Consider the following 57671-nt stretch of genomic DNA (forward strand, 5'->3'; position numbering starts at 1 on the left):
TAAAAATTTCATCTTTGAAGGACGTGAATGCGGCGGCCACGTAGGTCCGCTGTCAAGCACCGTTCTTTGGGAAAAACAAATTGAGCGTATCTTAAAAGAAGATCACCCTGAGACTATCAGTATATTCTTTGCAGGAGGAATCCATGATGCTTTTTCAACCGCATTTGTTTCGATCATGACTGCTCCTTTAGCTGCCAGAGGTGTGAAAATCGGAGTATTGATGGGTACAGCTTACCTTTATACTCATGAAGCTGTAGAAACCGGAGCTATCCAGCAGGAATTCCAGCTACAGGCAATGCAGGCAAAAGACACCGTATTACTGGAAACAGCACCGGGACACGAAACCCGTTGCCTGAATACAGCCTTTGCCGATCATTTTAACACAGAAAAGGCAAAATTACTGGCTGCCGGAACGGACAAGAAAGTCGTTTGGGAACAACTTGAAAAACTCAACGTAGGACGTCTTCGTATCGCAGCCAAAGGAATAGAACGCCAAGGTGATACATTGGTTAATATCCCTAAAGAAGAACAACTTGATCTGGGCATGTATATGATCGGACAGGTGGCAACCATGCATAATAAAGTTATTTCTCTTGAACAACTTCACCAGACCGTGGTTGACAATTATGAATTCGTTCAGAATGCCGCCCTTCCTGAAGAACCAACTTCCACAGAAAAACCATTGGACATCGCTATTGTTGGGATGGAATGTATTTTCCCCGGAGCCAAAAACCTTGAAGAATACTGGAGAAATATCATTTTAGGAAAAGACAGCGTGACGGAAGTTCCGGACGAAAGATGGAATAAAGACCTTTATTACCATCCGGAATCAGACGGACCGGACGTCTCGCACTCCAAATGGGGCGGATTTATTCCAAAAATCGATTTCGATCCACTGACATTCGGTATCCCACCACAATCTCTTGCCGCTATTGAGCCGACACAGTTATTAACCTTACTGGTTGCCAAAAGAGCGATGGAAGATGCCGGATACGGTGAAAAACATATTAACAGAGACAATATTTCCGTGATCATTGGAGCCGAAGGAGGTAATGACCTTGCCAACAGCTACAGCTTCAGGGGGATATTATAAGCAGGTTTTCGGAGAACTCCATCCAGAAGTACAGGAAGCTTTCCCTCATACCACCGAGGATTCTTTCCCGGGTATTTTAGCCAATGTAATCGCAGGTAGGATTACGAACCGTCTGGACCTTGGCGGACGAAACTTTACCGTAGATGCAGCCTGTGCATCATCGCTTGCAGCCATCGACCTTGCATGTCAGGAACTGGTATTAGGAAAATCCGATATGGTTCTTGCCGGAGGAGCAGACTTACACAACGGAATCAACGATTATCTGATGTTCTCCAGTACTCATGCTCTTTCCAGAAAAGGAAGATGTGCTACCTTCGACAGTGAAGCAGACGGAATTGCTCTTGGAGAAGGAATTGCTATCCTTGTATTAAAAAGATACGAAGACGCAGTACGTGACGGCGACCGTATTTACTCTGTTATCAAAGGAGTTGGCGGATCAAGTGACGGAAAAGCACTTGGATTGACTGCACCCAGAAAAATTGGCCAGGTAAGAGCTTTAGAGCGTGCTTACAGCCAGGCTGGTATCAGTCCTGCAGCAGTAGGACTGGTGGAAGCTCACGGTACAGGAACCGTAGTGGGAGACAAAACTGAATTAAGTGCATTGACGAACCTTTTCAGCCGTTCAGGAGCCCTGCCGGGACAAACCCATTTAGGTTCCGTGAAAACACAGATCGGCCATACAAAATGTGCTGCAGGACTGGCAGGATTAATCAAGGCTTCTCTTGCAGTCTATCATGGAGTAAAACCTCCTACCCTTCACCTTCAGCAGCCTAATGCTTATTATAATGCCCAGACCAGTCCATTTGCTTTCTATGCGGAAAGTGGTTTATGGACAGAAGAAAACAGATATGCCGGAATCAGTGCGTTCGGATTTGGAGGAACAAATTTCCATACCGTTATTGCGAATCATCCTAAACAGGACAATTCTATTGCTATGCAATCCTGGCCTTCAGAGCTTTTTGTATTCCGTGGAGATACTTACGAAGAAGCCAAAGGACAGTCGAGCCGGATCAAAGCCTTATTGGAAATCAATGATGGGATCGCTTTAAAAGATATCGCTTATAGCTTAAGCATCAATTCAGAAAAGCCAATTCAGTTCAGTATTGTTGCAGACACCGCTGAAGATCTGATGATGAAGCTTGAGCTGGTATTGTTAGGTATTGAAACCAAGGATACTTTCACCGTTAATAAAAAAGAAGGTAAAGTCGCTTTCTTATTCCCGGGACAAGGCAGCCAGAGGATCAATATGGCTCGTGATTTATTCGTAGTATTCCCTGCGATGCGCAGCCTTATCGATCAATATCCTGAGCTTGAAAAAGTAGTATTTCCATCCACTACATTTGATGAAGCGGCTTTAAAACAACAAAAAGAAACTATTAAAGATACGCGCTTGGCACAGCCTCTTTTAGGAATTGTTGATCTGGCATTGGCCAAATTCCTGGAATCTCTGGAGATTGTTCCGGATATGCTGGCAGGCCACAGCTATGGAGAATTACCGGCTTTATGTTTTGCAGGAGTATTTGACGAAGAAAAACTGGTGGACTTAAGTATCCAGAGAGCCCATTCTATTCTGAACTCTGTACAAGGCGGAGATCCGGGATCCATGTTAGCCGCAAGTGCAACTTACGAACGCTTACAACCTATCCTTGCAAAAGCAGAAGGATGTTATCCGGTAAACTTTAATGCTCCTACACAATGTGTGATTGCAGGAAGTACGGAGGCTATCAACAAACTCTTGGAAGTTCTTAAACAGGAAGGTATTTCAGCTAAAAAACTGGAAGTCGCCTGTGCATTCCACAGCCCGTTACTGGCAAAATCCAAAGGTTTATATGCCGACGTATTGAAAGATGTTTCTTTTGGTGAAATGCAGATTCCGGTATGGTCGAATACAACCGCAACAGTATATCCGTCTCAACCGTCTGAAATAAAAGAAAGACTGACCGATCACCTTGTACAGCCCGTAAGATACGTAGAGCAACTTCAGGCTATGTATAATGACGGAGCAAGAATATTCATCGAAGTAGGTCCTGGAAAAATCTTAACAGGGTTGACAAAATCTTGCATAGAAAAAGATCATCTGAGTCTTTATGTGGAAGATAACAGCCGTAATAAATTTACGCACCTTCTTTGCATGCTAGCCCAATATCTGGGTACAGGTCGTAATTTCAATATCAATAAACTTTTTGAGGGCCGAAATGTTCAGGTGATCGATATCGCACAGCCTGAATTGTATAAGAAAAGCCCGGCGATATGGCGCGTTAACGGACAAACTGCACATCCGACTACAGGCACACTGCCTTCCAATGGTGCATTACCTATTTTAAATCCAATCCAAATGAACAGTTTTACCAACCAACAAGCTCCGGCAGCGGAAGGCCAGTCAACGGCTGAACGTATGCTCCAGGAATATTTAAATAGTATGAAATTGATGATACAGGCGCAACGTGATGTGATGCTTTCCTTCATGGGACAGAATCCACATGTACAATCTGCTCCTGTATACACTACACCGGTAGCTGCTCCTGTACAACAGCAAATGGCAGCCATCCCGGCTCAACAACCTGCCTATCAGCAAGCTCCGTCAGCCGTAGCTCCAGTACAACAGGCTCCGGTAAGAGATATCAAATCCCTGTTACTGCAGGTAGTAAGTGATAAAACAGGATATCCTCAGGAAATGCTGGGTATGGAAATGGACCTTGAAGCCGATTTAAGTATCGACTCCATTAAAAGAGTAGAAATCATAGGAACCCTTCGCAGTGAACTGGGAACATTAGCCAACGGTAATGCCAATGAAGATACCGTAATGGAACAATTAGCAGGAATCAAAACCCTTAGCGGACTTGTTTCATGGCTTACTGAATTTACCGGAACGCCTGCTTCAGCAACCCCTGAAATAAACGGATCCATAACTGAATCTGCTATTTCAAAACCAGAGGCACAAACAGGATTCTCCCTTGAAGATCTTCAAAATGCCATCTTAAATATTGTAAGTGAGAAAACAGGATATCCTAAAGAGATGTTAGGCTTGGATCTTGATTTGGAGGCAGACTTAAGTATCGACTCGATCAAGCGTATGGAAATCATCGCTGACCTTAAAAATAAAATCGGATTCGGAGAAAACCTTGAACAGGCTGATGATATTATGGAAAAACTGGCTGCCATCAAAACCCTTCGCGGATTGGCTGGCTGGATCAGTGAGATGAATGGTGAAAACAACGAAATCACCAGTGAAGCAAAGGAAGCTAATGCTCCTGAGGGAGCAAATAACGTACTGTCAAGACTCCGTTTTGATATTACGCCTACTGATGCTTCCTTATTACAAAATACTGAAGTTCTTCAAGGAAAACGTTTTGCTATCACTCAGGATAACAGCAAACAAACCTCAGCGATCAAACGCGAACTGGAAAAACACGGGGCTATTGTGGACCTTGTAGATGCTGAAAAAGACCTTTCCGATTTTGACGGATTGATTATGCTCGATATCTTCTCCTCTTCTGATAAACCAAGCATCATTGATCATGTTGATTTGATTAAAAAGCTTGATTTTGATAGAGCAAAATGGGTTTACCTTATTTCTGATGTTCCTGCTCATCTTCAGGAGATCAATGATGCCCGCGCATTACGCCATCACCAGGGATATCCGGGACTTTTCAAAAGTCTGGCAAGAGAATTTGATCAGACGACTTGCAGACTGATCAGCCTGAGCACCCCTCAGGAAATGGATCAGATTGCTGAAATTACCTTAAAAGAAATACTCACCAATGACAAACCTGCTGAGGTTATTTATAAAAACGAAAAAAGACATAAAGTAGACATCATCCCGTCGCCATTGTCCACAAGCCTTGAAGAAGCTCACATTCAATTAGATTCTAAATCTGTTGTGCTGGTACTTGGAGGTGGACAAGGAATAACAGCGGAGCTGGTAAAACATATGTCTGAGGCATATCCTTGTACTTATATTCTGGTAGGAAGATCAGCAGACCCGAGAGAAGAAGCTGAAAACCTGAAAGAATTTGAAGGTCTGAAGTCCAAAGAGGAAATAAGGGCTTATCTTATCAGATCCGGACAATTCACTTCTCCTGCTCAGATTGAAAAAGAGACGGTAAGGGTCTTCAAAAACAACCAGATCTTACGTACCATCCGTGATATGGAAGACTTGGGAAATACCATTATTTACCAATCATTAGATCTGTGTGACGAAGAAGGATTGAGTACTTTGATCAGCAATATTTATGAAAAATACGATCGTCTTGATGGGGTAATCCACGGGGCTGGTCTTTTGGAAGATAAATTATTCAAACAAAAAACAACAAGCTCTTTCGGCCGTGTATTTGACACCAAAGTGAAACCCCTTCGTGTATTGGCTGAACAGCTTCGCTCAGACTGCCAGTTTGTTGTATTGTTCTCAAGCATTGCTTCCGTATATGGTAACAAAGGTCAGACAGATTATGCTGCGGCCAACAGTGTACTGGATGATTATGCTAATGCTTTAAACAAAAGGTTAAAAGGAAAAGTACTTTCTATTAACTGGGGCCCATGGAAAGGCGCAGGAATGGTTTCATCCACTCTTGAGACAGAATACGAACGCAGAGGAATTTCTATGATTCCATTGGATGAAGGAAAAGAAATCTTCCTCAACGAGATCAAGTACGGTACTGAAAGCCAGGTACTGATCATGTCAGGAAATAATTGGTAAACACTGCATAAACTAAGTATGAAGAAAACAGATGTTGCTGTCATTGGTCTTTCCTGTGTCTTTCCCGGCGCACAGGATGCCAACACTTTTTGGCAGAATATTGTCGATAAAGTAGATTCTACCCAAGTGGCTCCGGCCGATCGGATAGATCCGGTTCACTTCAGTGATGCTACCCATCCTGTTGACCGTTTTTACTGTCAACGGGGAGGCTTTATCCCTGACTATGAATTTGATCCCACTGCCTTTGGTATTTTACCGCTGGCTGTTGAAGGAACCGAGCCTGATCATTTACTGACCCTTGATTTGGTGCAGAAAGCACTGGAAGATGCAGGCGTTTTTCAAAAGAAAACTTCCCTTGAAAAAACAGGGATCATTATAGGTAAAGGAAACTATACCGGACCCGGAGCTACCCGCGCGATAGAAATCGTAAGAACCGGAGAACAAATTTCTTCGCTGCTGCAGGAACTTTTACCCCAGGTATCTACTGCTGACATCGAAAAAGTAAAACATGCTTTCCAGGAGCGCAAAGGACGTTTTGCAGCCGATACTGCAATGGGACTAATTCCTAATCTTGTAGCATCACTTGTTGCCAACCGTTTTGACCTTGGAGGAGCAGCTTTTACTGTAGATGCAGCCTGTGCCAGCGCCCTTATTGCTGTAGACCATGCAGTACAGGAGCTTAAGCGTGGCCGTGCAGATATCATGATCGCAGGAGGAGTTCATACAGGACAAAATGCCGCTTTCTGGAGTATTTTTGCCCAGCTGGGAGCAATGTCACGCCAGCAGCAGATCAAGCCGTTCAGTAGGGATGCTGACGGATTACTGATTGGAGAAGGTTGCGGATTCGTCGTTTTAAAACGGCTGGAAGACGCCATTCGTGATCAGGATAAAATCTATGCTGTTATCAAAGGTGTAGGTGTAAGCAGCGATGGTAACGGAACCAGTGTCATGAGCCCATCCGTAAAAGGTCAGTTGAAAGCCCTTGAACAAGCCTGGACTAATGCTGATCTTGATAAAAACAAGGTGGGTTACCTTGAAGCTCATGGTACCGGAACTCCGCTTGGAGATAAAACAGAGCTTCAGACTCTGGCACAATTCTTCGGAAAAGAAGATTCGGCTCAGACAGCCGGTATCGGATCGGTAAAGTCCAATATCGGACATGCTATGCCCGCTGCCGGAATTGCAGGATTAATCAAAACCTGTCTGGCATTACACCACGACACTTTACCACCTACCTTATATTGTGAGAATCCCATTGCAGATATGCAGAAAACCCGTTTTGCTCCCATACAGGAACCCCAAAACTGGTCAAAAACAGGACTTCCGAAAGTAGCAGCAGTGAATGCCTTCGGTTTCGGAGGAATCAATGCTCACGTAGTGCTGGAAGGTTACGATATGCCGAAAAAAGACAGCGTATTATTACTGGCAAGACCCACTCATGCAGAACTTCTTTCTGCTTTACAAAATAACGAAACAAGCGTTGGAAAAGGAGATTTCAGAGTAGCGATATTTGATCCGACACCGGCAAGAATTGAAAAAGCACTTAAAATTGTTTCCAAAAATATTACCTGGAGAAACAAACAGGATATCTGGTACACTTCTGCCCCGCTATTAAAAGACGGCGGCAAAGTAGCCTTTGTATTTCCAGGCTTAGACGGCCTTGCGAAAGGTGAGGTTGAAACCGTTAGCCGGTATTTCGGATTATCAGCACCTATCGAGACAGAAGGTGAAGGTCTTTTAACCGATGCTTTAAACATTTTCAACAACTGCAGTATCCTTGACAATTCCTTAAAAAAACTGGGAATCATTCCGGATATGAATGCAGGACACAGTTTAGGAGAATGGCTTGCGGGATATTCCTCAGAACTGGCAGAAGCCAACTCTGTAAAAGCGCTGATTGACGTTCTGCATCCTGAAACTTTTGAATTAAAAGATTCCAAATTCATTGCTATAGGAGCAGGAATTGATGTAGTACAACCTTTTATTGCAGAGATTTCAGACTTATATGTATCCAATGATAACTGCCCGAATCAGGTCATCCTTTGCGGAAGCAATGCTGCACTGGATGAATTGGTACCTTTACTAAAATCAAAACAGATTTTCCATCAGGTATTGCCGTTCCAGTCCGGATTTCATTCTCCTTTTATCGCTGATAAACTGGATGTCATCCTTGCCGGAATGGAAAAAGCGCAGTTCCAGCAAACAAAAATCCCATTATGGTCCGCGACGACCCTGGAGCCTTATCCTGCGGATCAGGCTGCCATCAGACAATTGAGTGCAGAACATCTTGTTCAGCCGGTTCGCTTCCCGTGAACTGACCGACAGATTGTATGAGGAAGGCGCAAGATGCTTTATTCAGGTCGGTACCGGAGGTTTGATCGGGTTCATTGATGATACTTTAAAAGGAAAAGCATTCAGCACGATTGCGTCCAGCGTTCCTACACGATCTGCACTGGCTCAGCTGCAGCGAGTAGTCGCTTCATTATTTGTTGAGGGCAAAGTGATAGCTCTTGACTTTTTAGATATTCAGAATCACACCAAAAAATCGTCAGGAAAAGGAATTAAACTGGAATTGGGATCCCCGATTATCCGTAATTTTAAAGAAGCCCAGGCTTTAGTTCCCGCCTTTGAAACACCAAAACAATACACCGCATCAGCCTCTATCGCTACCAAAACGGGACATCCTCTTGTGCAGGCATTCCAGGATAACGTAGCTGATATGATCCGTATGCAGGAAGAGGTTTTAACCCTTTTCCAAAACCCACCAAATATTAAAATTCAACGTCCTGCTCCTGTGCAGCCGATAGCTCCCGTAGCACCGCAAGCACCGAGAAGTACTACTTTTTCAAAAGATCTGTACGTAACGCTGGAAAGTCATCCGTACCTTATCGATCACAGTTTATTGAGACAGCCTAAAGGATGGGCTCATGTAGCCGACATGGAACCGGTAATTCCGATGACCATGATCTTTGAACAGCTGGCAGAAATTGCCGAAGCAGAAATTCCGGGAACACAGGTTCATAAAATCATGAACGTAAGTGTCTTCCAGTGGATGAACGTCGCCAAACCTTTTGAAAAAACCGTAAAAGGAGAATGGCGTTCCCAAAACCATGCGTATCTGGATATTGAAAATTTTGCCAATGCCGAAGTATTGCTGAAATCTTCTCCCGTTCCGGTTCCTGCATTCAATTTCTCTATCGGTGATCTTTTACCTATTGAGAGAACACCTGAAGAAATCTATGACATGCATATGTTCCACGGAGACCGGTATCAGGGGATCACTGAAGTTTCTGCCGTTGGTTCCAAAGGGATTATCGGAAAAATCAAAGGAAACGGCGGTAAAGGTTCTTTGCTTGACAATGCAGGACAATTATTCGGGCTCTGGTTACAGCTTACGTTGGTCAAAGACCGTATTGCATTCCCTGTAAAAATCAGAGATATAGAATTCTTTGGAGATATGCATGATCAGGAAGGTATTTTTGAATGTACCTGTATGCTGACCGATCTTAACGATGAGTTCGCCATTGCCAACATCCTTCTGACCAGAGACGGAAAGCCATGGTGTTCCATTACAGGCTGGCAAAACAGAAGATTGGAAATTGACGCTGCTTTATGGAATGTTTCCATGTCACCGTTGCACAATCGCCTTTCTGAAGAGATTGCTCCTGAAGTATTCTACTTCCATCAGGCGTATACAAGAGTGGCTTCATGGGATTTTATCCTGAAAAGGTATTTCAACCAGACGGAAAAACAGCATCACCAGCAATTATTACCGAATAAGAAGAAAAACTGGATGGTTAGCCGTGTAGCGGTAAAAGATGCTGTAAGACACCTTCTTCGTCAAGAAAAAAATCATGCCTGCTTCCCGATTACCTTTGAGATTCGCTCCGATGAAGTGGGGAAACCTCATCTCATCAGTGATTTTACGGAAAACATCCATATTTCACTGGCTCACAAAGGAAAGGATGCCGTGGGTATCGCACGGTACGGAAAACCTGTAGGAATCGACATGGAAACCATTGAAGAACGCAGCTCCGGGTTCTACAACATGGTATTTACCGATCATGAATTAACATTATTAAAAGACAGAGATCAGGCCGAGTGGACTACGCGGTTCTGGGTGGCCAAGGAAGCCTACGGAAAGTTCCTGGGAACAGGACTGAAAGGAAATCCAAAAGCCTTCGAAGTCGAGCTTATAAAAGATGATCACCTGTGGATCAACAACATTGAAATCAAAACTATTAAACATCAAAATTATATTATCGGATGGACACTGTAAACGCAACATTAAAAATGAACCACGAAGAACTTTTTACATTATTAAAAGGTTTTATTACTGAAGTGATAGGTGCTGAATTTGTAGAAGAAATGGATATTACTCCTGAAAGTTCATTCACCAAGGATCTGGAAATGGACAGTATTGAGATTGTTTCTTTCTCTGAAAAGATCAAAGCACATTTTGGAGATCAGATCGATTTTACAGGCTGGTTGTCTTCTATGGATCTTGACCAGCTGATCAATCTTGACCTTAGTATGATCATCAATTACATCTACGAATGCCAATAATCACTGTCAATAATAAACAGGTTCATATACAGGAACTCAACAAAACAGCTGAACAGACCGTGGTTTTAATCCACGGGATGTTCAGCAATCTGTCTATTTATTATTTTAATATTGCCCCAATTCTGGCGCAGCATTTCCATGTAGTCATGTACGACCTGAAAAGCCACGGAATGAGTGAGCGTTTCCTTGACGGATATGACCTTGATACCATGTCATCCGACCTGATTTGTTTAATGGATACGCTGCAACTGAAAAAGGTACATCTTGCCGGCTATAGCTTCGGTGGCCTTATCGCTTTAAAAACAGCGTTACAATACCCTGAACGGCGTCAATAAACTGGTGGTAACGGAAGCTCCAGATCCTCAGGATGAAAAGGCCCGCAATATTATTGATGAATACAGCAAAGAGTTTCTGGAGCATTATGTAGCCAATTTTACAGATACCACTAAAGTTCAGATGGGGAAAAGACAAATGGAAAAGAACCATCGTATGTATGAGTTTCTGTTTAATCAAACCAGCATTAAAGCAGATATGATCAGGGAAAAAGATTTCCTGAATGAAGCTGATTTTAACGAATTGAAAGCTTCCACCTTATTGCTTTACGGTGCAGACTCCAATTGCAGGCCTACAGGAGAATGGCTGCAGACTCAGATCGGGAATTCAGTTCTGGAACTGATCCCGGGTGATCATAACATTCCTATCCAGGAACCCCGGATGATCGCAGAGACCATCACTGATTTTTTATCTAAAATTTTAACACAAAAACATGGCTAAATTCGCATTTATAGTTCCACCCCTTACAGGACATGTCAATCCTACCTTGAGCATTGGTGCTACCCTATTGGAAAGAGGCCACGAAGTAGCGTGGATTAGCCTTGACCCTACCCTGGAAGCCAAACTTCCGGAAGGTGGAAAGCTTCTTCTTATTCAATACGATCAGACTGATGAAGAAAAGAAAGAGAGCGAACAATACCTGGATATTATATCAAAAAAAGTAGTCTACGGCATCGATAGCGTTAAATTCCTGTACGAAGAGGTATTGATCCCTCTAAACAGACATTGCTATAACGGGATCATTGCTTTGTTAAAGATTTACCAACCCGATCTGATTATCGGGGACCACCAGCTGTTTGCAGCTCCCATTGCTGCCAAAGCACTGGGAATTCCCTACGCGACTTCCGTCACCGCTCCGGCTGCCATTAAAATTATGAATGAGCTTCCGAAGGTACACGAGTGGGAGGTTAATCAGATTATCGACTTGCAGAAAGAACTTGGCTTTCATGAAGAACGTTCTTTGGCAACCTCTGACTTACTAACTCTGGTTTTAACATCCACTTATTTCTTTGGTGAAATGGATGACCTGCCTTCTCAGTATCAATTTACAGGACCTGTTCTTACGGAACGCCGTATCTCTTGTGAATTTGACTGGAACAGGCTCAACAGTGCCTCCAACAAAAAGATTCTCGTAAGCATCGGAACCACTTTCGATCACGATCATAAGAAAGCATTTTTCCAGAAAGTGATTGATGCCTTTAAAGATGAAGATTTAACGGTTGTTGTGGTTTCAGATCCACAGCTTTTTGAGCAGTGGCCGGACAACTTTATGGTGTATCAGCAGGTTCCTCAACTGGATCTGTTACCTCATCTCGACGGAGTGGTCTGCCACGGTGGCCATAACACAGTGTCAGAAACCTTATCCAACGGTATTCCATTGGTGGTGATTCCGATTGCCTATGACCAGTCGCATGTTGCAGGACGTGTCGTTCGTACCGAAGCAGGGGAACGTCTTAATTTTAATAGATTTAAAGCAAATCACCTGAGAGAGGCCGTTCAACAGATTTTACACAACCCAAATTATCGTGAAGCGGCCCGGAAAGTCGGACAATCTTTTGTTGAAGCCGGCGGTTCAGCCACTGCAGCTGATTTACTTGAACAAGCATTAACACCTACCACAGAAATGAAAAAAGCAAAATTTTTATTTGTTATCCCCCGTTTTTCGGACATATCAGCCCTACATTAAGTGTTGGGGTAAGCCTTATTGCCCGTGGCCACGAAGTAAAATGGTTCGGGATCACTCCATTATCAGACGAACACATTCCGGAAGGAGGATCTTACTATTACCCTCATGAAGATCTTATCCCCTACCAGGACGAAATACAACGCATTCTAAAAAGACAAGATGACGGACCTGCCTGTTCAGGTCCCGAAGTGATGAAACTAGCCCTTGAAGAAACTTATGTTCCCTTTGCCAAAATGATGATGCCGGGATTGAGCCGGTTAACAGAAAGCTGGAAGCCCGATGTTATCGTCAATGACTGCATCACCTTCGGGGGCGCTTTATTTGCTCATAAACACAACATCCCTTGTGTAACGACGACTCCGGTACCACCGGATGTGATGGGAGATACGGAAAAAAGTGCTCCCAAGATCTGGGAATGGCAGCAGAACCTGATCAAAAACCTGCAAAAAGAAGTAGGAATTGAGGATGACGGTATTTTCATTCATTCCCATAAGCTGAATATGGTATTTACTTCTCAGGCATTTGCCGGATTTGAGACTGTTCCTTCCCATATGAAATTTGTAGGTCCGGTAAAAGGACGTCCGAATCATGCTCCGTTTGAATGGGAGCGTTTGCACGCTGCTACCACTCCGAAGATCTTTGTATCGTTAGGAACATTACTGGTAGATATCCGAAAAGCATTCTTCGAGAAGGTAATTGCCGCTTTTGCAGACCAGCCGGTGACTGTGGTAGCTGCTACTCCACCGGATATTTTTGAGGAATGGCCGGAAAACTTTATTGTCAACAGCTTTGTTCCTCAGTCTGAATTAATGCCTCATATGGATATGGTCATCTGCCATGGCGGCTTCAATACCGTTAACGATACGTTCCGCAACGGGCTGCCGATGCTGATTACCCCTATCGCTTATGACCACTTCCATATTGCCAAATTAATTGAGCAGGCAGGTTGTGGAATCAGCATCCGTTACAAACGTCTTCGTGTAGAAGCGCTTCGTGAAACTGTTTTTGAATTATTGGAAAACCCTCAGTACAGAGCAGCTGCCAAAGAGGTTCAGAACACATTCCACACGGCGGGTGGTAATGATAAAGCGGTAGAATTATTAGAAAATTTTGTACAACAAGAATCCACATTAGTTTCGGTATAAGTTTATATATGAAAAGACGACTGTTATTTGGCGAACGCATGCTTTTGGGAGATGGCACAGAACCTTTTAATGCGGTGATCCCCTTCAGGCTGAGAGGTACCTTCAATTTGGAAGATATCAAGAGGGCTTTGGCCCGTATCCAACAGAAACACCCATGGCTCAGGGCACTTATTGCTCATGATGAAAAAAACGTTCCCTGGTTTGATGTACCCGAATCCTCCATATCCATCCCTGTAAGAATCCTTGCCCGTCAACATGAAAATCAGTGGCAGGATGAGTCAAAAAGGGAATGGTGCACTCCATTTAACTATGAAAAACTTCCTTTGATCCGTTTTGTATGGATCAAGGGGGAAGACGTTTCCGATATGCTGTTTGCGTTCCACCATTGTTTATGCGATGGTGGTTCTGCTATGGCTTTCCTGTATGAATTCCTGCAGGTATTAGACAATCCTTCTGCTGATATCGGCATTGAAAAACCTATTCTGGGTATTCAAGATGTGGTTCCGGCCAACATTCTCAACAGCAGGAGACAAAAACTGAAAGCCCGGTTTATCGGCCGCCTTGCCGCCACGGTGATCAAATACATTCCTGTGGGTAAAAAAGCCGTTGACAGGCAAAACGATTACCTGATGCACTGGAAATTCGATGAAAGGGAAAGCCAGGAAGTGATTGCTTACTGCAAATCCAATCAGATTACGGTTAATACCTTTTTATCCGTGGCGATCCTTCAGGCATTTAAAAAAGTAAAAGGTACCGCTGCTTTTAATAAAGTTTCGTGTCCTGTAGATATCCGCCGATTTGCCACCCAGATTAAGAATGATCATATTTTCGCTTTTGGGCTGATGATCGTTGTTTCTGCGAATGATAAAATCGGTTTCCTGGAAAATGTGCGTTCCATGCAGGAATCGGTAGAACGTAAAACCTCCAGACTTGATCCTTACACCACCATGATGGTGATGGAATCGGGACATGATGCACTGAACAGCTTTACGAGACTGCTAAAGAACGGAAAATCATCCAACGACTGTATGTTTTCCAATCTGGGGCGTATCCAGATACCGCATCAGTACAAAGAATTTACGGTGGATACCATCTTCAGTCCTTCTGTGATTGGTCCGCTGGGGAATACGACTACGCTTGTTGTTTCCACCTATCGTGGCGAGATGGATTTTTCCTTTGTCGGAAGTGAAGGTTACTTACCTCACGCTGAAGCATTGGCAATCCGCGATGAGATTATAAAAACGGTTCATCAGCAAATCGAAAATCTAGTGGTATCATGATGAAAAGAAGATTAATGATGGTGGAAAGAATCATGTATGTAGATTCTAAAACGCCTTTAAATGTTATATTTACAGCCCGCATTTCGGGACAGCTTCCGGAGGAAAATTTCAGGCTGGCATTAGATAAAATTCAGCAGAAACATGCCTTACTAAGGGTATCTATTGATGAGAAAACCGGGCAATATCCTTTTTTATCGAACAACAGGACATCAGTTCCATCCCGGTCCGTATCACACAACGGGAAACGGAAAGTGACTGGCTGTATGAATCGGAAACGGAATGGTTCCGTTTGTTTGATGATGATAAAAAGCCTTTGGCCCGACTGGTATGGGTTAAAGGGAAAGAAACTTCTGAAATCCTTTGGGTGATGCCGCACTGTATTTCGGACGGAACAACGGGTGTAACCCTGATGCGGGAACTTCTCCAGCTGCTGGATAATCCTGATGCTGAACTGCTTCCCTATGAACCGTTTGAATCGGCAGATGATTTTCTGCCTTCGGATTTTAATGCGCGTACCAGAAAATTCAAAGCCCGACTTTACCTGTTGTTTGCCCGTTTTTTCTTTATGCTGCAATCGAAAAGCAAAAAAAGAAACCTCGGGAAAAACTACGCCCTTCACCGCAAGCTGGATCCTCAAACTACCGCGCAGATTACCGAAAAATGTAAGGCCAACGGAATTTCCGTCCATGCCTTGCTGTGTGCTGCCTTTATGCAGGCCTTCCGTGATGTACAGGGTGAAAAAGCGAAAGGAAAAGTGATCAGCCCGGTAGATGTGCGCCACTTTATCCCTGAGATCAAGCAGGATCATTTGTTTGCGTTTGCGCCGACTGTGGAATTGTCTATTAAGAAAGGAAATCACAGTGTGATGGACAACGCCAAAGAAATTAAGAAAGATCTTTTTGAAAAGATCAATAAAATGGAAGCCCGTGAGCTTCTATGGATGGGTGAACAGATGCACCCGATCGTAGAACGCATGATTTCCCTGTTGAAATCAAGTAACGGCGGACATGATGTGACTTTATCCAATATGGGTAAAATCGATATCCGAGGCAACTATCAGCATTTTAAACTCGAGACGATTATCAGTCCCACAGTTGCATTCCCATGGCTGAACTCCAACACTCTTGTGACCAGCACTTACAACCGACAAATGGATTTCACCTTTATGTCCAATGAACACTTCCTTTCGAAAGAGGAAGCTATGAAAATAAAAGATAAAGCCCTTGAGCTCTTGACCACCTCTGTATGAAACTGAAATTTAAGCCGAAGCCGCCCAAAAAACTCAAGAAAACCACCCTCAGACGCTTTTTATTAAAGCGGATGATCTACTATGTCCTTCCGAATGTATTCTTTAACTTTATTATTGCGTATGCCAGTTTTAAAGAATTGGGCTACACCCATTTTTTCTCAGGAGAACAAAACCTGGCTCGTCTTACTTTACCGATGGCCATCTTCCTTCCCGTTGTTCTCACCATTGACATTATCAAAAGAGTCACAGACGCGGCCGGACAAGGCGCCATCGAGTTCACGGTAGATGAGCAGCTGAATATTAAAAAACTAATGACCAAGCTGAGTATTCTGCATGGTTTGATTACAGGATCTCTTGTTCTTTCTCTATTGTTTTTTGCTCAGTATAATTTCTCAAAGGAGTATAAACTGGATGCTACGGCAATGGCCGTGGTGGTCGGGATGCTGGCTGGGATTTTGTCTGTGGTGTTTGTGTATCTGCCGGTGTGGAGATTGAGGAGGTGGATGTGTAGGAGAGCAATTACAACTGTTTTAGATATTAACTAATAACAATGTTCTATTATACCATAAAACCTGAGTGTTAAGCATTCAGGTTTTTGTTTTTATAATAATATCAATTTACGGGTTTCCGTATAAATTCCTGTACCATTTTTCATTTTTTTACACTTTAAATAAATGAAAAAATATAGAAATCCTAAATAATTATGATTAATTCAATTACACTGAAAGCTATTGCTACTTATGATCCTTTAGATGGAGCTATAATTGATAATTTAAAGAGAGTAAATTTTTTATATGGAACTAATGGTTGCGGAAAAACAACCTTATCAAATTTTTTACAAGAGCCAGACAACACCAAATTTATTAATTGTAAAATTTCTTGGAGAGATAATCAAAAAATTAAAACTCTAGTATATAATAAAACTTTCCGAGAACACAATTTTGGAAAAGGTAAAATAAATGGAATATTTACTTTAGGACAGGCAACTACTGATGAAATAAAAGTAATAGAAGAAAAAACAGAACAATTAAAAAAGCTAAAAGAAGACGGTACAAAAATATATGAAACTCTAAATAGTCAAACTGGAAAAAAAATAAAAATTGAAAAAGAATTCACTGATTATTGTTGGAAAAAAATATACAAGAAGTATGAAAGAAACTTCAAAGGAGCTTTTGTTGGCTCAATGAAGTCGGGAGAATTATTTAAGGAAAGAGTATTAAAAGAGTTTTCAAATAACAAAGCCAAGTTGGAAAATATAGAATTGTTAACGGAGAAAGCAAATACCATATTTGGAGACACTCCACAAACAATCCTACCAATAAAGAATTCTAACTATACTAATATTTTATCTATAGAAAACAACTCTATATGGACTAAAATAATTGTAGGAAAAGCAAATGTTGATATTGCTGCACTAATTCAGAAGTTGAACATTAATGATTGGGTAAATGAAGGAAGAAATTATATACAAAAAGATGAACAGTGTCCTTTTTGTCAACAACCAACAATTACAGAAACGTTTAAAATTCAATTAGAAAGTTTTTTCGATGACACTTATCTAAATGATTTAAAGAAAATAAAAGAGTTGAAACAAGAATATAATATCAATAATCAAAATATTATTAATGAATTAAATACTATTGAAATAGATCATAAAAATTTAAAAACCTCAAAACTAGATATAAATAAATTTTCTGCATATCTCAAAACATTAATAAGCCAGAATACAACAAATAACGAGCTTTTAAATAATAAAATCAAAGAACCAAGTCGAAAAATAGAACTTATTTCACTAAAAGAGCAATTAGATTTAATAAAAGAATTAATTGATAATGCAAATACCGAAATCCAAAAGCATAATAAAATTGTAGAAAATTATAATTCTGAAAAAGATAATTTAATTCAAGAAATATGGAAATATTTGATTGAAGAATCTATAGATGATTTGATAAAATATAATTCAGACATTAATGGAATAGATAAAGGTATACTGGCTCTACAAACAAAACTAGATTCCAAACTAGGTGAATACAACACATTAAAAAATGAAATTATTGATCTAAGTAAAAATGTTACTAGCATTAAACCCACAGTTGATGAAATAAATAGACTTTTAAAGGCTTATGGATTTTTAAATTTTAAAATTGTACCAGCAACTGAAGATGGCTTTTATCAAATACAAAGAGAAAATGGTGAAATAGCAGAAACCACATTAAGCGAGGGTGAAATAACCTTTCTTACTTTTCTATATTACCTACAACTTGCCAAAGGTGGACATAATGAAAATACAATCAATGATGAGCGTATTTTGGTAATCGATGATCCAATATCAAGCCTAGACAGCAACATTTTATTTGTAGTTAGCAGCTTAATTAAAGAAATATTAAAAGAAGTAAGGAATGGTATTGGAAATATAAAACAAGTTATTATTTTAACACATAATATTTACTTTCATAAGGAGGCATCATTTGAAGGAATTAATAGAGGCAAAGGAGAGAAAAATCAATATTACATCTTAAGAAAAATTAATTCTATCACTAAAGTTTATTCGTACTCAGATATAAACCCAATTACTTCATCATATGAACTTTTATGGAATGAAATAAAGGATTATCAAAAAAATTCAGGTATTACCGTTCAAAATGCAATGAGAAGGGTTATAGAAAATTACTTTAGTATTTTAGGGAATAAAAGAGATGAAACTCTATTGTCAAAATTTTTTAATCCCCAAGAAAAGGAAATTTTTAGATCGTTGTTAAGTTGGATTAATGAAGGATCACATACTTTACCAGATGATTTATACGTTGAGCTACCTGATCAATCGATAGAAACATATTTGAAAGTATTTAAAGAAATATTTATTCATACACATAATATAGGGCATTATAATATGATGATGGGGGTTGAAGAGCAACAAGCAATATTGGTAGATAAGGATTAGATTAACTTATTCTAAAAGAAACTTTACAAATAAAAATTAATTAGATAATATGTAGCATAATAATTAAATGACCTCCAAAAAAATAAGAGACTAACTTTTTTAGTCTCTTTATTTTTATAATGTAATTATCCCTTCTCAATCAACCTCTCCAGCCTCACCATCATCTCATCCTTCTCCTTCAGCATCCTTTCATAAAGAGCAATTTTCTCATCATGCAACTGAACTATTTTTTCAATAGGATGAAAATTAATTGTTCCATAATTGAATGAGTTACTGAAAGCGTGTTCCCCAAAAGTATTAGAAATAATATTCACCGCCTGCTCCTCATCAAAATTCCGAAACGCTTCCACCGGAATTTTCAATACTTCAGAAATTCTTTTCAGTAAAGGGTCTTCAATAATTTCTTTCTGTTCCAGCAGAGAAACTTTCTTCTGGTTCCAGTCGTCCCCAAGGTCAAGAGCCAATGCTTCCTGCTTGATGCCCAGCATTTCCCTGAATCGTTTTACATTGCGTCCCTGATGTATTTTATGTTCCATGATAAATCAACATTTATGAGGTTTAAATATAGAAAAATATTTAGAAAAGTGATCTCTAAAAAACGGCATAATTAAGATTTATATTCCTTTTATTGCCTGCATTCACGCTATCTTCTTCATTTTCCATTTTATATAATCTTTTTTTCACTAGAAACTCAAAAAAAACAAACCTCATCACCCAATTTTCACAATCTGCTTAATGCTCCCTAAAAAAGTGATAATGTTCTCATTTTTCAAATCTAATACTCATTATATTTGGAAATATCAACCAAAAAAACACATTTTATGGCACTAGACAATTTAATCAGCCTAAGTTTTTCTAAAAGTGATTTAGAAATTATTGACAAGGCTATTCAGGACATCCAGACTGTCCTTGTAGGAAAAACCATCAACCTTACTCCAGACCAGAGACAACAGTACGGGAGAATTGCAGAGCAGAACAAGCTTTTCGTAAACAAAGCCAAAAGCTATATGGAGCAGTACGCACAGCATGTTCCGGGATTTCTGGACAAAGCAGAATTCGACAGGGATTATATCGCCAGAGAGCAGGTAGAACAACGGTTACAACTATTAGATTCCATCACAGAGCAGCTGTCTGATACCAAAGTATTATTAGATCATGACAACTACCACAATGCCATCAGTTTTTACAGAAATATCAGATTTCTTTCTGAAGAAAATGTTCCGGGAACCAATGTTGTCTATGAAGATATGAAACAGTTTTTTATAATTCCACAGCAACCTCAATCCCCTCCTCCACCAGCCTCTAATAATGATAATCCCTAAGCATAATACTGAAATAACAGTTATATTACAAAGCACGTTTTCGCGTGCTTTTTTCATGAAATTCCCCCTATAGCCCATCCATAAGTCCATCTAAGTATTTGCACAAGGGCCTACAGCCACTTAAACAACGGTCTACAGCCCTTTCACAAGTCCCAACAGCCGGTTATGCAACCCGAGATACCCCCCTTAGGTAAGGGGGTATCGCCACTTCCCCAAGGGGCTAAAGACTCTTCCAAAGTGCCTAGAGATGGGTATTGAAATACCTGGAGACCCTTTGGAAGGGGCTACGCCTCTTTTAATAGCTGTTTTTTATCAGATTTTACGCTTTCCCGTAATTATGAATTGATATTTTTTCTTATCATTGCCGTTATAACAATAACTATGGGAGCAATAAATCTTAACAGAGTCTTTTCAGAAGGCTTTTTCAGAATACCGGACTACCAGAGAGGCTACTCCTGGAATGATAAACAGTTGAGTGAATTATGGGATGATATAGACGAAATTCAGGAAGAAAGGGGCGAACTTAAAAAACATTACACAGGAACCATCTTCCTCGAAAAAACAAAAGCCAATGATGCTGAAAAATGGATCAGCGATGATATCTTCTATGTGGTGGACGGGCAACAAAGACTGACAACCTTGAGTATCCTTCTTTTTGTACTGATAGAATCTTCAGACAAAGGATATGCTGATAAAAGAAAGGAATTTTGGGTAGAACAATTTCTGTATCAGGAGAACCAGTCGGGGAATAGTAAAGTGTATAAATTTGGTTATCAGGAATCTGATAAAAACTACAAATTCTTATATCAGAATATCTTTGAGGACAAGAATGAGCTATCAGACAGTTCGGTAATTAATCTGTATGCAAAAAACCTACTGGCTGCCAAAAATTTTTCCATGATAAAATTAAGAATCTTAGCTATGAAGAAAGAGATCTTATTTTCAGAAAAGTAACAGGTTCCTTATTGTTTGATATCAGAAAAATAGAAAAGGACCTGGATGTCCAGGCTGTTTTTGAAACCATGAATAACCGTGGAAAACCGTTGACCATTTTAGAAAGGTTAAAGAACAGACTCATCTATCTTAATGAAAAATTAACTCAACCCGATGAGGATAGAAATAAATTAAGAAAGGATATCAATACTGCCTGGGGAAAAATTTACGATGCTTTAGCTCAGGATTCAGAAAATTACCTGGACGAAGATGAGTTCTTATCAGGTCATTTATCTCTTTATCGGAGACCTAAGGATTCCGTTTTTTCCGAAAAGTCAGCTGAAGAAAAAGTTTTTCAGATGTTTTGTAATAAATCTGAAAAGTATGAACTAGATGAATCTGAAACTAAGGAAACAAAGGTTTCTCATAAAAAAATAAGTGATTATATTTTTAAGTTGTCTGACCTCGCTCCCATCTGGTATGAGATTCACAACTCTAAAGATCCTGTTATTCATAAAATATTGATTCTGAACAGAAGTAAAGAAATTAAAATCCTTCTGGCCACACTTCTTTATAAAGTTAAAGATCAAGTAGAGCTTTCTGATATTTTAAGTGATCTTGAAAAGCTGTTATTTAAAAATCGTATTCCCGGAATCTGGATCATGGATGAAAGAAATACGGCAAGCTGGGCAAGAAAGTTGTACAATGAAAACATCAGTTTTAATACCGTATTATCTGAGGTTCGGGCTGAGATGCAAAACTACCTTAACAGCGAAGTTGTCAATCAGAACATCGTGAATTCATTTAAATCCTTATACACCTATGTCAAGGGAGCCAAAGGTTTTCACCGTTGGGGTTATCTGAAATATTTCCTTTTTGAATATGAACATGAATTAAAAGTGAAATTTAAAGAGTCCAATGATAAGGTATTATTGTCTGATTATCATGAAACAACGATTGAACACGTCATTCCACAACATTATTCTGATTACTGGCTGGAACCGGTTCAAGAAGTAAGTGACAGATTTGAAACCGAAGATGAAAAATATTTTGCGAAGAAAATCTTCCTTAATTCCCTTGGAAATCTTACGATTCTGAAAAACGGTAAAAACGCTTCATTGGGGAATAGTTCATGGGACATTAAAAAGAATCGATTCAGTACGGGCTCATACAATGAAATTGATATCAGTAGAAACATCAACTGGACAGAAAATGAAACCTACGCCCGTGGAATGGAATTACTCGCCTTTCTTGAGAAAAAAACTCCAGGATTGTCTTTATCAGACAGCGAAAAGCATGAAATACTGGTCTATGAAAAAAAGAGATTACTGTAATCTAAAAAAACAAAAGCATCTTTTAGGAACTTCCGAAAGGTGCTTTTTCTTTGCTTCCTATTCTTCTACAAGCCAAATAGTGAACATTATTTCTTTGAACTTTTCCTTTGAGAGGCTGATCCAATAAGTTTTCTTACGTAGTTATCCAATTCTTTTGATTCATAGAAACTTAAACAGTCGCAAAATATTATATTCTTATTACCAGATTCGAAATGTAGATTATTATCCCGAGAATAGTATTTTGATGTCTGGCTTGTAGTAAAATTATTAATTTTAGTAGTCAGTTCTTCATTTTCAAAAAAGTTACCATCTATTGCTATTTGAGTTGCAGAAGCATCTTTAAATTTATTATAAAATGCAGAATCAATAGCAGAATAATTACCTACTAAGCAGTAATTAAAGGCTAATTTTTTCAAGTTAGTAACTTTATTTTGACTAAATACTCCGATTGGAAGTATGAGTACCAATAATAGAAATTTTATTTTAATTCCCATATTCTTATTCTATTTGTTTGTATAAAATCTAGCTCACCCTTTCTGTTTATGGTTGGATAAAACATATGAAAATAATACTTTGAACTTGTAGAATCATCGTGTTCTGCACCACCAGGGTATATCAAATGTTGTTTATCCCATAACGTAAAATGACCTGAAGCATTGGTCCAGCCGGATACATCAAAAGTTATTATTCCTTTAGTATTATAAATTACAGACCACTCAGCTTGTGAAATCTTTTTTTATTATTCCACATTTGTGTCCATTCTGATTGCGTAAGATTATTTTTCTTTCTCAAATTAACTGGCATTTCAAGCCTATCCAATTTTATATCAATTTCTGGTGTTCCTAAATGTTCAGCCAAATATGGAGCTAACTCGCGTACTCTATACCAATAGTTCAATTTATCATCTCCTATATGGACTCCACCTTCCCCTCCTTTCGATCTATATTTTGAATTATTGTACGGCAACTTAAATCCACTATAATTCAACCCCTTACTCATTCTAAATGCACAAGTGTTTTCCCAGCTATTTCTTGTTTTTGGATCATTATAATAATTTATTAATTTATTACCTATGTCATTATATAATTTAACCACATTAATAGATGTATCTGGATAATTTTTAATCATATCTCTCCAGCTTGGTCTTAAAATCTGAACAGGTCTGGTCTGTTTATTTCCACTTGTAGCTATAAACCCCCTTCGTTGTTCAAGAAATATAGGCATAAAATTATTAATTCTCATACTGATGTGTTTTTTTATATTATATCACTAAAGTTAGATAAAAATAAAATATCTCCGGTGTATGCTATAAAATATTTTAAAATTAAACACCAAATAGTATAATATGGCTCAACTTAAATAAAAAAACCGGCCGCTGAGATTCCTCAGCGGCCGCTTCTTGAAAATAGATATAATGAGTGTATTAATCCCGGATGATCATTTTTTTGGAGTCTGTTTGTTTTCCGTTGACGGTCATTTTGTAGATATAGTTTCCGGAAGGAAGGTCATTTTTTGAAATACGTACCGATCCGTTTCCTTTTTCATAGAGGGAAATCGTTTTGACCAGCTGGCCAGACATGCTGTACACCTCCACAGAGGCTGCACGGGCATTTTCCGGCAGGTAATAACGGATGACCGTTTCATTTTTAGCAGGATTGGGAGTATTCTGAAACAATACCGGAATATCTGAAGTAGAGGTACTATTTCTGTTTAACAACAATTGCTTTAAGTCTTCTACAGTTTCTTCAAGGCTTTTAACACGGTCTTTCAGTTCTTCTATGGTTTCTTCACTATGAGCTGTTCTGCTTAACGGGGTACTGGAAACCATTACGTTTCCGTCATTATCTACCACCAAACCGCGTCCGCTTCCTGTGGGTAACCCCTGGTGCCTTACCGTACCTACGGTATGAAAATTCGCGGTAGGAGTTATCGTACGGATTCCTACACTCTGATCTTTGATCAGCATGGTGGACGTTGCAGACATCCCCAACATAATAGATTGCGGAATAGCATTGGTTAATTTCGCGCTGCCGGTTCCTGCTCCGATCACGAATGAACGGTTTCCTGTGGCAATCAGATCAATTCCAAAACCTCCGGAATACACATCAGCCAGGTCAATTCCTACTCCGAGCGCAAATTGATTGTGATTTCTAATGGTATTCTTCCATCCCAATGCCACAGATTTTCCTGCGCCATTTACTACCGTATTCGCCTGCCCCGCGATAATGTTGGCCCCTCCGCCATTGCTCAGATCATTTTCCCATCCGCTGACCAATGAGCTGTTGGCCTGTGCACCAAGAATATTGGATATTCCAATGACAATGCTTCCTTTTGTTTTGGCCACATTAGAATTATTGGTGGTTTCAACAATAAAGGAACCTGCTTCGTTGAGAATGGCCTGTCCCGGATTGGAGGATGCTCCGTTTACCCTTAGATAAAGGGGGCGCGGATCCACCGTTCCTACATAATTGACCGGGGCTATGCCCGAGTTTCCGTTAATATTCCATTGCTGGGCTCCCAGAGCCCCGGAAAGGGAAAGTATCACTACGATACCTGCCCTCATAAGGTAAAATTGAGTTTTCATACTATTTTGGATGTAAATTGGTTACGTTGTTTTTATTTTTCACTAATATAGGAAATAACACAACACAAAACCTATTTATATTATTGATTTTTAAATACTTTCAATGAATTAAATTAAAATTATACGCCATTCATAATACTTTAACACTTAGTATGGAGTGTCCTCAGATAAATTTTTGTTCTTTTGCAAAAGTTTTAATTTATTAAGTAAGCCATGTCGAAGTTTGATGAAATCCGGTATTTCTATGATCATGAAGTGAATGAAAAGCTGGGAAGTGTAGCCCGCGATCCCATGATGAAGGCACTGATGAATTTCACCTTTCCGGATACGGATGAACAGATCTGGCTGGAACAGTTTAAAAACATCCATTCGATCAGTGATTTCCAACATCAGGTCATTGCCCATACCGTCCGTCAGATTCTTGCTAAAAGTTCTGATGGTTTGACGACTTCCGGTTTTGAAAAATTAGATAAAAATACTCCGTACTTATTCATTTCGAATCACAGGGATATTGTTCTGGATACTTCATTGCTTAATCTGGTGTTGCTGGAAAAAGGTCTTATCATGACCGCCTCTGCCATCGGTGATAACCTGGTCCGCAAAAGCTTCCTGAATATACTGGCAAAACTGAACCGTAACTTTTTAGTACAAAGAGGCCTTCCGATCCGCGAGCAGCTTACCAGTTCGCAGACCATGTCCGAATATATCGAGCAGCAACTGCATCACGAAAAGAGTTCTGTATGGATTGCCCAGCGTGAAGGTCGTGCTAAAGACGGTAACGATTCAACGCAACAGGGTGTCTTAAAAATGCTCGCTATGGCCGCCGGAGATCAGACGATTACTGATTATTTTAAAACGTTAAGGATCGTTCCTGTTTCCATCTCTTATGAATATGACCCGACAGATTCTTTAAAAATGCCACAGCTTCTCGCTCAACACCGGGAAGAGCAATATGTAAAAGGTAAAAATGAAGATTTCACCACCATGCTGAGCGGAATTTTGGGACAAAAGAAAAGAATACACCTGCATGCCGGTCATGTTCTCGATACCGAGTTAGATGAAATTGCCGCTACAATTGATAATAAAAACAAACAGCTGCAGGCAATAGCGCAGGTGATTGACCGTTCGATCATTGAGAATTACAAACTCTGGCCTACCAAATATATTGCATACGATCTGCTTCACCATACCGATACCTACGCTTCAGAATATACAGAACAGGAAAAGCAATTGTTTATCCGAAGATTGGAAATGCGTATTGACCCTTCTGATCCTGTTTCTAAGGAATTTTTCCTGACGATGTATGCCAATCCTCTGATCAATAAAATAAAAGCTCAGAATATCTGATTTTCTGATCGAAAACTTTACAATAAAATATCCTTTAAAGCTATCAATACACGAATAAAAAATATTCGTGTATTCGTGGCAAAATAAATTCTACCTTCATAACAAGCGTAGTCTCAAGAAGGAATCTATGATTTTTAAACGTAAGTATTCAAAACTTTTGTGACTTTTTTGGGGAAAATTTTCATCCAAGATCCCACAGATTCACACAGGTTTTAATGCATGCATAAAAAAATTCGTGTATGGATGCCGAAAAATGAATCATTTCCCTTTATTACGAAAAGAGTACACCTTTTACGGGTTTCCGTAATTTTTCTCTGTCAGTTGTTTGTAGTTTCGGACATTATAAAACATAGTGTTTTGACCAACTTTCATTCTAAAAACAACTGACCTATTATGAATAAAAAAATAACCCCTGCAGATCTCTTTCTGGGAATTCTTGCATTACTTCTCATCAGCGTAAGCTTTTATCAGACATGGCTCGGGCTTCAGCAGATTTTTGGCCCTGCATCATTCGTCATTGCTTTAGTTCTTTCATTACTCCTTCTGTTTCTTTGCTGGATGCTTAGAAATGCCAAGCTGGAAGGTAGACCTACCGGAAGTCTGGTAGGAATTTATATTTTCATTGCTTCTTTTTGCTTCATTGCCAATTTTAACGCTCTGTATACAAGGTTTATGAGAACAGATATTTATACCGATGAACTCAGAGACATCAATAAAAATTTTACAACACTGGAAAATGATGTGGAATCCAAATTAAGCTATAAATACAACAAAGTAACCACCCAAAATATTGAGATTAAAAAGAAGCAGCTCATGGAACAAATCAAAGACCCAGGCAACAAAGGAATCGGAACCCGTGCTCAGTCTTTGATCAGAGACATTGAGAAAATGACCGGTCAGAAAGTGGATTTGCTGACTCCGGTAGGTAATGATTATGAAGATTTATCAGAAAGAATGGGACGCCAGATCGATAATATGATCTCTGATTTGTCTCCCGAAGAAAGAGCGTTAAAAACCGATATCAACAATGCATCTCTGAAATGGAATAAAAATATCCAGGATCTTCTTTTACTATCCAAGAAAGAAAAAGATGAAATGTCCCAGGGTCTGATTGATGAATCATTAGCAGACTATAACAAGCTGGGGAGCAGAGCACAGACCGTTTTAGGAAATGAAAAACTTCATTTTGAGCCTGTAGTATCACAGACCCAACAGGTCGGGAAAATAGGTTTTGCTTTCGAACATGCCATCAAGAACTTCGGAATGTATCAATTTGTAGTGCTTGCAGGCTGCATCTTACTCGATTTTGTGATTGTCATTATCATATTATTGGTCACCACTCCGGGAGGATACAACAGAAATAGCGGAGGCAGTGTATTCAGCAATAAAAGAAGCGGTAAAACTATAATTCCCAACAACTAAACCATGGAAACTCAAGATCATTTAAAACCTCTGTCTTTTGACACCGAAACTGAAGAAGTATTAAAACCTCTTTCATTTGAATTTAAAAAAGATACTCCTGAGGATTTTGTCCCTATCGCAAAGACCATTTCCAACGATATAAAAAACAAAGAAAGCAATTTTGTTTTCTTCTTTGGAACAGCAGAATCAGGGAAATCGGTGATTCTTTCTTCGATGCTGTATTACCTCAGATCTTATGCAGGTGTTTTAAGGCCTAAACTAGGAACCCCAAATTCAAAAGAAGCTAATGTACTCCTCTCCGATTTTTTTGAGAATATACGTCAGGGGATCCTCCCCAACAGAACAACAAGAGATCAGGTAACCCGTCTGGATCTGGTTTTTGAACCCAATAATAAGTCTAAAAAGGTGGTACCGATTGACCTGACTTTTTTGGAAACTTCCGGTGAAAATCATAATGATATCCGACGAGGAGGTAGCTATCACAGCAGTATAGAATCGTTTCTGAATGCCAATATTCCGCTTACTTTTATCATCGTTACAAGTTATGAATCTGCTTATAAAGATGATTCTCTGATTAATGAATTCCTCGATGAACTGGAAAGAAAAGGGAAAAATCTAAAATCCGTCAATGCGATACTGGTTGTTTCAAAATGGGATAAATCGGGAAGAATGGATGTGGAAAGTGCTGAAGAACTCGACAACTTTATCTCAGAGCGACTTCCCATGACCTCACAGCGGATTGATACCTACGGATTGAGCAAAACCTACTATACCATCGGAAGCCTTCAGAATGCCACCGGTCAGGAAAAAATTGACTTACTCAATCTCTCTACAGCAGAAGTCTTATCGAAATGGCTGTACAGAAGCATTATAGGATACGATCTGGACTATGAAGGAACATTTTGGGAACGTTTAAAATTTAGTTTTACAAGTTAATGAACACTACTTATTTTTTCTCTGCATTTGGCACTTTTGGAAACCCGCACGGTTTCAGACAATCCTTTTTTTGGGTGGAAATAAAGCTATTGCGACAGAGATCCGGACTTATGATTTAAAAACAGATGCTATTAAGCTCTTTCCTCAAAGCAGTATTTATTCAATACGAAAAGATATTGCCGGTGGATGTAATCTGATCTCTTATTCGGTCTACAAATTTGCAAAAGAACAGAATTCAGACAGAGGAGGAACATTTGTGGGTTCAAGTCTCCTTTTTATTGAGAAAACAGCTCCGGAAACTATTGTAATCAATACGCTGAATGATTTCCAACATCATCTTGAAAAAAACAATCTCGCAGAGGGTGTGATTACCGTCAATCATTCAGATAATTTTTTGATCAGAAAACCTAAAGATTTTGATAAAATAGGATTTCATATAAAAGAAACTGAGGACCTCAATTTCAGCCATTCAACTCAAAATTACCTGGTAGTTTATTGTGAAACAGATGCTGTAAAACTACAGCCCTTTTTTAAGAAAGCTATAGAGCTGTTGAATGTATATGATACCATCTATTTCACTCAAAGCCATGAAATAGCAGAATTTGTAAAACAAAAAGGAATTTTTAAAATTGTTGATGCATCCGGTTTTTATAAAGAAATTGAAAAGTTTCATGAAGAAAAACTTCAGGAAGTTCAAAACTCTGTTGCTGAGCTTGAAAGAGAAAAAGAGCGCTTAATCCATGAAAAAAAAGAAATTTTAACAAGTCTTACAAGACAGATTGAGCATAATGAGAGGAAACATAAGGAAAATGAGCTTAAAATAAAAGAATCCAGAAACGGACTTGAGGTCATCAGCAAAGAATACGATCAATATTCTGTACAAATTGAAGACATGATAAAAACACTTAAGATTGACGGCAAAGTAGAAGCTGCCAAAAAAAAGCATCATGAACATAAAAAAGTTTTTACCAATGGTATTAATCAATATAATAATATAGATTCTTTATATTCAGTATCTTCCTCAGATTTAAAAACTGCAACGACAGGGGAAAGCAGACCTATGGGAAGTCTTGTTGAATTTAACTCGGGACATCGCAGAAGTGAAGAGAAAGAATTCAGATTGGATGTTTTTAAGGTTGCAACACTCCTATTATCCTTGGTATTGATTGGGATTGTAATTTTCTGCTTTATATATCTGGATTTAGAAAAAAAATGGGACTTTGGTATATAAAAAGAAGCATAAGAAAGAACTATATTTAAGCATGAGATCTCTACAGTCTTATTTATATCCTTACAGGATGAAAGTAGTCCCCTGAATTATAAATCAGTCCTTTTTTTCAACATCAGGAGTTTAGATTTAATTTTTGAGGAAGGCTTTTCGATAACAAATCTGAAAAATATACCACCTGCTATACATAGCAACAGGCACAGGAGAATGCATATGTTATCCGACGTTTCCATATTGAAATACTCAAGTACAGTTTGAGTCATATGAATAATACCTTTATGCGAAAGATACATCGCATACGACAATGCAGCTAATTGTCCCGTTACATACGATTTTGACCTGGATAAAAAAGATGATTTTGAAATGGCAGCCAATACTATAATCCCATAACTTACGGCAACAGCAGTAAAACCAAATATGGATGCAGCTTCCGAAGCCTGATCATTACAAATCCAAAATGAAATCCCCAGCGACACCATCCCTATAACGAACAATAAATTGCCATAGGTATTGACCAGTTTTCTCAGTACTAATGAATATTGCATCAGATAACCGATCAAAACTCCTATTGCCAAACCATCGAGTCTCGTATGGGTAGAATAATATATTTTCATATACCACAAACGCCAGAATTCCATAGAGCCTTTTTCAAGACCGGTAATATGGGTGTTCCAAATAATAAATCTGGATATGATGGAAAAGGCAATAACTGCCATGATTAAAATTCCGGGATACTTACACCAGCGTGTGGAGAGCACAACCAAAAGCAATAAGGGCAAAAAAAGATAAAACTGCTCCTCAATGCATAGGGACCACGCATGAGAAAATGTTCCTTTGCTGATGACATCCAGACCATAATTCTGAGTAAAGGTCAGAAATTTCCATAATGGCGGCAAGGCTTCCCTTTCCCGGAAAAAGGGTGAGGAAAAGTATAACAAAAGCGTCAAAAGATAAGGAGGAACAATTCTGAAAAACCGTTTAATATAAAATGTTTTCAAACATATCGTATTTCTGTTCTCCATCTCTTTCAACAACTGGCTTGAAATCAGGAATCCGCTTAACACAAAAAAGAGGTCAACGCCCGTCCAGCCAAACTTTCCGATGCTGTCTATCCAGCCGGGATGCTTAAATGCCCGGTAATGATATAATAAAACCAATATAATGGCCATCGAACGCAGGTGGTCCAGCCCGTGAAATCTTTGAGAATATTCTGTTGTCATATTTTTTCTGCAAATCTTGTTAAATTCCCAGTGCTGTTACAACTTAGTATCCGGAAAGCAGCCGTTTGAGTGTAAACAGCTCAAGGAACTGTCTACAGGCTAATTACTGTAGTTCACCCCTATTTGGGGGGCATTTGCATTCCCTCACCCGATTATCGCTGAAGTTTTTTATATTTTTGAATATCATGAAAAGAAAAGCAGAACCTCATATCAGACAGCATATCTATTTCCAGCTATTCTTCTGGACTGCTTTATTTTTGTTTGGAACGGCAAAAACATATGGGGAATATGATGCGGGATTTTTTAAAGAATCTGTTATCTACAACTTCTGCCACTGGATTTTCCAGATTATAGGAGCCAACTTTATCTATTATGTTTTGATTCATCGTTTTTTTGACAGAAAAAAATATATTGGGTTCCTGCTGGGGCTGTTCGTCAGCATTTATAGTATTTCCGTGATCAACAGGCTTTTTATTGTATATGCAGCTGAACCGCTTTTCATCAGTGAGACTAAAGACAGTATCATCAGTATTTTTACCGATATCAGGTACCTGCTTTTTCATTATTCTTTTCCTATTGTAAGCGGATCTTTTATTTTCATTTCCATCATGTTTGTCATCAGATATAAAGAGGAAAAAGAAAATACGGCCAAGCTTCAGAAAGAAAAATCAGAGCTGGAACTGCAATCTCTTAAGTCTCAGCTTCATCCTCATTTTCTGTTTAATACCCTGAATAATATTTATTCCCTATCGGTAAGTAATTCCGACAAAACTTCCCGGTCTATAAGCCAGCTTTCTGACATTTTAGATTATATTTTACACAAAGGACAGCAGAAGTGGGTTTCTATAGCTGAAGAATTAGCTGTTATTGATGATTATATAGCCCTGGAAAGCCTTCGGTATAGGGATGAAAGATTAAAAGTAAACAAAAAGATCATTTTACATTCTTCCACTCTCATTCCACCATTATTATACCTTACCCTGGTTGAAAATGCCTTCAAACACGGAGCCGGTAAAAACGCAGGCCATACGGAAATACATATTGAAGCAGAAACGGATCAAAAGCAATCTGTCTTCAGAATTACCAATACCTACAACAGCACTCAGCCAAATAATGAAAAAGGAATAGGATTACAAAATGTAAAAAAGCAACTGCAACATCACTACCGTGAAAATTTTTCCTACAAGATCTCACGGGAAAACAATATTTTTACGATTGAAATCATTACCCCTTCCACCTATGATTAATTGTCTCATTGTAGATGACGAGCCTCTGGCGGCTGACCTATTGGAGAATCATATCTCCAAAATAAACCATTTAAAACTGGCCGGAAAAGCTGAAAATGCGATGGATGCCTATGCAATACTCCAGAACCAGGCGATCGACCTGATGTTCCTCGATATTCATATGCCAGATTTAAACGGAATTGATTTTTTAAAATCATTATCCCGGAAACCGAAAACCATATTTACAACCGCGTACCGTGATTTTGCGGTTGAAGGTTTTGAACTGGAAGCGGTAGATTATCTCCTGAAACCAATTACTTTTGAACGTTTTTTTAAAGCAGTGGAACGTGTACTGAGAAATACAACCCATCCGTCGGAAAGTTTTATCATCATCAGAACCGAGGGAATGCAGCGAAAGGTTTCTCTTGCAGAAATTGTTTATATCGAAAGCCAGGGTAATGATATTAAGTTAACTTTATCGGGAGGAGAGCATTTCATTTCAAAGAGTAAAATCGCTGATCTGGAGTCTGCATTATCTTCCAAAGGTTTTATCAGAATTCACAGATCTTTTATCATCAATACTCAATATGTTACCGCCTTTACTAGTCATGAAATCCATCTCGGCATTCATCATATTCCTGTGGGAAGAAGTTATAAGCAGGAGGCTGAAACATTCACCTCCGCTATTTCGAAAAACAGAGTATTGTAAATTTTTTTTGAATTTTCTAAATTAAACCTTATAATATTTTAATTTTTAAGACATTACATCATACTTCTCTGTTCAGAAAAATATTTTGCTTAAAAAGCTTAGTATTTATGAAAATTAATAAACAGGTGATTTACATTCTATTGTCTGTTTAACGGAGGTCTTATCGTCGGCAAGTCATTTCTTACCAATATTAAAAAAAAGTATTACTTTTGTTTAAACGAATGAAATTGCTTTTGGGCTTTTTTATGAGTGTACCAATTTATAAAACATTAAAATTCATTCCATGAGAAAGATAATTCTACTTCTTACATGTATGTTCGGTATTTCTGTTTTCTCACAGATTAAAGTGTTGAAAAATGAAAGTCTGGTTGAAATTGGTAAAGATAATTCCGTAGGTTTATACAAAAAAGAAGATAAATATACCGTCAATTATCAGGATCTGAACACCAGTAATCTGAATACCATCAGAGCTTTTTCGTTTCAAAACCTGAATGGAGATGTAGCCGGTTTGTACAAACTTATTTTAGAAGGCTTTGTATCGCTTCCCGGTGAAAATGTTATTTTAGAACTTCCTAATGATATTATCGAACTTCATTATGAGAGAAACTATGGCCAGCCAACCGTACAGTTTATCCAATACATCAATAAAAACCGAAAGTATGTAGGTAAATCACAGTTTCTGACACAAAAGCAAGTGGAAAAAATCTTTGGCAGAACCAATGGGAAGTATGCCATGTATGATAAACCTGCTGCTGCCCACAACTCCGGTAAAGGTGTTAATACCGCTTCTACCTCAGCTCCGGCATCCGGCGGAGGCAGCAAAAAATCAAGAAAATAATTATAATTTATAAATATTGTAAAACTCATTCTACGGGATGAGTTTTTTTATTTTATTTTTGCAAAAAGACAGTAAACATTATGCCGCTTCAGATCATCAATTTGACCAAAAAATTCGGAGAGCAAACCGCCCTTAACAATATCAATATTTCGATTGACAAAAATGAAATCATCGGCTTGCTGGGCCCGAACGGTGCCGGAAAATCAACGTTGATGAAATCTATTGTCGGGGCACTGAAAATTGATCAGGGCGAAATTGTATTTAACGGGATGAATATTTCCGACCATGAGATTGAAAGCAAGAAAAAAATAGGCTTCCTTCCGGAAAACAATCCGCTTTATCTGGAAATGTATGTGAAGGAGTATCTTCACTTTGTCGCCAATATCCACAAAATCCCTGAATCAAGAGTTGACGAAGTGATCGAATTGGTAGGAATTAGTCCTGAAAAGTCTAAGAAAATCTCCCAACTTTCGAAAGGTTATAAACAGCGTGTAGGACTGGCCCAAGCCATCATCCATCAGCCCGATCTACTGATCCTGGATGAACCCACCAACGGATTGGATCCGAACCAAATTATAGAAATCCGAAATGTGGTAAAAGAGATCGGACAACAAAAGACCGTTTTGCTTTCCACTCATATTATGCAGGAGGTAGAAGCATTATGCTCAAGAGTGATTCTTATTCACCAGGGGAATATCCTTCAGGACTGCCCTATCGATGAATTTAAGGGAAGGTTTGGTAGCCTGGAAGAAGCTTTTGCCGATTATACTGCAGTTTCAAAGTAAAACAACTTCTTTAAAAAATATTTTCTTTTAATTTTTTAAACCACACAAAAGTTTTTTGAACACTTAAGTTTTTTAAGTGACAAACTTTATGGTTAAAAAGTGCACAGAAGGCTTGAAATCTCTGATTTTCTTACAGTAAACTTACTTATGAAGAAGTCTAAGTGAACTGCAATGTTATAAAAATCTGAGCAATCTGTAAAATCTGCGGGAAAAAACAAACCATCTACAATGGCTTCATATTTGATGGAATCTAAACTGTTAACCAATAACCAACATCATATGATAAAGCATCTTTTATTAGGAGCTTTTTGTTTAGCTCAGTTTTCTTTTACCTATGCTAAAGAGACTCCGAATGATTCAAAACTGCACAGCACATTCTCTTATTCTGCTTCCCAGCAAGCACCTAAGACTGTCATTATTAAAACGAAGAAGTTTAAAATAAGAATTGACAAACAGCCCAATGGTAAATACCTGTATCAGTCATGGAATGCCAATGCAAAAATCACGGCAAAACCAAGTATGATCATCAGTGACGGCGAACTGGTTCCTGACGGTACAGGAGGTAATTATTATATCCAGTTTAATAACGACGGTTATACTTATCAGGTTTGGAGAAATTATCTTACAGATTCTGCTAAAAAAGCCCCGTACACTCTGGTCGTCAATAACCAGAATGATCAGGAAGTTGTACGCCAGGACGGAATTGTGGTGAAAAACTAGTACTAGTTATAAAAAGTAAAATCCTGTATTCATACAGGATTTTTTTATGTTCCGGATGGTTTCAATTCGGTGATGAAATTGCTGGTCTCATAGCTCTCCTTTGCGGCTTCATACCCGATATTAAAAATCTCTTCCAGCCTGCCCTTGCGGCGTTCAAAAGCCCCATATCCCGATAATTTCTGGGAAGAAATAAACCAGTCACAATACTCAAATTTTATTTTTTCAATTCTGTAAGACAACAGGTCGTAAGAGCGGGAAACAATCGCTTTGATTGAATTCAGATCTTCAATTTTGGCTTCAGTAGGTGGTGAAACAAATACTCCGATAAGTTTATCACAGTCATTACGGATAATATCCGCCGGAAAATTGTTCAGAACACCTCCGTCACAATACATCTGTTCCTCTATAAAATATGGGGTTGTAATGCCCGGAATAGAGCATGATGCAATAATGGCATCGACAATTTCAAAGTCTTTGTCAAAAATTTTCTGCGTCCCGGAAACTAATTCTGTAGCTACGATTTTAACTTCAATATCCAGATCTCCCAGCTTCATTTCATGAAAAATTGGCTTAAGATAATTTCTGAAAATAATTGAAGATACCAATCCCGGCTGATTAAAAGTAAAATGCTTCCAGTTGAAAAAGTAAACAGAATTAAAAAATTCCAGAATCTCTTCCGGTGTTTTACCAACCGCATGCAGGCAGCCAACAATAGATCCGGCACTACAGCACGAAAGAATATCTATTTTGATATTTTTCTCTTTTAAGAATTTTAATACCCCCGCATGAGCGATGCCTTTGGTACCGCCGCCTGATAAAACAAGTCCTACTTTCTCAAAATTCATTGAATAAATGTATGAAAACATAGGGAGATAATGAGATTAATTTTTATAAATATTTGGATTTTAAGCTTATTTTAACAAAACGAAACGGTGATTTGTGTAAAAATTCAATCTTAAAACAATAATTAGTTTATTTATTTAATTTATACTGATGATATATGATCTATTTTTGAACTTATGTCTATAAGCGTAGTTTAAGTCCGATGAACTGTAAATAACTAAAAAAGCTCAGATTTCTCTGAGCTTTTGTATGTAATATCTGTATGTATTCAGATTAAATGTGGATTACTTCACCGTAAGCAGCCGCAGCAGCTTCCATAATCGCTTCAGAAACGGTTGGGTGTGGGTGAATTGATTTAATGATTTCGTGACCTGTAGTTTCAAGTTTTCTTGCTACTACGGCTTCAGCTACCATATCTGTTACTCCTTCACCAATCATGTGGCATCCTAACCACTCACCGTATTTAGCATCGAAGATTACTTTGATGAATCCGTCTGTATTTCCGTTTGCCGTTGCTTTACCACTTGCAGAAAGAGGGAATTTACCAACTTTGATTTCATATCCTTTCTCTTTAGCCTGCTTTTCCGTAAGGCCTACAGAAGCTACCTCAGGGTGGCAGTATGTACATCCAGGGATATTGCCATAGTCGATTTTCTCAACATGCATTCCTTTAATTTTTTCAACACAAGTGATTCCTTCAGCAGAAGCCACGTGAGCCAGAGCCTGAGTCGGGATAAGATCACCAATTGCATAGTAACCCGGTACTGAAGTTTCGTACCATTCGTTGACCAATACTCTTCCTTTATCCGTCTGGATTCCTACTTCTTCTAAACCGATGTTTTCGATGTTGGCAGCAATACCTACAGCAGATAATAAGATATCCGCTTCCAGGGTAATGTTTCCGTTAGCAGTTTTTACGTTAGCTTTTACGCCTTCTCCACTTGTGTCAACGCTTTCTACAGAAGCGTTTGTCATGATTTCGATTCCTGATTTTTTTCAGAGATTTCTCTAAGTGTTTAGAGATTTCTTCATCTTCCACAGGAACGATGTTTGGCATAAATTCTACGATCGTTACTTTGGTACCCATTGTGTTATAGAAATCAGCAAATTCTACCCCGATAGCACCAGAACCTACAACGATCATAGATTTCGGTTGCTCAGGAAGAGATAATGCCTGTCTGTATCCGATTACTTTTTTACCATCCTGTGGTAAGTTTGGTAATTCTCTTGAGCGGGCTCCTGTTGCGATAATAATATGGTTACCTGCATATTCGGTTACTTTACCGTCTTTATCAGTTACAGAAACTTTTTTTCCTTTTTGTACAGTTGCAGTACCAAGAATTACGTCGATCTTATTCTTTTTCATTAAGAATTCGATTCCTTTGCTCATTTTGCTGGCTACGCCACGGCTTCTCTGGATCACATTAGGAAACTCAAAGCTCGCCTCCACTTTATTCAAACCATAATCTTCAGCATGGTTGATATAATGAAAAACCTGAGCAGATTTCAACAAAGCTTTGGTTGGAATACATCCCCAGTTCAGGCAGATTCCTCCTAAGTTTTCTTTTTCGATAATTGCGGTTTTGAAACCCAATTGTGCTGCTCTGATCGCAGTTACATATCCACCAGGACCACTTCCAATGACAATAATATCGTAATTCATTACTTTAAAAATTTTTATGCGAATTTAAGGAAAAATATTGGATGTTCTGCATTTCTGAAAACGGAGGTAAAAATGCATCAACAGGCTTAATTTATTCAATTATAAACAAGAAAGAGAATGCAAAACGCATTCTCTTTCAATAAATTTTATTTTACTTTAAAAAAACATCAAAATTAAAAAGACAGAAATAAGTATTTAAGATTTTATGAATAATAAGAAATTCCTGTTATCTCGCTTCACGAAGCAATCGTTTTTCCATCTCAAATCTTTTATTCAAAGCCTTCATCTGATCTCTTTTCATCTGTTTGGTTGCAAGCGGATGGTTCAGAATAAGCTTTTTCTCTGTATTGTACTTTTTTGTGAGTTCCTGCATTTTTATATTAACCATTTCACTTTTTGAAGGATGTGGTGGTGCAGGAGGTCGTTTCTGGGCAGAAACATTCATGGATAAACCTAATACTACTAGTGTTGAAATTAAAATCTTTTTCATAATATTTTATTTTAAAATGAAATTCAATCAACAGATATATATTGATTAAAAACATTCTGGTTTTGTAGTGATTCTACATATATCATACCAACATTTAAGAAAAGAATTAAGATTTAACACGATCACCATCTCGCTCATACAATATAACCCACTGTTTGATAAACCATTGTGAATTTAAATAATTTAATTGATCGGGGCCTAGCAATATTTATCTTCTGTTTTTTTAATTTTATAAGAGCCTAATTAAAAATTTATGAAAACACCAGCAAAAAAAGATACGCTGACAAGGGATAAGCTTTGGCTGCAGGAACCTGAAGACCACGACTTTCCTGCCGCACAGGATTATCTTGAACTTCTTTTCGACCCCGAAGAGGCAAAAGCAATCGTGGAACGGCTTAAAAAAGCTACCACCATTACCAAAAAGTCTAAAGACATTCTTAGGGCCAGCAAGCTGGATCTACTTCCGGAAACCAATATCCATGTTAAAGAAAATCTTAAAAAAGTGGAAAAAAGCAAAAAGCTTTCCCCTATTTTACTGGTAAGAGGTCAACAGGAATTAATTATTGCTGATGGTTATCACCGGTTATGCTGCAGCTACTATCTTACAGAAGATCTTGAAGTTCCATGCAGGTTAGTATAAAAAAAGGAAAAAAATAAAATCACCACACAATGAATTAAATCACATTATTAAAAAATACGCAAATAAAATCCTTTCAAAGACCCTGTTTTTACTAATTTTGCAAAAAAATTATTGAAAATAAGATATGATGAGAAAAAGTATTTTGATTTTTCTATTGGGAAGCCTTTTTATTAACGCACAGGTTGGTATCAATACAAGAACTCCTAACAGTACTTTAGCAGTGAACGGATCCATGGGAGCTGATTATAAGCAGATAACAGCAGCCAGCTACACACTTACTGCCACAGACCATTATGTGACCTATAACGGAACGACCAATACGACATTTACTCTTCCAGCAGTGGGGAGCGGAGCCTCAAGTTTTACGGGAAGAATCTATAAGATCAAAAATATTTCAACGTCTGCTATAACAATTCAGGCATCCGGTGGAAATACATTGAGAATAGACAATACACCGGTTTCTTCATTTGTAATTCCTACAGGAGCTTACGCGGAAGTGGTGAACAACAGTAATACTTCCGGGGGTACCTGGGATCTTTCATTTACGGTACTTCCAAAACCAAGCAATGTTGAAATCTATGGTGTTCAGTTATCAATTCCTCCGCACGGAGCAGGTAGTCCGGGGGTTAACGACTGGTCAAACCATACCAATACTTCTTACGATTCCGGAACAGGAACGGATGCCTGGTGGATCATCAGCAAATCATCTACGGCCAATGCACATACTGCATCATACTCCAATACAAGCAGAATGACTATTGTCTACGAATATCAGGGACCACCTTTCAATGTAAGCAATATGTATCCGATTCTTACAGCCGGAAATAACTCAAGTTATCCCGATGTATTTACCGCATCATTTGTGAGCCTTGCGAATAACGGAACTTCGGGAAAAACAAGGCTTACCGTATCTGTAGGGCGTATAGATTTTATTGGTGCAAACGGTTCCAACAACAGTAACTGGACAGGAACATTCTTATTAAATCTTCTGCTTGCCAGAAAGGTCTATTAATGATCACAAAAAGAATAAAAGAACAGATACCCATCTGTTTTTTTATTTTACATTCAAATATTAAACTCACATAAAAGTGATTTAATAAATATTATTATAAAAATTACATTAAATTAATGCATATAAGTTATTTTTTAATAATTTTACGCAACATAAATTAAAAATATTATTATGAAAAAATACTATTCAATTGTCTTGCTTTGGGGATTGTCATTGGGAGCACAGGTAGGTATTAACACTCCTATCCCAAATAGTACATTAGCGGTGAACGGATCCTTAGGAGCCAATTATAAGCAAGTAACCACAAACACTTACAGTATATTGGCAAATGACCACTACCTGACCTATAGTGGAACAGGTGACGCAACTTTTACGCTTCCTGTTATCGGAACCGGTACAGCCAGCTATACAGGTAGAATTTATAAGATTAAAAACATCTCGACTTCCAACATTACCCTCCAGGCGTCCAGTGGTAATACTTTAAGAATCGACAATACTCCGGTTTCCTCTTTTGTGATTCCGTTAGGTGCTTATGCTGAAGTGGTTAATAACAGTAACGCAACCGGTGGAACCTGGGATTTATCGTTTACGGTCCTTCCCAAACCAAGCAATGTGGAAATTTACGGGTCACAGCTATCTATTCCGCCTCATGGAAATGGAAGTCCGGGAGTTGCAGACTGGACTAATCATACCAATACTTCGTACGATACGGGAACCGGAACAGATATCTGGTGGGTCATCAGTAAGTCATCTACAACCTATGCTCACACGGCCAGTTATTCTAATGCGAGCAGAATGACTATAATCTATGAATATCAGGGAACGCCCTTCAACGTAAATAATATGTACCCTATTCTTACTGCGGGAAATAATTCAAGTTTTCCCGATGTATTTACCGCATCATTTGTAAGTCTTGCCAATAATGGAACGGCAGGAAGAACCAGACTTACCGTTTCTGTTTCAAGAATTGATTTTATAGGAACTAACGGAAGCAATAACAGTAACTGGACAGGAACATTTTTACTGAATCTTTTATTGGCCAGAAAGTACTAAAGATTTAATCACCTATTTTTTTTTAAAAGAGCAGGAATTCATTCTGCTCTTTTTTGTATATTTTATTTTTTTATCTGGACGGCGAGTGCATACTTTAGTTTTGATCTTTCTTCGGGAAGCCTGATTTTGATGGTATTTCCATTCCTGCTCCACTGAACTTTTGACGGAAGTCCCAGAACGGTCACTGATTGAGGATGAAAGGATTCAGGTACTTTAAAGGTCAATGTCCCGGGAGCCGTGTAGTCCGATTGCTCATTAAGGTGAAATACGTTGATGATATTTCCATCTTTAGACCGGGTATAATAAAAATCACCATCATGGTATGGCTGTACAGCTCTTGTTGAGAAAACCGCTGACTCGTTATTTTTCATCCAGCCTGCAATTTCTTCTAATCTTTCATACACTGTGGCATCATAATCACCATTCGGGCCGGGTGCAATATTCATCAGGTAATTTCCTCCTCTCGAAATAATTTTAACCAATGTTTCAATAATTTTCTGGGATGATTTATAATGATCGTTGGGAACATAGGAAAAAGAGTCTCCCATGGTCATACAGCTTTCCCAGGGTATTGACATAGCCTGTTCGGGAATTGCCTGTTCGGGGGTAACGTAATTTTCCCACTTTCCGGAAACGGTACGGTCTACTACGATAATCCCCGGCTGGTTGTTCCGAACCATCGTTCCCACTTTATCCATATCAATATCCTGCTCCAGCTGTATTGCTCGTTGCCATTCTATTTTAGGATCAATTGTGTAAAAGGGCCGTACCCAGCCTCCATCCAGCCATAGGATATCTATTTTCCCATAACCGGAGGTTATTTCATTGAGCTGATTGAAAGTAAACTGCTTGAAATTGGCCCATTTTTCAGGATATTTCTTGGGATCATAATTGACATTTCTGTCTTTGGGAGGAAAATATGACCACCAATAATCATCGGAATGCCAATCGGGTTTAGAAAAGTATGCTCCGATTTTAAAACCGTCCTTCCTGAATGTATTGAAAATCTCTTTGGTAACGTCTGCTTTCGGATTTTTTGAAAAAGGTGTTTGGGGTGAAGTAATTTTATAGTCTGACTGCCGGGTATCAAACATCGCAAATCCATCATGATGTTTTGTGGTAAAGACAACATATTTCATTCCTGCATTTTTTGTTGCTTTTGCCCATTTTTCAGGATCAAACTTTACGGGATTGAAGGTTGTCCTAAGGTTTTCATAATTTTTCACATATTCATTGTATGATTTCCCATGTTCAGGTTTTCTCTGCGTCCAGGATTCATCTTCTGGGCATAAGCTCCAGCTTTCAACAACGCCCCACTGACTATAGGTTCCCCAATGCATAAATAAACCAAATTTCAAATCCTGCCATTGCTCCAAATTCTGAATAACCATCGGATCTGTAGGTTTCACATAGCCTGCAGAAACATTGTGAGTTTGTGCAAACAGTCCGGAACTGATGCAAATGGAGAATATTATAGTTTGGGCTTTTTGTCTTAGAGGCATGGTGGAATAATTTTCCACTAATTTAATTATCCTTATTCAATTGACCAATCTTAGCTTGTGAACAGTTTAAGAACTGCTATATCGAAGGTTTCATACGAAAATTGAAATCCGCTTTCAAGCAATTTCCCGGGAAATACATTGCGGCTTTTTAATAATAATTCAGTTTCTGTACCCATCAAGACGGATGCTATTTCCAGCTGCCAGACAGGAGTATTCAGTGCTATTGGCGCATTAACCTGTTTTCTTAGTTTCCTCATCATAGCTTCATTGGATATGGGATCCGGAGCGGTAACATTTATTGCCCCTGTAAGATCCTGATGACTGATCACCCATTCTACTGCCCTGCAAAAATCATCAATATGAATCCAGCTTACCATTTGATTTCCGCTTCCCTGTTTTCCACCTAATCCTAATTTGGTAATCATCTTTAATTTTGGAAAAGCACCTCCATTATTTCCTAAAACAATGGAAGTTCTGAGGGCTACTTTTCTTACTTCTTCATTTTTAGTTGTAAAAAATTCTTTCTCCCAGCTTTTACAGATATTCATCGAAAAATCATCTCCTATCATCCCGTTTTCCTCGGTATTCAAATGCTTTTCTGAATGTACATAGATGGTAGCAGAACTGGCATTCATCCAAATTTTAGGCTTTTGGGAACAGCTATCGATGGCTTCCTGTAATACTTTTGTACTTTCAATTCTTGAGGAGTAAATTTCCTGCTTATTTTTTTCATTATACCTGCAATCCACAGATTTCCCTGTAAGATTAATCAATACATCAGCATTTTCTAAGATATTTTGCCATTCCCCTACTGTTTTTGCATTCCAATAGATTTCGTTTTCACGACGGGGTTTTCGGGTAAGGATATAGACCCGGTTTCCTTTTTCTGTAAAATATTTTTCTAAATTTTCACCTAGAAATCCGGTACCTCCGGCTATGATTATTTTCATTATCTGAGTATTTAAAGTTTGTTGTACAATTAGGAATGTTTTATATCAAATACTATTACCAACAGCATTATTCAACTTATATATTTTTTTGTTCGAACTGCAATTTCAGAACCTTCTGCCAACATTACTGAAATGGGTTGCCGTTGGTTAAGGGTCTCAAAATCCCGGCCGTAAATTTTTCCAAAATCGATATCCAGCCGATGCTCTTTAACGGGATAGCAGCTCCATTGCGGATGACAGACTTCATATTGAGAAGTTGAGTTTTCTTTTTTGGTAAAGCCCCAATAATGTTCTGTAATAAATTCAAATTCGGAATCGATTTCCATCTGTTGTGCCTTATTTTCTGCTACAATTTCAATTGAATGCCAGCTTTTATCTTTCCAGGAGTATTGAATCAGTAATTCATCACCTTTTTCGTGAATTCTATTTTTCATAGGCATGGTGTGATAATTTTCTTTGTATACTGAATTGGCTACAAAGCTTAAAGCCGGCTTAGGAACTATTTCTTTAATAAAAACGACACCTCTTTTCCATACTCCATTTTCTTTTTCTTTACGTAAAACCTCAGATTTACTTCTTCAAAATTCCGGTGAAAAGGAATGGGAAGACCTAGCAACCTAGTGTTTAGAAACATAAACCCAACCAGACTGACATAGCATTTTCCTTTATAGAAATCTAATTCTGTCCCTGCGGGCAAATATTTCATTACAATGTGCGGATCAATTTCGTAATTTATGATAGCTAATTTTCGCCATTCGGCTTTTAAAAAATTCATAACGGTGTTTTTTGTATGTTTTGATGGTATTTTTTTAAAATTTTCATAACATTCACTTTATCCCAGCTTAGTCAACACTTGATGGTTCGTTATTTTTTCTGCTGTGATTTTTATTACCTCGTTTCTCTCGACAAGAAATCTTTTGAGATATCGGGTAAGGAAAAAGGTATTGAATAGTTTTCCTATTATTCCAAGCGGGGATTCAAATTCAAAAATGTCGATCATTAAAGTTTTATCTTTTATTACTTTAAAAATATGCTGGTGGTGAAGGGATTTAAAAGCTCCTTTCTGCATTACATCGGTAAAGTGGGAGGGTTTTTCCATACTGATGATTTGGGTTGTAAGGTTTTGATATATTCCTAAATGCTTTGCCCTCCAGGTTACCGTCTCCCCTTTTTCAATGAACCCGGAAGTACGGCCTGCAATTGCTTTTTCATGAGTTCCGGAGGTGGATTTCTGGTGCAGATCAATGCTTCTTGCCAAATCAAAAACAGTTTCCACATCAGCATGAATGAGGGTTTCTAAATAGATTCTTGACATGTTTAACTCAGTTTTATGTTACTTATTATCATTATAATCATTACCACGAGCGCTGTAAGTCTGAACATCATCCATGAAATGGTAGGAAGGTAATTTAATTTTAAAATCTTACCTCTTCTGATATGTTCCAAGAACATCACAAAAACTACAATTCCGAAGTACATCGAATAGAATACAGGAGAAAAACCGGTGAATAAAGCAGGAATCAGCAGAAATGTTCCGAGTAAAGAAACCGTCATCATATTTCCCAGATAATCCCAGAGTTTCTCTTTCAGATAAGTTTTCAGGAAAAGGGTCTGCCAAAGGATCTGGCCAAGACAAACGGATAGCTCTCTTCCAAAATTCTGTTCCAAGCCCAGTCCTAATTTTACAGAGAATATGCTTAAAATATATGCCGAGAAAAAAACGACAAAGGCAATATAAGCTATTCTGTATTTCAGATTAAAATCAGGAATGCAAGATTCTTCAGTATATTCTTTGGGAGAAGGAATAATCTGCTTTCGGTTGTAGGAAACAAAAGAATATAATCTTTTGAAAAACCAGTACAAAGGTGGCACCCGGGCTATTTTTGCCAATGTGGGGAATGAATTCCCAATGATCAGCAGAAGGCTGTCTAATCCGTATACGACTTTATTGTGATCATGATCGATCAGGGCAATTTCATTTTTGGCGCGGTCAAAGTCTATGAGATTTTTATTTCCGACCGATATTTCTGTAAAAGCTTCCCTGCCCTTTTCATCAAGCATTCCGTACTGGGTAAAGCCCTTGGAATACAGGTTACAAATCGGACATTCATTGTCGTAGATTAATGTATGGTTATTGAGCGTTTTCATTGTATTTTTATTTTAAAGATTAAGAAAATCTCCTCTTGTTCTCTTGTTTTGTGCCCGGAAAGTGAAATACATCCAGATCTTAAATATCAAAGTTTTCATATTTGATTTTTATGTCTTTGTTTAACGCATGTTTACGGCCTTTCAAAAACAGCATCAGATTCAAAAGCATCATCAGGCCGAGATAAATAGAAAATCCACCAATCTTTTTGCTTAAAGCAACCACCAGCCTTTCTGTAGTTTCAATCTGAAAAAATTCAATTATACATAGATTTTGAACAGAGAATTGGTTGCCATGGCAATGTCTTGTTTCTGATGAAAGATATCAATCATAAATGCTTTTGTAGTTGTCATCGTAGTATTATTTTAAGGTTAATTTCTTTCTCAAAAAATAGAGGGTAAAAATATTTACATAGTGGAGTGTACAAAGGATCATCACAATACTTCCGATGCGGATTGCCAGTGTTGTAATGGCTTCTTCTATGGTATTGATTTTATCCCATACCCTAAGACTAGCAGCGATATACCCCAAGTTGAACAGATAGTAGCATCCTAAAAGTATCCTGTTGATTGTAAGACAAAGGCTTTCATCGTGAAGCAAATATTTCAGATAGGTTTTTCCGGCATGATAACATCTCCTTCCCACATCAATCGTGATGTATGAGCTGATCAAAAGAAAAAGCAGATATGAAACAATATTAAACATTTTATAAATATTATATTTTCAATAATTTTTGAAAATTAAATTGAAATAAAAAAGGATTTTCATCCTTTTTCTATTTCAACAAGTTGGTAATTTTCCCAACCAGCCAATGATCGTCACTTTTAATCGCCAGATCCATAATATTATTGATCTTCCCGGTTACCGAGCTAAAATCTTCCATTAACTTGATGAATTCTTTTGCTCCCTCAGAGTCTTTGTCTTCAATATTTTTTAATTCTTCTAAAAAGGTAATAACGGGTTCTATTTCTCTTTTTCTGCGTTCCTTGGTGATTTGTTTGAAAAGATACCAGACATCTTTTTCCGCCACGAAATATTCTTTCCGGTCTCCTTTGATAAATTCTTTTCTTACGATTCCCCAGTCGATCAAAGCCCGGAGATTCATATTGGCATTTCCTCTTGAAATTTCCAGCTGCTCCATGACCTCATCCGTAGAAAGCGGTTTTTCACTTGCCAAAAGCAAAGCATGTACCTGCGCCATTGTACGATTGATGCCCCAATTGGTAGCAAACGTTCCCCAGGTCTGAATGTATTTTTCTTTAGCTTCTGAAAGTTGCATTATATTTCGTTTTTAAATTTCTAATACAAATATAATTATATTTTTTGAATTTTCAATAATTATTGAAAATTAATTTTCAAACAAGACCTGCCGCCTCGTAAATTTCTGTTTTTTATTGTAGTGGCTGTCCTACATAAAAACAAAACATTCCTTTCCTGAGAAATAACTCCAAAATTAACTTAAGAGGGAATTATTGAATTTTCATGTTCATATTTGCTTCTAATACTCATTATTTTAACAGCTTATTTATTCTTCTTATGCTATTTATTCACTTTTTTAGTAAAAAAGATTAGTAAAAAGCAAAAATAAGCAAAACGGTTAAAACCTTTGCTATACAAGGCTTTATAAAAACAGTAGTCTTAGTTAGGAAGTCGGTGTCTGATAGGTTTTGGGCTTAAAATGACAAGGTTAAGTTACTAATTCGTTACCGATTGATAAAGGTAACTACATAGTTTAACTGATTATATTTCAGCTTTTTGCACCCATTTCTACATTCCCTTGTAACTCAATGTAATTTAATTTTAAACGTTAAACATTTGAGTTATGGAACAGACAAAAAAATCGACGTTCAAACTGCTTTTCTATTTGAAAAAGAACGAACTGAAAAAGAACGGTAATGCCCCGATTATGGCACGTATTACCATTGACGGAACCCCTAAAACTTTCGGAACAAAGTTAGAAATAAACCCCAATAACTGGGATTTAAAACACGGACGAGTACAGGGCAAAAGTGCGCAGGCACTAAGCATCAATAAAAAACTGGATAACATACGTGGGCGTATCGACAAGATTTATGAAGATATGCTGAAGCACGAGGGCTTTGTGACCGCCCAAAAAGTAAAGCTGTCGTTTTTAGGTGTGGGTGTAATGGATGATGCAATACTTAAAGTATTCAACGACCAAAATGAGGATTTTAAAAAATTGGTTGAAAAGGAAGAACGCTCACAAAGCACCTACAACAAGTATATCACAGTTTACAATCATCTTACCACGTTTATAAAGGAACGATATCATCGTGATGATATGGCTTTTCGGGAATTGACTGGCGATTTTATCCGGGAGTTTGATTTTTACCTCCGGTACGATTTACAGTCTTCGCATAATACGGTTTGGGTGTACACGATGCCTGTATTAGCCCTTGTGGAACTGGCTATTAAAAAGGGCTTGATACGTGATAATCCGTTTCAGGATTATGAAATTAATATGGAAGAAACCGACCGGGGTTATATCCTGAAAGAAGATGTTGAAAAGCTGATGATGTGCGTACCGTCGCACCCACGGTATGAACTGGTAAAAGACCTGTTTATTTTCAGTTGCTTTACAGGGCTTGCTTATGCGGATATTAAGAAACTGACAAGGAACAACATTCAATCATTCTTTGACGGTCATCAGTGGATTATCAGCAGGAGAAAGAAATCAGATATTGCTTCCAATGTTCGGTTAATGGAAATCCCTAAACGTATCATTGAGAAATATCAGGGTACGACAAGGAATGATTTTATCTTTCCGGTTCCGACCAATGCAACCTGCAATACGCACATAGGTAAACTGGTTGAAAAGGCAGAAATCATTACGGAGCAAAAAGTAACCTTTCACACGGCAAGGCATACTTTCGGAACAATGTTTTTGACCGAGGGCGTACCACTTGAAAGCCTTAGCAAAATGATGGGGCATAAAAACATTTCCACCACACAGATTTATGCTAAAATCACAAGCCAAAAAATCAGTAAGGATATGGATTTAGTTACCCCTAAATTCAAGGCAATGGAAGAAGCGTTTATGATGGCAATCTAATCAGCTTTTATCTAATCACAATGAGCAGAACTTAACGGTTCTGCTTTTTTTATGCCTGTACATTTTGTGTAGGTAAAGCACATTACTTTCCTCTACGAAATCCAACGCTGTAAAGAGCTTATTACCTACTTCCGAAATAGAAAATTGAAAAACGAAATCCCAATCTAACGCTCCCTGCTATTCCGTTTTTCAAATCTCTATTACAGGCTATCGTAGCCTGGTCATTAATGCCATAAAATTTAGAACAGAAAATTTCCACAATCAACCGGTAAAAAGGCAGCTAAGTTATAGCGGGCAGCCACCCCACACGCCCAACCAAAAGACTACGGCATAATGGCAAGGCAAAATGCTGGCTTCGCCGAGTTGCTATGTGTTGCCTTGCCACCCTCCGGGACTTATTCCGTTTCCTTTCGGTTTTACGCTGTTGCCCGCTTGGATTATCTGCTTTCTTTTTTCCGGTTTTTCTTTTGGAAAAATTTATGCGAAGCGAAGCGGAGCAAACCACAACGGGAAGCGGGAAACGAGAAAAGCGAGTGAGTAAATAACATTTTTTCAAACATCAAAATTTTAGCATTATGGCACACAACATCAATTTCAACGAGCAAACAGGACGTCATTCATTCTTTAGCGTCCAACAAAAAGCGTGGCACGGTTTGGGGCAAATCGTAGAGCAGTACCCAACAAGCGAGGAAGCAATCGTACACGCAGGTTTAGATTACGAGGTTATCAAATCCCCACTGTTTACACAGGGCAGAACGATGAACATAGGCGACAGCGGAGAACTAATTGAAGCTAATGACATTTTAGTACCTAACAGTTTCGCAACACTCCGCACAGACACTAATAGACCGTTAGGCGTAGTAGGCAAAGACTACCATATCGTACAAAACCGTGAGGCGTTCAATTTCTTTGATGCTATTGTAGGCGGAGGCGAGGGAATATTGTACGAAACCGCAGGAGCATTGGGCAACGGGGAACGCATTTTTATCACTGCCAAGCTGCCCGACTATATCCGAGTAGGTAACGGCGACGACGTAACAGAAAAGTACATTTTTTTAACCACAAGCCACGACGGTAGCGGAAGTATTACCGCAGCATTTACCCCTATCCGTATCGTATGCCAAAACACCCTTAACGCTTCATTGCGGAGTATGACCAACGTAGTGCGTATCAAACACACGTCAGGAGCAAAACAACGCCTTGAAAACGCTCACAAGGTTATGGGACTTGCCAACACCCTAAGCACACAGTTAGAGAACATTTTTAATGACTGGGCTAAAGTAAGGGTAACAGACCGAGAAGTAAGAAAGCTAATCCAGTTGGCACTTTGCCCGAACAAAGAAACGTTTAACCTGCTCAAAAAAGGTGCGGAAGATGAAGTTTCCACCGTGTTCAAAAACACCGTAGATGATGCCTTTGAATACGCTATGATAAGCGACACCCAACAAATGGCAACTACCAAAGGCACATTATTCGGGACTTACAATGCCGTTACAGGTTACTTTCAGAATGTACGCAATTACAGGGATGGCGAAGCCAAACTACAATCCATTGTAATGGGCGGTACAGCACAGCTAAAGACACAAAAAGCCTTTGAACTGTGTACAGACTTTGCCTATTCAGGAGCAGAGATTTTCAACTTCAATTAATCATCAAAGGCGACTGCCTGCAAAGGTGGTCGCCTACTAAAAATAAAAGATATGAAAGCATTAGATAAAATGGACAACCTCGATAAAGCGGGCTTGTTGTGCAAACTTTTTCCCGCAGAACTGGAGAACCTGCAAAACGCTATAAAAACGCAATGCGACTACTTTCTGCAAAATGAAACAGCATTCCGTGAGGGTTGGTATCAAAAGGGATTTTTCACCGCTGAATTTTGGTACAGGCTTGTGCAGAATGCACAAAAAGGAACAGCCCAAAATGAACCTCTTTGGAAACGCCCGAACTGGTTTACAGACCATTTTTTTGACGGACACAATTCAATTTTCGCTATTCACTGCCTGATTGAATATACAGATGATGCACAATGCGACCCGCAATTAAAACAGGCGATACACCTGCTTTTCGGGAGCGACAAATTTTTACAGATAACCTTAAACGATAAATAATTATGGCTAATTGGTGCAACAACTGGGTTATTTTTGAGGGAACACCCGAAGCAATCGAACAGATAACACAGCTATTCAAATCAATGGCTGAACAGGAACATAAAGACGACTGCGGGCAATTACCCGATTTCGTACAGGACACGCACGGAGATTATTTCTACAATATCAGTCAGGATAATGAAAGTGCGGGCGTGTTTCAGTATGAAACAAAATGGTCGCCAAACACGGAAGCGGTAAAGCAGATAGCCGAACATTTCAAAGTGAATTTCACACAGGACTATGAGGAATTAGGATGCTTAGTATATGGTCAGGCAATATTTGAAAACGGCATACTAAACGACACCTGCTTAGATAGCCAGGACTTTGACAGTTACGAATTAGACGAGGAAACAGATACCTACCATTTTGAGGGCAAGGAGTACGACAGCGAATGGGAAATACTCGACACCCTATTAGAACGTAAAATCGAAAATCAGTTAAACACCACTAAAATTTAGAACGATGAAACTATCAGATAAGGCGACAGCACATATTTTGGTTAAAGCCAATACTAACAGCGAATGGGATAATTGCGGGTTTGCAATTATCCACCTATCCGAAGAATGGAAAAAGAACAGGAAAAACGGCTTGCACTGGTTAAGCCGTTAGAGGGCAATTCTTATTTCTGCTCAATGAACTACTATGATACGGCAGTAGATTTTTACAGTACAGGCGAAGACGATAACCCGAACATTGAAGAAATGCTAAACGGTAAGGAATGGGTATTCGTGGAGCTTGACGAGCAAGAGCAGGAAACGTTTACCGTTCCTGAAAACCGACTGGATTGTTTCAGGCTTGTATTGCGGGCAAACGGTACAGGCTACTATACAGCATACGGAAAGCATACGAGCGAAGAATTTTGGACGGAAGAGTTTTCATTAATCAAGTTAATTGCTTAATCAGAAAAATTCAGCACAATGAAAATCAGAGATAAAAACGGAAATTGGATTGAAGTTACTGACCTTAAAAAAGGTATTTGGCAAACTGGGTGGTACAAAGAATATCAGCATAACCCACCCGTTGAAAGCGATAAGGAAAGACAGGCATATTGGGCAGATATACACGAGAAATTATTAGCTTTAAAAGTAGGGTTAAATAACCCGAAAAATTAACAAACCGCCTGACCCGAAAAGTCAGGCGGCAAAAGACAGATCCTTCCGATGGTCGGAACAGTCTTTTTGCATTGAATAGGTGTAACCCCTTTGTCAAAATGCAACCGCTCTGCACTTTCCCCATTTTACATTTTATCAAAATAGGTTACGATATTATTGTGTGGGATATTCAGTATCCCATTATTTGTTTTGTAATGACTTCTTTTCTTTCCACACAGCAACCAAAGAAAAGAAGCAAAAGAACGTCGCTTGGTTAATTTTGTCTTTTGTTTTTTTTGTAAGCTATCAAACAATTTCTAATTGATTAAATTTGAAATTTGTCAACAATTACAAATCGCTAAATCAAAGTAATGATAGAAACTGAAATTTCAATAACAGTAAACAGAAAGCCTGATATTAATTTAATAGAACAAAAAATTATCGAAAACAAATTTCAATTTCCAATTTACATACGAGAATATGAATTTAGTTATCAAATAAATTTCACGAGCGATTATGAAGAATGGGAATTGGATACAGCAATTCTCAATAGTTTCCCAGGATATGAATTTACTAAAAACCTTGAAAAAGGGCGAAAAGAAATAAGAATTCAAATAATGAGATACCAGTCTGAATTATCGACTGATGGTTGGGGAAGACAGATTGAAAATCCATTAAATGAAACGAAATATCTTGTAAAAACCTCAGCAAGCAAACCTGAAAAATTCAGCCCTAAAATCAAAGTTTTATTTGAAGACAAAGAGGAATATTACTTTATTAATATTGTGGATGGCATTAACAAAACCACCGATGAAAAAGGTTTTTTGTTGTTAGATGACTTCAAAACAAAAAATGAGGATGGCAATGCTGAAATTTTAAAAGATAAACTTTACAAATCTCCTCAAGAGGCTTTCCAATGGGGATTTTACAAAATATCTGATGTTGTAGAAAACGATTTTAACATATATCTTGAAAACAAAAAGAAAGAAATCAGAGAAATTCAAAAGCTACCTCGAAAAATCATCCGTGATTTTATAAATGCTTGTAATAGCTCCGATGAAAGTAATATTCTGAAACATCTTGACGAACAAATAATTTTTGAGAAACGTAAGAATTGGAAAACCATTTTTGAAGTCGAAGGAATTTCAAAATTCAAAGAATACCTTAGTTCTTCCGAACAAGAATTATGCGGCAAGGATTTTAAAATTAGGTCATCTTGGAATTTTAATTTGCCCAATGTCACTATTGGTGTAAAATATTTTCCTTCTTCAGTTGACAAAGGAAGTAAGTTCAATCTTAAATATGAACAAATGACAATTACATTAGATAATAATAAGATTGTCGGTATTATATATGAAATTTAATAAAATTTATCATTGAAATTCGGATACGAAAATGATTGCTAATAGTTACTTGGTCGCTACTTCAATGGCTTTTCTAAAATCATCTGCATCGCTGCCAATAAGCAGATAACCTGCAAAACCAATCTCTAAAAGAGATTTTACTGTTTTTTCTGTATCAATATCGCTATGGGCAATCAACTTAATGGTTGGATATTGCGTTCTTAATTTTTGAAGCTGCTCAAGCACATTCTTGTTGTAAAAATCAAGGTCTATAATACAAACTTTGGGAAGCTCTTTTAATGCTGATAATTGAGATAATCCGTCTTCAATGTTTTCCGAACGAAATAATACTTCAAGCCCTGAAGCAACGAGGTTATCACAGGTCAAATCCAAAATCGGACTGTTATCATTGATAAAGGCAAGAGTAATTCTTTGTTGTGCTGTACCAGTTTCCATATCATACCTTTTTTGTGTTGATGTAGCCCCGCACAAAAAAGAAGGCGCAGGCAAACTACACTTACCGACATTGAGGCACTGGTATACCCGACAACGAATAAGCGAGCGCCCACGCCTATGACGTGAGCGTTCCTACTTATCTGTCCCGTTGTCTTAAAAATTACCAGTTTTCAATGTGGGACTTAAAGCAAAAACACTTTAAGTATTTTCTATATTTTCGATAACAAAGATACTGAACTCTTTCCTTTTTGATAGCATATAATACAAAAAGGTTACGGTAAAACTGCTTTATGTGAAATATAATTCTGTTCCAGTATTGTCAGAATATCGCTTTCCTTGTAAATAATCTTACCGCCTATTTGTATATACGGCAGGATATTATCATCACGATATTGCTGTAAAGTCCGTTTGCTGATATGGAGCAACTTACACACATCTTCGCCCGAAAGGTATATTTCGCCGTTCATTACAGGGCGGTAGTTTTTCAATATGCTTTCGATACGGTTTCTTAGTTGCGTTATCATTTCCTGATGGACAATGATTTCTTCATTGTCATTCGTGAATAAATCCATTTTCGGTAGTATTGTACGGCTGTCCGGCTTCGAGCAAAGCCTGCACGTCCGAGCGTTTATAATAATTCTTACGGTTTAGTCGGGAATAGGGCAATAAGCCTTTGTCCTTGTAGGTCTGCAAAGTCCGTTTGGTTATGTTCATCATCAAACATACTTCTTGGTTATCGAGCCACTTCTCTTCTTTGAAAATAGGCGTGTATTTTCTCGTGGCATTTTCGGTCAGTTCCAAAAGTTCCCGTAGCCCATTATTCATTCCGTCCAATGCGGACTTTTGTATTGCGATAACTTCCATAATCTGCTCATTTTTTCTGTGGAAGTCGAATTTATAAAGGCTTGTAGTAGTGATAGGGAATGTTGCAGGGTTTGGCTTTGAGAGGTAGTGTTTGGCGGTTTACTTTTGCCATAAACAAAAAATCGGATAACCTTTTGGGTTATCCGATTTTACTACTATTTGGAAATACTTATTTAATTGTATGTCGCTTGGAATGTCCGTAATTTAGTTTTAAAGCCATTTTTCCAATTAGAATAATCTGTAACATCCTGGTCAATTTCTGTTTTAGTTGGTAATAGCGGAATTGTTGAAGTCCCTCCATCGTGTTCCGTCACGGAATATTTTCCGAATAAATTTAAAAGAAAGTCAACGTCTGTTTGCTCTGTGACGATATAGCTTGATAAATTACCCTTTTTTAAATGAATGTTTTTAGAAAACCGCTCGTAAGTTTTATTGGATAAAACTTCCTCAACAGAGCGTTCCAACAACATCCTAAATCTTTTTCTTGCAGAATCAAGTTTGGTTTCTCGTCCGTGTGCATCAGTTAATGCAAGAGCATCGTGCTCGGATAATATTCTTCGGATAGAATCAACTCTTTCTTGTACATTTTTAGCTAAATATGGAATTTCATCTGTAACAATACCACTTACCCCATTGTATTTGTCAATTCCTATTATCGCGCAATCCACTGACGTGATTGCTTTATGTGTATCTATAAGCAGGCGTAAAAATGATAAATCGTGAGTAAATACAACTATCTGTCGGTTTTGGGAAAGTTGAACAATTTTATCTGAAATTTTATCTCTATAATCCATATCTAATGACGTAACAGGGTCATCAAATATGATTGTGTTCAGACGATTGTCTATCGTGCATTCAGCTAAAAAATTAGACAAGGCAATAAGTTTTTGCTCACCTTCACTTAGAATTGAATTGATTGAATCATTGATACCGTTCAAACCGCATTTTTGAAATGTATTTCCTTGACTGGTTCTCGTTTTTGAAATCAAAACTTTACTTGCCAAATCACGATTAAAGAAATTAAGATGTGAAATAAACTCTTGGTGTTGCAAACTCACAGCTTGATTTTCCATTAACTCGCCAATTTTTCGTGAGATTGCAGTAGTCGTAAGTTGCGATTGACAATGACTTATCCAAGATTTGTATTTGTATTCATCGAAATATCGAAGAATTGTCGTCTTGTTGTTAAACAAAAATTCTTTAGCAGTTAGCTCACTAAGTTCAGCAACTAAAGCATTTCTATTTTGTACAAGTTGGGTGTTTTGTGCAATTTGAGAATCAATGTTCGGAATTATATTTGTTATCTCTGGGGTCAGAGATTGTAAATTGATGTTCAATTCACCACCATTTTGTAAAAATGAGATGATTGAATTTCTGAATGTGGAAACAGAATCAGAAAATTGAGTATAGTTCGTTCTGAAATCTGGTATAAACTGTTCTAATTCTGTCAGGTTTTCAATAGGCGGGATAACTAATGAATTGTATAAGTTATGTTTTTGTTGGATTGTAAGGTTAATTGCGTTTAATTGCGTTGAAACGTCATTCAAAACGAATTGATTGAATGTCGTCAATCTTTGTTGCGCTGCTTCATCAAGTTCCTGTTGGCACAACACGCATTTTTCCAATGAAATTAAAGAGGGAAAAGTTTGACCGTCTGACAGATTTGAACTATGAGCATAATTTTTTGCTGCTTCCCACAATGTTCGCCAAGGATTTGTACCAAACCCTTCCAACGAGTTTATATTTTGTAGTTCTGTAGTAGCAATTTGATACGCTTCGTTTACGCTTTCAAAAGTGGTTCTGTTTGCCCTTACTTCGTTTATTTTTTGTTCGTTGAATAACGATTCTATTTGTTGTAATTGTTGAATATAGTTACTGATTCGACCTTTTTGACTGTTTAAATTCGTAATATTTTGCTGGGGGTTTTGTGCTGTTATTAAGTTTGTAAGTTCTTGCTTTCTATCAATGTTTGTTTGAGTAAATTGGATATATGAATCAACGTTAGCTCGCTGTAAATTTTCTATCGTTCCATACCATTGTCCTGTGGAGGATTGAAGTAAATTTTGTGGCAACTCTGGTTTTTGTGTAATGTATGAGGCAACAGACAAACTAAATGCTTGCGAAATACTTCCAAAAGTTGAAACCAGCTTTTCTAAAACATCAATTCCAACAGGTTTATATTCTGTAGGATTTTCATTATTGATGTAAATATCTCCACAATCATTGTCAAAAAGAAAAATTGAATTAAGGATAGGGTTACTCGGACTATTTTCTGTCCAAGAAAAACTAATGTTTGAACCATTGTTTTCTACAACAAAATCAACTTGTTGTTGATTAGAGGATGGATTGAAAACATTCTTTTTAGTGTAACGCTTGGATTTCGGCTCCAACAAAGCTTTCTCAAAATACGTGAGTAGCTTGATTTCCCCGAACCATTTCCGCCATAAACTACTGTCAAACCCGTATTGGAAAATTGTAAACCTCCTTGATTGTGTAAGGCACAAATATTAATCGGGTTGTTTAGGCTAATTAGTTTGGGATAACTTCCAATTGTCGCAGTTGTTGTTGGAATGTGAGTGCTGTCAAGCGGAATAGGGTTTAAAGCTATTGTATTGTCGCCGCATTCTTTTTTCACTAATTGAACAAGTTCATCAATATCGTTTTGTGTAAGTGTTGTTGATGTAACAAGTCTTCGTAAAGCATCTTGGACAAACGCTTGTCTGCCACCTTGTGACCAGTTTAAAATATCCTGATATATAGACATTATTTATATATTTAATTTATGTTGCGTCCCATATTACAGA

46 protein-coding genes and 8 pseudogenes (1 of these 54 cut by a window edge) are annotated in these 57671 nt (G+C 38.2%); 32 read left to right on the forward strand and 22 right to left on the reverse strand.

Annotation, left to right across the window (positions count from 1 at the left end; all coding sequences use genetic code 11):
- The 10 genes and pseudogenes from H3Z85_22370 to H3Z85_22415 form a co-directional block, all read left to right on the forward strand.
- Window positions 1-5789, forward strand: a pseudogene (locus H3Z85_22370) (type I polyketide synthase) (it extends 1247 nt beyond the left edge of the window).
- A gap of 18 nt (window positions 5790-5807) precedes the next feature.
- A pseudogene (locus tag H3Z85_22375) lies at window positions 5808-10068 on the forward strand (type I polyketide synthase).
- Window positions 10056-10355 carry an acyl carrier protein gene (locus H3Z85_22380; GenBank protein QPQ51894.1) on the forward strand — a complete coding sequence of 100 codons (300 nt, stop codon included), beginning with the start codon at window positions 10056-10058 and terminating at the stop codon, window positions 10353-10355. Before H3Z85_22375 ends, H3Z85_22380 begins: the two are co-directional and overlap by 13 nt.
- A pseudogene (locus H3Z85_22385) lies at window positions 10346-11129 on the forward strand (alpha/beta hydrolase). Before H3Z85_22380 ends, H3Z85_22385 begins: the two are co-directional and overlap by 10 nt.
- A pseudogene (locus tag H3Z85_22390) lies at window positions 11122-13520 on the forward strand (hypothetical protein). Before H3Z85_22385 ends, H3Z85_22390 begins: the two co-directional pseudogenes overlap by 8 nt.
- Before the next feature lie 8 nt (window positions 13521-13528).
- Window positions 13529-14800, forward strand: a complete 1272-nt coding sequence (locus H3Z85_22395; GenBank protein ID QPQ51895.1) for a hypothetical protein — start codon at window positions 13529-13531, stop codon at window positions 14798-14800.
- On the forward strand, window positions 14797-15168 hold the full coding sequence (locus H3Z85_22400; protein ID QPQ51896.1) for a hypothetical protein: 372 nt from the start codon (window positions 14797-14799) through the stop codon (window positions 15166-15168). The genes H3Z85_22395 and H3Z85_22400 overlap by 4 nt, the downstream gene beginning before the upstream one ends.
- Window positions 15114-16049 carry a hypothetical protein gene (locus H3Z85_22405; GenBank protein QPQ51897.1) on the forward strand — a complete coding sequence of 312 codons (936 nt, stop codon included), beginning with the start codon at window positions 15114-15116 and terminating at the stop codon, window positions 16047-16049. The genes H3Z85_22400 and H3Z85_22405 overlap by 55 nt, the downstream gene beginning before the upstream one ends.
- Complete coding sequence (locus H3Z85_22410) at window positions 16046-16594, forward strand: hypothetical protein (protein ID QPQ51898.1); 549 nt, start codon at window positions 16046-16048, stop codon at window positions 16592-16594. Before H3Z85_22405 ends, H3Z85_22410 begins: the two co-directional genes overlap by 4 nt.
- A 158-nt stretch (window positions 16595-16752) precedes the next feature.
- Window positions 16753-18990, forward strand: a complete 2238-nt coding sequence (locus H3Z85_22415; GenBank protein QPQ51899.1) for an AAA family ATPase — start codon at window positions 16753-16755, stop codon at window positions 18988-18990.
- A 125-nt stretch (window positions 18991-19115) separates the two neighbouring features.
- Here H3Z85_22415 and H3Z85_22420 read toward each other — a convergent pair whose 3' ends face one another.
- Complete coding sequence (locus H3Z85_22420; protein QPQ51900.1) at window positions 19116-19526, reverse strand: helix-turn-helix transcriptional regulator; 411 nt, start codon at window positions 19524-19526, stop codon at window positions 19116-19118.
- Between the two features lie 285 nt (window positions 19527-19811).
- On the opposite strand from H3Z85_22420, the gene H3Z85_22425 reads away from it, so the two are divergent.
- The 3 genes from H3Z85_22425 to H3Z85_22435 all read left to right on the forward strand — a co-directional run bounded on the left by H3Z85_22425 (window position 19812) and on the right by H3Z85_22435 (window position 22579).
- Window positions 19812-20312, forward strand: coding sequence for a hypothetical protein (locus H3Z85_22425; GenBank protein ID QPQ51901.1), 501 nt, complete (start codon window positions 19812-19814; stop codon window positions 20310-20312).
- A gap of 381 nt (window positions 20313-20693) precedes the next feature.
- Window positions 20694-21266 (forward strand): DUF262 domain-containing protein, encoded by a 573-nt coding sequence (locus tag H3Z85_22430; GenBank protein QPQ51902.1) that lies wholly within the window; start codon window positions 20694-20696, stop codon window positions 21264-21266.
- 11 nt (window positions 21267-21277) lie between these two features.
- The gene (locus H3Z85_22435; protein QPQ51903.1) at window positions 21278-22579 is read left to right on the forward strand and encodes an HNH endonuclease; all 1302 of its coding nucleotides are present in this window, start codon (window positions 21278-21280) and stop codon (window positions 22577-22579) included.
- A gap of 86 nt (window positions 22580-22665) precedes the next feature.
- Here the strand turns inward: H3Z85_22435 and H3Z85_22440 are convergent, their stop codons facing one another.
- The 4 genes from H3Z85_22440 to H3Z85_22455 all read right to left on the reverse strand — a co-directional run bounded on the left by H3Z85_22440 (window position 22666) and on the right by H3Z85_22455 (window position 25163).
- Window positions 22666-23073, reverse strand: coding sequence for a hypothetical protein (locus tag H3Z85_22440; GenBank protein ID QPQ51904.1), 408 nt, complete (start codon window positions 23071-23073; stop codon window positions 22666-22668).
- Entirely contained in the window at window positions 23058-23309 is a 252-nt protein-coding gene (locus H3Z85_22445) for a hypothetical protein (protein ID QPQ53985.1), read from the reverse strand. The genes H3Z85_22440 and H3Z85_22445 overlap by 16 nt, the downstream gene beginning before the upstream one ends.
- Complete coding sequence (locus H3Z85_22450; GenBank protein QPQ51905.1) at window positions 23285-23821, reverse strand: hypothetical protein; 537 nt, start codon at window positions 23819-23821, stop codon at window positions 23285-23287. The genes H3Z85_22445 and H3Z85_22450 overlap by 25 nt, the downstream gene beginning before the upstream one ends.
- Before the next feature lie 181 nt (window positions 23822-24002).
- A complete protein-coding gene (locus tag H3Z85_22455; protein ID QPQ51906.1) occupies window positions 24003-25163 on the reverse strand; it encodes a T9SS type A sorting domain-containing protein in 1161 nt (386 codons plus the stop codon).
- Between the two features lie 213 nt (window positions 25164-25376).
- Between H3Z85_22455 and H3Z85_22460 the strand changes: the two genes are divergently transcribed.
- From H3Z85_22460 to H3Z85_22475, 4 genes are all read left to right on the forward strand, one after another.
- Window positions 25377-26510, forward strand: coding sequence for a 1-acyl-sn-glycerol-3-phosphate acyltransferase (locus H3Z85_22460; GenBank protein QPQ51907.1), 1134 nt, complete (start codon window positions 25377-25379; stop codon window positions 26508-26510).
- 393 nt (window positions 26511-26903) lie between these two features.
- Window positions 26904-27932, forward strand: coding sequence for a hypothetical protein (locus H3Z85_22465; GenBank protein ID QPQ51908.1), 1029 nt, complete (start codon window positions 26904-26906; stop codon window positions 27930-27932).
- A 3-nt stretch (window positions 27933-27935) separates the two neighbouring features.
- Window positions 27936-28868 (forward strand): hypothetical protein, encoded by a 933-nt coding sequence (locus H3Z85_22470; GenBank protein ID QPQ51909.1) that lies wholly within the window; start codon window positions 27936-27938, stop codon window positions 28866-28868.
- Between the two features lie 70 nt (window positions 28869-28938).
- Window positions 28939-30099: a hypothetical protein gene (locus H3Z85_22475; GenBank protein ID QPQ51910.1), complete on the forward strand. Its 1161-nt coding sequence runs from the start codon at window positions 28939-28941 to the stop codon at window positions 30097-30099.
- 86 nt (window positions 30100-30185) lie between these two features.
- On the opposite strand, the gene H3Z85_22480 is transcribed toward H3Z85_22475, so the two are convergent.
- Window positions 30186-31316 (reverse strand): acyltransferase, encoded by a 1131-nt coding sequence (locus tag H3Z85_22480; protein ID QPQ51911.1) that lies wholly within the window; start codon window positions 31314-31316, stop codon window positions 30186-30188.
- Window positions 31317-31501: 185 nt separating this feature from the next.
- On the opposite strand from H3Z85_22480, the gene H3Z85_22485 reads away from it, so the two are divergent.
- The 5 genes from H3Z85_22485 (at window position 31502) to H3Z85_22505 (ending at window position 35594) form a co-directional block, all read left to right on the forward strand.
- Window positions 31502-32563, forward strand: a complete 1062-nt coding sequence (locus H3Z85_22485) for a sensor histidine kinase (protein ID QPQ51912.1) — start codon at window positions 31502-31504, stop codon at window positions 32561-32563.
- The gene (locus tag H3Z85_22490; GenBank protein ID QPQ51913.1) at window positions 32556-33251 is read left to right on the forward strand and encodes a response regulator transcription factor; all 696 of its coding nucleotides are present in this window, start codon (window positions 32556-32558) and stop codon (window positions 33249-33251) included. The genes H3Z85_22485 and H3Z85_22490 overlap by 8 nt, the downstream gene beginning before the upstream one ends.
- 283 nt (window positions 33252-33534) lie before the next feature.
- Window positions 33535-34089, forward strand: a complete 555-nt coding sequence (locus H3Z85_22495; GenBank protein QPQ51914.1) for a hypothetical protein — start codon at window positions 33535-33537, stop codon at window positions 34087-34089.
- 80 nt (window positions 34090-34169) lie between these two features.
- Window positions 34170-34874, forward strand: a complete 705-nt coding sequence (locus H3Z85_22500) for an ATP-binding cassette domain-containing protein (protein QPQ51915.1) — start codon at window positions 34170-34172, stop codon at window positions 34872-34874.
- A 228-nt stretch (window positions 34875-35102) separates the two neighbouring features.
- Window positions 35103-35594, forward strand: a complete 492-nt coding sequence (locus H3Z85_22505; GenBank protein ID QPQ51916.1) for a hypothetical protein — start codon at window positions 35103-35105, stop codon at window positions 35592-35594.
- 44 nt (window positions 35595-35638) lie between these two features.
- Here H3Z85_22505 and H3Z85_22510 read toward each other — a convergent pair whose 3' ends face one another.
- From H3Z85_22510 to H3Z85_22520, 3 genes and pseudogenes are all read right to left on the reverse strand, one after another.
- The gene (locus tag H3Z85_22510; GenBank protein ID QPQ51917.1) at window positions 35639-36439 is read right to left on the reverse strand and encodes a patatin-like phospholipase family protein; all 801 of its coding nucleotides are present in this window, start codon (window positions 36437-36439) and stop codon (window positions 35639-35641) included.
- 271 nt (window positions 36440-36710) lie between these two features.
- A pseudogene (gene lpdA, locus H3Z85_22515) lies at window positions 36711-38100 on the reverse strand (dihydrolipoyl dehydrogenase).
- Window positions 38101-38326: 226 nt separating this feature from the next.
- Window positions 38327-38590 carry a hypothetical protein gene (locus H3Z85_22520; protein ID QPQ51918.1) on the reverse strand — a complete coding sequence of 88 codons (264 nt, stop codon included), beginning with the start codon at window positions 38588-38590 and terminating at the stop codon, window positions 38327-38329.
- 253 nt (window positions 38591-38843) lie between these two features.
- Here H3Z85_22520 and H3Z85_22525 point away from each other — a divergent pair, with 253 nt between their 5' ends.
- The 3 genes from H3Z85_22525 to H3Z85_22535 all read left to right on the forward strand — a co-directional run bounded on the left by H3Z85_22525 (window position 38844) and on the right by H3Z85_22535 (window position 41295).
- Window positions 38844-39230, forward strand: a complete 387-nt coding sequence (locus H3Z85_22525) for a hypothetical protein (protein QPQ51919.1) — start codon at window positions 38844-38846, stop codon at window positions 39228-39230.
- 124 nt (window positions 39231-39354) lie between these two features.
- Window positions 39355-40242 carry a hypothetical protein gene (locus H3Z85_22530; protein ID QPQ51920.1) on the forward strand — a complete coding sequence of 296 codons (888 nt, stop codon included), beginning with the start codon at window positions 39355-39357 and terminating at the stop codon, window positions 40240-40242.
- A 171-nt stretch (window positions 40243-40413) separates the two neighbouring features.
- Window positions 40414-41295, forward strand: a complete 882-nt coding sequence (locus tag H3Z85_22535; GenBank protein ID QPQ51921.1) for a hypothetical protein — start codon at window positions 40414-40416, stop codon at window positions 41293-41295.
- A gap of 62 nt (window positions 41296-41357) precedes the next feature.
- Here the strand turns inward: H3Z85_22535 and H3Z85_22540 are convergent, their stop codons facing one another.
- From H3Z85_22540 to H3Z85_22575, 8 genes and pseudogenes are all read right to left on the reverse strand, one after another.
- A complete protein-coding gene (locus H3Z85_22540) occupies window positions 41358-42797 on the reverse strand; it encodes an alpha-L-fucosidase (protein ID QPQ51922.1) in 1440 nt (479 codons plus the stop codon).
- Between the two features lie 50 nt (window positions 42798-42847).
- Window positions 42848-43747 carry a TIGR01777 family protein gene (locus H3Z85_22545; protein ID QPQ51923.1) on the reverse strand — a complete coding sequence of 300 codons (900 nt, stop codon included), beginning with the start codon at window positions 43745-43747 and terminating at the stop codon, window positions 42848-42850.
- Between the two features lie 71 nt (window positions 43748-43818).
- Window positions 43819-44522: pseudogene (locus H3Z85_22550) on the reverse strand (DUF2071 domain-containing protein).
- Window positions 44523-44579: 57 nt separating this feature from the next.
- Entirely contained in the window at window positions 44580-45062 is a 483-nt protein-coding gene (locus H3Z85_22555) for an SRPBCC family protein (protein QPQ51924.1), read from the reverse strand.
- A 2-nt stretch (window positions 45063-45064) separates the two neighbouring features.
- Complete coding sequence (locus H3Z85_22560) at window positions 45065-45895, reverse strand: DUF393 domain-containing protein (GenBank protein QPQ51925.1); 831 nt, start codon at window positions 45893-45895, stop codon at window positions 45065-45067.
- A gap of 79 nt (window positions 45896-45974) precedes the next feature.
- Window positions 45975-46237, reverse strand: a pseudogene (locus H3Z85_22565) (hypothetical protein).
- 16 nt (window positions 46238-46253) lie between these two features.
- Window positions 46254-46598 carry a hypothetical protein gene (locus tag H3Z85_22570; protein QPQ51926.1) on the reverse strand — a complete coding sequence of 115 codons (345 nt, stop codon included), beginning with the start codon at window positions 46596-46598 and terminating at the stop codon, window positions 46254-46256.
- Between the two features lie 70 nt (window positions 46599-46668).
- Complete coding sequence (locus tag H3Z85_22575; GenBank protein ID QPQ51927.1) at window positions 46669-47172, reverse strand: transcriptional regulator; 504 nt, start codon at window positions 47170-47172, stop codon at window positions 46669-46671.
- A gap of 543 nt (window positions 47173-47715) precedes the next feature.
- Between H3Z85_22575 and H3Z85_22580 the strand changes: the two genes are divergently transcribed.
- The 7 genes and pseudogenes from H3Z85_22580 to H3Z85_22610 all read left to right on the forward strand — a co-directional run bounded on the left by H3Z85_22580 (window position 47716) and on the right by H3Z85_22610 (window position 53568).
- Window positions 47716-48966, forward strand: coding sequence for a site-specific integrase (locus H3Z85_22580; GenBank protein ID QPQ51928.1), 1251 nt, complete (start codon window positions 47716-47718; stop codon window positions 48964-48966).
- A 575-nt stretch (window positions 48967-49541) separates the two neighbouring features.
- Window positions 49542-50615 (forward strand): DUF945 domain-containing protein, encoded by a 1074-nt coding sequence (locus H3Z85_22585; GenBank protein ID QPQ51929.1) that lies wholly within the window; start codon window positions 49542-49544, stop codon window positions 50613-50615.
- A gap of 51 nt (window positions 50616-50666) precedes the next feature.
- Window positions 50667-51074 carry a hypothetical protein gene (locus H3Z85_22590; protein ID QPQ51930.1) on the forward strand — a complete coding sequence of 136 codons (408 nt, stop codon included), beginning with the start codon at window positions 50667-50669 and terminating at the stop codon, window positions 51072-51074.
- Between the two features lie 2 nt (window positions 51075-51076).
- Entirely contained in the window at window positions 51077-51571 is a 495-nt protein-coding gene (locus H3Z85_22595; GenBank protein QPQ51931.1) for a hypothetical protein, read from the forward strand.
- Window positions 51572-51575: 4 nt separating this feature from the next.
- Window positions 51576-52012: pseudogene (locus H3Z85_22600) on the forward strand (hypothetical protein).
- A gap of 18 nt (window positions 52013-52030) precedes the next feature.
- Entirely contained in the window at window positions 52031-52225 is a 195-nt protein-coding gene (locus H3Z85_22605; protein ID QPQ51932.1) for a 3-isopropylmalate dehydratase, read from the forward strand.
- A gap of 350 nt (window positions 52226-52575) precedes the next feature.
- Window positions 52576-53568, forward strand: a complete 993-nt coding sequence (locus H3Z85_22610; GenBank protein QPQ51933.1) for a hypothetical protein — start codon at window positions 52576-52578, stop codon at window positions 53566-53568.
- A gap of 45 nt (window positions 53569-53613) precedes the next feature.
- Here H3Z85_22610 and H3Z85_22615 read toward each other — a convergent pair whose 3' ends face one another.
- The 5 genes from H3Z85_22615 to H3Z85_22635 form a co-directional block, all read right to left on the reverse strand.
- Entirely contained in the window at window positions 53614-54003 is a 390-nt protein-coding gene (locus H3Z85_22615) for a response regulator transcription factor (GenBank protein ID QPQ51934.1), read from the reverse strand.
- 272 nt (window positions 54004-54275) lie between these two features.
- Window positions 54276-54575: a helix-turn-helix domain-containing protein gene (locus H3Z85_22620; protein ID QPQ51935.1), complete on the reverse strand. Its 300-nt coding sequence runs from the start codon at window positions 54573-54575 to the stop codon at window positions 54276-54278.
- Entirely contained in the window at window positions 54556-54867 is a 312-nt protein-coding gene (locus tag H3Z85_22625; GenBank protein ID QPQ51936.1) for a helix-turn-helix domain-containing protein, read from the reverse strand. The genes H3Z85_22620 and H3Z85_22625 overlap by 20 nt, the downstream gene beginning before the upstream one ends.
- A gap of 173 nt (window positions 54868-55040) precedes the next feature.
- Window positions 55041-57257, reverse strand: a complete 2217-nt coding sequence (locus H3Z85_22630) for a hypothetical protein (GenBank protein ID QPQ51937.1) — start codon at window positions 57255-57257, stop codon at window positions 55041-55043.
- Window positions 57176-57631 carry a hypothetical protein gene (locus H3Z85_22635; GenBank protein QPQ51938.1) on the reverse strand — a complete coding sequence of 152 codons (456 nt, stop codon included), beginning with the start codon at window positions 57629-57631 and terminating at the stop codon, window positions 57176-57178. The genes H3Z85_22630 and H3Z85_22635 overlap by 82 nt, the downstream gene beginning before the upstream one ends.
- Window positions 57632-57671 lie beyond the last annotated feature (40 nt).

The sequence above is a fragment of the Chryseobacterium indologenes genome (genome assembly GCA_016025055.1).
GTDB classification, from domain to species: domain Bacteria; phylum Bacteroidota; class Bacteroidia; order Flavobacteriales; family Weeksellaceae; genus Chryseobacterium; species Chryseobacterium indologenes.

Excerpts from the sequence above, each read along its gene's own strand:
- H3Z85_22380 (QPQ51894.1), top strand. The coding sequence starts at position 10,056 with ATGGACACTGTAAACGCAACATTAAAAATGAACCACGAAGAACTTTTT.
- H3Z85_22395 (QPQ51895.1), top strand. The coding sequence starts at position 13,529 with ATGAAAAGACGACTGTTATTTGGCGAACGCATGCTTTTGGGAGATGGC.
- H3Z85_22400 (QPQ51896.1), top strand. The coding sequence starts at position 14,797 with ATGATGAAAAGAAGATTAATGATGGTGGAAAGAATCATGTATGTAGAT.
- H3Z85_22410 (QPQ51898.1), top strand. The coding sequence starts at position 16,046 with ATGAAACTGAAATTTAAGCCGAAGCCGCCCAAAAAACTCAAGAAAACC.
- H3Z85_22415 (QPQ51899.1), top strand. The coding sequence starts at position 16,753 with ATGATTAATTCAATTACACTGAAAGCTATTGCTACTTATGATCCTTTA.
- H3Z85_22420 (QPQ51900.1), bottom strand. The coding sequence starts at position 19,526 with ATGGAACATAAAATACATCAGGGACGCAATGTAAAACGATTCAGGGAA.
- H3Z85_22425 (QPQ51901.1), top strand. The coding sequence starts at position 19,812 with ATGGCACTAGACAATTTAATCAGCCTAAGTTTTTCTAAAAGTGATTTA.
- H3Z85_22430 (QPQ51902.1), top strand. The coding sequence starts at position 20,694 with ATGGGAGCAATAAATCTTAACAGAGTCTTTTCAGAAGGCTTTTTCAGA.
- H3Z85_22440 (QPQ51904.1), bottom strand. The coding sequence starts at position 23,073 with ATGGGAATTAAAATAAAATTTCTATTATTGGTACTCATACTTCCAATC.
- H3Z85_22450 (QPQ51905.1), bottom strand. The coding sequence starts at position 23,821 with ATGAGAATTAATAATTTTATGCCTATATTTCTTGAACAACGAAGGGGG.
- H3Z85_22455 (QPQ51906.1), bottom strand. The coding sequence starts at position 25,163 with ATGAAAACTCAATTTTACCTTATGAGGGCAGGTATCGTAGTGATACTT.
- H3Z85_22460 (QPQ51907.1), top strand. The coding sequence starts at position 25,377 with ATGTCGAAGTTTGATGAAATCCGGTATTTCTATGATCATGAAGTGAAT.
- H3Z85_22465 (QPQ51908.1), top strand. The coding sequence starts at position 26,904 with ATGAATAAAAAAATAACCCCTGCAGATCTCTTTCTGGGAATTCTTGCA.
- H3Z85_22470 (QPQ51909.1), top strand. The coding sequence starts at position 27,936 with ATGGAAACTCAAGATCATTTAAAACCTCTGTCTTTTGACACCGAAACT.
- H3Z85_22480 (QPQ51911.1), bottom strand. The coding sequence starts at position 31,316 with ATGACAACAGAATATTCTCAAAGATTTCACGGGCTGGACCACCTGCGT.
- H3Z85_22485 (QPQ51912.1), top strand. The coding sequence starts at position 31,502 with ATGAAAAGAAAAGCAGAACCTCATATCAGACAGCATATCTATTTCCAG.
- H3Z85_22490 (QPQ51913.1), top strand. The coding sequence starts at position 32,556 with ATGATTAATTGTCTCATTGTAGATGACGAGCCTCTGGCGGCTGACCTA.
- H3Z85_22495 (QPQ51914.1), top strand. The coding sequence starts at position 33,535 with ATGAGAAAGATAATTCTACTTCTTACATGTATGTTCGGTATTTCTGTT.
- H3Z85_22500 (QPQ51915.1), top strand. The coding sequence starts at position 34,170 with ATGCCGCTTCAGATCATCAATTTGACCAAAAAATTCGGAGAGCAAACC.
- H3Z85_22505 (QPQ51916.1), top strand. The coding sequence starts at position 35,103 with ATGGCTTCATATTTGATGGAATCTAAACTGTTAACCAATAACCAACAT.
- H3Z85_22510 (QPQ51917.1), bottom strand. The coding sequence starts at position 36,439 with ATGAATTTTGAGAAAGTAGGACTTGTTTTATCAGGCGGCGGTACCAAA.
- H3Z85_22520 (QPQ51918.1), bottom strand. The coding sequence starts at position 38,590 with ATGAAAAAGATTTTAATTTCAACACTAGTAGTATTAGGTTTATCCATG.
- H3Z85_22525 (QPQ51919.1), top strand. The coding sequence starts at position 38,844 with ATGAAAACACCAGCAAAAAAAGATACGCTGACAAGGGATAAGCTTTGG.
- H3Z85_22530 (QPQ51920.1), top strand. The coding sequence starts at position 39,355 with ATGATGAGAAAAAGTATTTTGATTTTTCTATTGGGAAGCCTTTTTATT.
- H3Z85_22535 (QPQ51921.1), top strand. The coding sequence starts at position 40,414 with ATGAAAAAATACTATTCAATTGTCTTGCTTTGGGGATTGTCATTGGGA.
- H3Z85_22540 (QPQ51922.1), bottom strand. The coding sequence starts at position 42,797 with ATGCCTCTAAGACAAAAAGCCCAAACTATAATATTCTCCATTTGCATC.
- H3Z85_22545 (QPQ51923.1), bottom strand. The coding sequence starts at position 43,747 with ATGAAAATAATCATAGCCGGAGGTACCGGATTTCTAGGTGAAAATTTA.
- H3Z85_22555 (QPQ51924.1), bottom strand. The coding sequence starts at position 45,062 with ATGTCAAGAATCTATTTAGAAACCCTCATTCATGCTGATGTGGAAACT.
- H3Z85_22560 (QPQ51925.1), bottom strand. The coding sequence starts at position 45,895 with ATGAAAACGCTCAATAACCATACATTAATCTACGACAATGAATGTCCG.
- H3Z85_22570 (QPQ51926.1), bottom strand. The coding sequence starts at position 46,598 with ATGTTTAATATTGTTTCATATCTGCTTTTTCTTTTGATCAGCTCATAC.
- H3Z85_22575 (QPQ51927.1), bottom strand. The coding sequence starts at position 47,172 with ATGCAACTTTCAGAAGCTAAAGAAAAATACATTCAGACCTGGGGAACG.
- H3Z85_22580 (QPQ51928.1), top strand. The coding sequence starts at position 47,716 with ATGGAACAGACAAAAAAATCGACGTTCAAACTGCTTTTCTATTTGAAA.
- H3Z85_22585 (QPQ51929.1), top strand. The coding sequence starts at position 49,542 with ATGGCACACAACATCAATTTCAACGAGCAAACAGGACGTCATTCATTC.
- H3Z85_22590 (QPQ51930.1), top strand. The coding sequence starts at position 50,667 with ATGAAAGCATTAGATAAAATGGACAACCTCGATAAAGCGGGCTTGTTG.
- H3Z85_22595 (QPQ51931.1), top strand. The coding sequence starts at position 51,077 with ATGGCTAATTGGTGCAACAACTGGGTTATTTTTGAGGGAACACCCGAA.
- H3Z85_22605 (QPQ51932.1), top strand. The coding sequence starts at position 52,031 with ATGAAAATCAGAGATAAAAACGGAAATTGGATTGAAGTTACTGACCTT.
- H3Z85_22610 (QPQ51933.1), top strand. The coding sequence starts at position 52,576 with ATGATAGAAACTGAAATTTCAATAACAGTAAACAGAAAGCCTGATATT.
- H3Z85_22615 (QPQ51934.1), bottom strand. The coding sequence starts at position 54,003 with ATGGAAACTGGTACAGCACAACAAAGAATTACTCTTGCCTTTATCAAT.
- H3Z85_22620 (QPQ51935.1), bottom strand. The coding sequence starts at position 54,575 with ATGGATTTATTCACGAATGACAATGAAGAAATCATTGTCCATCAGGAA.
- H3Z85_22625 (QPQ51936.1), bottom strand. The coding sequence starts at position 54,867 with ATGGAAGTTATCGCAATACAAAAGTCCGCATTGGACGGAATGAATAAT.
- H3Z85_22635 (QPQ51938.1), bottom strand. The coding sequence starts at position 57,631 with ATGTCTATATATCAGGATATTTTAAACTGGTCACAAGGTGGCAGACAA.